The sequence below is a fragment of the Pseudomonas sp. HB05 genome, from assembly GCF_016756915.1.
Classification (GTDB): Bacteria; Pseudomonadota; Gammaproteobacteria; order Pseudomonadales; family Pseudomonadaceae; genus Aquipseudomonas; species Aquipseudomonas alvandae.
The window spans coordinates 1-57,671 of record NZ_JAESPG010000027.1; the positions used below are offsets into that span (position 1 = coordinate 1).

47 protein-coding genes (1 of these 47 running past the window's edge) are annotated in these 57,671 nt (G+C 61.6%); 26 read left to right on the forward strand and 21 right to left on the reverse strand.

Annotation, left to right across the window (positions count from 1 at the left end):
- Positions 1-217 precede the first annotated feature (217 nt).
- The 9 genes from JMN22_RS21235 to JMN22_RS21275 all read right to left on the reverse strand — a co-directional run bounded on the left by JMN22_RS21235 (position 218) and on the right by JMN22_RS21275 (position 15,878).
- Positions 218-1,465: a metallophosphoesterase gene (locus tag JMN22_RS21235; protein ID WP_198796834.1), complete on the reverse strand. Its 1,248-nt coding sequence runs from the start codon at positions 1,463-1,465 to the stop codon at positions 218-220.
- A 27-nt stretch (positions 1,466-1,492) separates the two neighbouring features.
- Complete coding sequence (locus JMN22_RS21240) at positions 1,493-3,361, reverse strand: hypothetical protein (RefSeq protein ID WP_198796835.1); 1,869 nt, start codon at positions 3,359-3,361, stop codon at positions 1,493-1,495.
- 152 nt (positions 3,362-3,513) lie between these two features.
- Positions 3,514-6,966: a GMC oxidoreductase gene (locus tag JMN22_RS21245; RefSeq protein ID WP_198796836.1), complete on the reverse strand. Its 3,453-nt coding sequence runs from the start codon at positions 6,964-6,966 to the stop codon at positions 3,514-3,516.
- A 1,130-nt stretch (positions 6,967-8,096) separates the two neighbouring features.
- Positions 8,097-8,867, reverse strand: coding sequence for an electron transfer flavoprotein subunit beta (gene etfB, locus JMN22_RS21250; protein ID WP_030139312.1), 771 nt, complete (start codon positions 8,865-8,867; stop codon positions 8,097-8,099).
- A 15-nt stretch (positions 8,868-8,882) separates the two neighbouring features.
- Entirely contained in the window at positions 8,883-10,103 is a 1,221-nt protein-coding gene (etfA, locus tag JMN22_RS21255; protein ID WP_198796837.1) for an electron transfer flavoprotein subunit alpha, read from the reverse strand.
- Positions 10,103-12,052 carry a dimethylglycine demethylation protein DgcB gene (gene dgcB, locus JMN22_RS21260; RefSeq protein ID WP_198796838.1) on the reverse strand — a complete coding sequence of 650 codons (1,950 nt, stop codon included), beginning with the start codon at positions 12,050-12,052 and terminating at the stop codon, positions 10,103-10,105. The genes etfA and dgcB overlap by 1 nt, the downstream gene beginning before the upstream one ends.
- Positions 12,053-12,216: 164 nt before the next feature.
- A complete protein-coding gene (dgcA, locus tag JMN22_RS21265; RefSeq protein WP_030139309.1) occupies positions 12,217-14,277 on the reverse strand; it encodes a dimethylglycine demethylation protein DgcA in 2,061 nt (686 codons plus the stop codon).
- Positions 14,278-14,292: 15 nt separating this feature from the next.
- Positions 14,293-14,823 (reverse strand): DUF5943 domain-containing protein, encoded by a 531-nt coding sequence (locus JMN22_RS21270; RefSeq protein WP_030139308.1) that lies wholly within the window; start codon positions 14,821-14,823, stop codon positions 14,293-14,295.
- 77 nt (positions 14,824-14,900) lie between these two features.
- A complete protein-coding gene (locus JMN22_RS21275; RefSeq protein ID WP_030139307.1) occupies positions 14,901-15,878 on the reverse strand; it encodes a dipeptidase in 978 nt (325 codons plus the stop codon).
- A 233-nt stretch (positions 15,879-16,111) separates the two neighbouring features.
- Here JMN22_RS21275 and JMN22_RS21280 point away from each other — a divergent pair, with 233 nt between their 5' ends.
- The 4 genes from JMN22_RS21280 to JMN22_RS21295 all read left to right on the forward strand — a co-directional run bounded on the left by JMN22_RS21280 (position 16,112) and on the right by JMN22_RS21295 (position 17,625).
- Positions 16,112-16,513, forward strand: a complete 402-nt coding sequence (locus JMN22_RS21280) for a lysozyme inhibitor LprI family protein (RefSeq protein WP_030139306.1) — start codon at positions 16,112-16,114, stop codon at positions 16,511-16,513.
- A gap of 99 nt (positions 16,514-16,612) precedes the next feature.
- On the forward strand, positions 16,613-16,867 hold the full coding sequence (locus tag JMN22_RS21285; protein WP_198796839.1) for a type II toxin-antitoxin system RelE family toxin: 255 nt from the start codon (positions 16,613-16,615) through the stop codon (positions 16,865-16,867).
- A complete protein-coding gene (locus JMN22_RS21290; RefSeq protein ID WP_198796840.1) occupies positions 16,851-17,174 on the forward strand; it encodes a helix-turn-helix domain-containing protein in 324 nt (107 codons plus the stop codon). Before JMN22_RS21285 ends, JMN22_RS21290 begins: the two co-directional genes overlap by 17 nt.
- A 34-nt stretch (positions 17,175-17,208) precedes the next feature.
- Complete coding sequence (locus JMN22_RS21295; protein WP_198796841.1) at positions 17,209-17,625, forward strand: DUF3010 family protein; 417 nt, start codon at positions 17,209-17,211, stop codon at positions 17,623-17,625.
- A gap of 253 nt (positions 17,626-17,878) precedes the next feature.
- Here JMN22_RS21295 and JMN22_RS21300 read toward each other — a convergent pair whose 3' ends face one another.
- Positions 17,879-18,838 carry a GlxA family transcriptional regulator gene (locus JMN22_RS21300; protein WP_030139302.1) on the reverse strand — a complete coding sequence of 320 codons (960 nt, stop codon included), beginning with the start codon at positions 18,836-18,838 and terminating at the stop codon, positions 17,879-17,881.
- Positions 18,839-19,030: 192 nt separating this feature from the next.
- On the opposite strand from JMN22_RS21300, the gene JMN22_RS21305 reads away from it, so the two are divergent.
- From JMN22_RS21305 to JMN22_RS21330, 6 genes are all read left to right on the forward strand, one after another.
- Positions 19,031-19,975, forward strand: coding sequence for a choline ABC transporter substrate-binding protein (locus tag JMN22_RS21305; protein WP_198796842.1), 945 nt, complete (start codon positions 19,031-19,033; stop codon positions 19,973-19,975).
- A gap of 71 nt (positions 19,976-20,046) precedes the next feature.
- Complete coding sequence (locus JMN22_RS21310; protein ID WP_030139300.1) at positions 20,047-20,934, forward strand: 3-keto-5-aminohexanoate cleavage protein; 888 nt, start codon at positions 20,047-20,049, stop codon at positions 20,932-20,934.
- Between the two features lie 152 nt (positions 20,935-21,086).
- On the forward strand, positions 21,087-22,052 hold the full coding sequence (locus tag JMN22_RS21315; protein WP_198796843.1) for an L-carnitine dehydrogenase: 966 nt from the start codon (positions 21,087-21,089) through the stop codon (positions 22,050-22,052).
- A gap of 145 nt (positions 22,053-22,197) precedes the next feature.
- On the forward strand, positions 22,198-22,674 hold the full coding sequence (locus tag JMN22_RS21320; RefSeq protein ID WP_198796844.1) for a thioesterase family protein: 477 nt from the start codon (positions 22,198-22,200) through the stop codon (positions 22,672-22,674).
- An 18-nt stretch (positions 22,675-22,692) separates the two neighbouring features.
- The gene (locus JMN22_RS21325) at positions 22,693-23,856 is read left to right on the forward strand and encodes a gamma-butyrobetaine dioxygenase (RefSeq protein ID WP_198796845.1); all 1,164 of its coding nucleotides are present in this window, start codon (positions 22,693-22,695) and stop codon (positions 23,854-23,856) included.
- Positions 23,857-24,239: 383 nt separating this feature from the next.
- Entirely contained in the window at positions 24,240-24,503 is a 264-nt protein-coding gene (locus JMN22_RS21330) for a hypothetical protein (protein ID WP_030137829.1), read from the forward strand.
- A 94-nt stretch (positions 24,504-24,597) separates the two neighbouring features.
- Here JMN22_RS21330 and JMN22_RS21335 read toward each other — a convergent pair whose 3' ends face one another.
- A complete protein-coding gene (locus JMN22_RS21335; RefSeq protein ID WP_030137830.1) occupies positions 24,598-25,701 on the reverse strand; it encodes a GlxA family transcriptional regulator in 1,104 nt (367 codons plus the stop codon).
- A gap of 582 nt (positions 25,702-26,283) precedes the next feature.
- Positions 26,284-27,660 carry an L-serine ammonia-lyase gene (locus JMN22_RS21340; protein ID WP_030137831.1) on the reverse strand — a complete coding sequence of 459 codons (1,377 nt, stop codon included), beginning with the start codon at positions 27,658-27,660 and terminating at the stop codon, positions 26,284-26,286.
- Between the two features lie 434 nt (positions 27,661-28,094).
- Here JMN22_RS21340 and JMN22_RS21345 point away from each other — a divergent pair, with 434 nt between their 5' ends.
- The 3 genes from JMN22_RS21345 (at position 28,095) to choV (ending at position 31,129) form a co-directional block, all read left to right on the forward strand.
- Positions 28,095-29,042 (forward strand): choline ABC transporter substrate-binding protein, encoded by a 948-nt coding sequence (locus JMN22_RS21345; RefSeq protein ID WP_030137832.1) that lies wholly within the window; start codon positions 28,095-28,097, stop codon positions 29,040-29,042.
- Between the two features lie 66 nt (positions 29,043-29,108).
- Positions 29,109-29,954 (forward strand): choline ABC transporter permease subunit, encoded by an 846-nt coding sequence (gene choW, locus JMN22_RS21350; RefSeq protein ID WP_030137833.1) that lies wholly within the window; start codon positions 29,109-29,111, stop codon positions 29,952-29,954.
- A complete protein-coding gene (gene choV / locus JMN22_RS21355) occupies positions 29,951-31,129 on the forward strand; it encodes a choline ABC transporter ATP-binding protein (protein ID WP_030137834.1) in 1,179 nt (392 codons plus the stop codon). The genes choW and choV overlap by 4 nt, the downstream gene beginning before the upstream one ends.
- A gap of 195 nt (positions 31,130-31,324) precedes the next feature.
- Here choV and JMN22_RS21360 read toward each other — a convergent pair whose 3' ends face one another.
- Positions 31,325-32,860, reverse strand: coding sequence for a BCCT family transporter (locus JMN22_RS21360; RefSeq protein ID WP_187293291.1), 1,536 nt, complete (start codon positions 32,858-32,860; stop codon positions 31,325-31,327).
- Positions 32,861-33,224: 364 nt separating this feature from the next.
- On the opposite strand from JMN22_RS21360, the gene betI reads away from it, so the two are divergent.
- The 9 genes from betI (at position 33,225) to yccS (ending at position 47,260) form a co-directional block, all read left to right on the forward strand.
- Positions 33,225-33,845 (forward strand): transcriptional regulator BetI, encoded by a 621-nt coding sequence (gene betI / locus JMN22_RS21365; RefSeq protein WP_030137836.1) that lies wholly within the window; start codon positions 33,225-33,227, stop codon positions 33,843-33,845.
- 79 nt (positions 33,846-33,924) lie between these two features.
- Positions 33,925-35,397 carry a betaine-aldehyde dehydrogenase gene (betB, locus tag JMN22_RS21370; RefSeq protein WP_030137837.1) on the forward strand — a complete coding sequence of 491 codons (1,473 nt, stop codon included), beginning with the start codon at positions 33,925-33,927 and terminating at the stop codon, positions 35,395-35,397.
- Positions 35,398-35,544: 147 nt separating this feature from the next.
- Positions 35,545-37,248 (forward strand): choline dehydrogenase, encoded by a 1,704-nt coding sequence (gene betA, locus JMN22_RS21375; protein WP_198796846.1) that lies wholly within the window; start codon positions 35,545-35,547, stop codon positions 37,246-37,248.
- Between the two features lie 265 nt (positions 37,249-37,513).
- Positions 37,514-38,956, forward strand: coding sequence for a TldD/PmbA family protein (locus tag JMN22_RS21380; protein ID WP_198796847.1), 1,443 nt, complete (start codon positions 37,514-37,516; stop codon positions 38,954-38,956).
- Positions 38,956-40,293, forward strand: coding sequence for a TldD/PmbA family protein (locus tag JMN22_RS21385; RefSeq protein ID WP_198796848.1), 1,338 nt, complete (start codon positions 38,956-38,958; stop codon positions 40,291-40,293). Before JMN22_RS21380 ends, JMN22_RS21385 begins: the two co-directional genes overlap by 1 nt.
- Before the next feature lie 197 nt (positions 40,294-40,490).
- Positions 40,491-41,918, forward strand: coding sequence for a multidrug transporter subunit MdtD (mdtD, locus tag JMN22_RS21390; protein ID WP_198796849.1), 1,428 nt, complete (start codon positions 40,491-40,493; stop codon positions 41,916-41,918).
- Positions 41,919-42,234: 316 nt separating this feature from the next.
- Positions 42,235-43,572, forward strand: a complete 1,338-nt coding sequence (gene dbpA / locus JMN22_RS21395; protein ID WP_236010329.1) for an ATP-dependent RNA helicase DbpA — start codon at positions 42,235-42,237, stop codon at positions 43,570-43,572.
- 150 nt (positions 43,573-43,722) lie between these two features.
- Positions 43,723-44,901: an NAD(P)/FAD-dependent oxidoreductase gene (locus JMN22_RS21400; RefSeq protein ID WP_030137843.1), complete on the forward strand. Its 1,179-nt coding sequence runs from the start codon at positions 43,723-43,725 to the stop codon at positions 44,899-44,901.
- Positions 44,902-45,076: 175 nt separating this feature from the next.
- Positions 45,077-47,260, forward strand: a complete 2,184-nt coding sequence (gene yccS, locus JMN22_RS21405) for a YccS family putative transporter (RefSeq protein WP_030137844.1) — start codon at positions 45,077-45,079, stop codon at positions 47,258-47,260.
- A 112-nt stretch (positions 47,261-47,372) separates the two neighbouring features.
- Here yccS and JMN22_RS21410 read toward each other — a convergent pair whose 3' ends face one another.
- On the reverse strand, positions 47,373-48,110 hold the full coding sequence (locus JMN22_RS21410) for a substrate-binding periplasmic protein (RefSeq protein WP_198796851.1): 738 nt from the start codon (positions 48,108-48,110) through the stop codon (positions 47,373-47,375).
- A gap of 258 nt (positions 48,111-48,368) precedes the next feature.
- Here JMN22_RS21410 and JMN22_RS21415 point away from each other — a divergent pair, with 258 nt between their 5' ends.
- On the forward strand, positions 48,369-48,821 hold the full coding sequence (locus JMN22_RS21415; RefSeq protein ID WP_030137846.1) for a GNAT family N-acetyltransferase: 453 nt from the start codon (positions 48,369-48,371) through the stop codon (positions 48,819-48,821).
- Between the two features lie 127 nt (positions 48,822-48,948).
- Here the strand turns inward: JMN22_RS21415 and JMN22_RS21420 are convergent, their stop codons facing one another.
- Genes JMN22_RS21420 through JMN22_RS21430 form a run of 3 tightly spaced genes read right to left on the reverse strand, consistent with a single transcriptional unit; the run spans position 48,949 to position 51,919 of the window.
- Positions 48,949-49,245 carry a winged helix-turn-helix domain-containing protein gene (locus tag JMN22_RS21420; RefSeq protein ID WP_030137847.1) on the reverse strand — a complete coding sequence of 99 codons (297 nt, stop codon included), beginning with the start codon at positions 49,243-49,245 and terminating at the stop codon, positions 48,949-48,951.
- A 4-nt stretch (positions 49,246-49,249) separates the two neighbouring features.
- On the reverse strand, positions 49,250-49,753 hold the full coding sequence (locus JMN22_RS21425; RefSeq protein ID WP_030137848.1) for a M48 metallopeptidase family protein: 504 nt from the start codon (positions 49,751-49,753) through the stop codon (positions 49,250-49,252).
- A 42-nt stretch (positions 49,754-49,795) separates the two neighbouring features.
- Positions 49,796-51,919 carry a putative bifunctional diguanylate cyclase/phosphodiesterase gene (locus JMN22_RS21430; RefSeq protein ID WP_030137849.1) on the reverse strand — a complete coding sequence of 708 codons (2,124 nt, stop codon included), beginning with the start codon at positions 51,917-51,919 and terminating at the stop codon, positions 49,796-49,798.
- A gap of 322 nt (positions 51,920-52,241) precedes the next feature.
- Between JMN22_RS21430 and JMN22_RS21435 the strand changes: the two genes are divergently transcribed.
- From JMN22_RS21435 to JMN22_RS21445, 3 genes are all read left to right on the forward strand, one after another.
- Positions 52,242-52,913, forward strand: coding sequence for a polysaccharide lyase family 7 protein (locus tag JMN22_RS21435; RefSeq protein WP_198796852.1), 672 nt, complete (start codon positions 52,242-52,244; stop codon positions 52,911-52,913).
- Positions 52,914-53,253: 340 nt separating this feature from the next.
- Positions 53,254-53,922: a polysaccharide lyase family 7 protein gene (locus JMN22_RS21440; protein ID WP_198796853.1), complete on the forward strand. Its 669-nt coding sequence runs from the start codon at positions 53,254-53,256 to the stop codon at positions 53,920-53,922.
- A 461-nt stretch (positions 53,923-54,383) separates the two neighbouring features.
- On the forward strand, positions 54,384-54,668 hold the full coding sequence (locus JMN22_RS21445) for a fructose-bisphosphate aldolase (protein ID WP_198796854.1): 285 nt from the start codon (positions 54,384-54,386) through the stop codon (positions 54,666-54,668).
- Between the two features lie 251 nt (positions 54,669-54,919).
- Here JMN22_RS21445 and fba read toward each other — a convergent pair whose 3' ends face one another.
- From fba to JMN22_RS21465, 4 genes are all read right to left on the reverse strand, one after another.
- A complete protein-coding gene (fba, locus tag JMN22_RS21450) occupies positions 54,920-55,984 on the reverse strand; it encodes a class II fructose-bisphosphate aldolase (RefSeq protein ID WP_030137853.1) in 1,065 nt (354 codons plus the stop codon).
- Between the two features lie 276 nt (positions 55,985-56,260).
- Positions 56,261-56,596: an MliC family protein gene (locus JMN22_RS21455; RefSeq protein WP_198796855.1), complete on the reverse strand. Its 336-nt coding sequence runs from the start codon at positions 56,594-56,596 to the stop codon at positions 56,261-56,263.
- A 57-nt stretch (positions 56,597-56,653) separates the two neighbouring features.
- On the reverse strand, positions 56,654-56,878 hold the full coding sequence (locus tag JMN22_RS21460) for a hypothetical protein (RefSeq protein ID WP_030137855.1): 225 nt from the start codon (positions 56,876-56,878) through the stop codon (positions 56,654-56,656).
- 31 nt (positions 56,879-56,909) lie between these two features.
- Positions 56,910-57,671: the 3' portion of a phosphoglycerate kinase gene (locus tag JMN22_RS21465; RefSeq protein WP_198796856.1), read on the reverse strand. It continues 402 nt past the right edge of the window; only the last 762 of its 1,164 coding nucleotides appear in the window; its start codon lies off the right edge, out of view; the stop codon is at positions 56,910-56,912.

The following is a 57,671-nucleotide window of genomic DNA, read 5'->3' on the forward strand; positions in this document are numbered from 1 at the left end:
CAGAGTGGGTACCTCGCAACGGCTACGGCCTGATCGAGGAGGCAAAAACGGACATGGTGCGTTTCTTCATGTACTACAACCGCACTAGGCTCCACAGCTACAACAACTACCTGTCGCCAATAGCCATAGAGCAAAAAGCGGCATAAACACCGTAATCGGTGTCCGGGATTACTTGACCAGTTCAGCTTGCTCGCGATGGCGGCCTGACACTCACCGACTACTTGGAAGAAGACCACCGCACACTGCCATCCTCCCCATAAAACGTCTCGACAATCTCCTCCCCCCTCAACTGCACCTTCACATACCCATTCAACACCCGCTCCGGATACACCTCGTCTCCCGCCAATTCCGTTTCCGACCACAGCACCCGCGCATGCCCATTCAACTCGCTGGTGGTGCCATAAGGAATCGCTCCATGCCCGGCGCAGCGCGCATGCAAGCCACCTTGCGCCGCATAGCAGATGCCGTTGTGCAGATGCCCCCAATACCAGTAATCCGGCTCACGCCCCAGGGCATCACAGACCGGTTGGTAGAGCGCAGTCTTGTTGTGCCCGGAAATATCGAAGCCCTGGTGATGACTGAGGACCATGAGCTTCTTGCGCTTGGGCAGGCTCTTCATCCACTCGATCTGCTGGGTGTTGAGGGTGCCGTCCATGTACAGGTTCATGGCATCCGAGGCGTAGGCGCTGTCCAGCCCAACCACCAGCCAATCGTCGTTGTACAGCGCAAAGTAACTGGTGCCTTGCTGCACCGGGAACCGCTTGGCCAGTTCCTTGAAATAACCGTGGGCGCCGCTGTACATCTCATGGTTGGAATTGAGGGTGAACGAGCCGTGCTTGCCTTGGGGCCAGCCGACCATGTCGACGTCTTCCTGGGAGTGGGTGCCGGCGTAATACACGTCGCCCAGGTGGATGGTGAAATCGGCCAGGGCCAGTTGCATCTGGTTGGCGACGGCCACGGCGGGCGCGTGGCTGTCGAACGGCCCCGTGCCCCAGTCACCGGCGATGGCGAGCACCACGTCGTTGTCCATTTTCACCAGCGCCGGGGTCGTGGCGAACGTCGCATGGTGGCGCAAGTTTTCGATCCACTTGAGCAGCGCCTCGCTCCACAGCAGGTCCAACAGTTCCCACTTGCGACAACCCAATAACGTGCCGTCCTTGAGCACCCGGGTCGGCAGCTCGTCTTCGCTTTGCGGCAGCGGCGTGGCGTTGCCGATCTTCAGGATCGACAGGCCGTGGGCCAACTCCCACGGCACCGCCGGTTCATCGTCCGGCAGATCACCGTGGTCGATCACATGACGGGCCTGGTCGTGGCCTCGCTCCAGCAGTTTGACGATGGCCTGGAATTCCTCGGGCTCCAGGTCGTTGACGAGTTTCTTCCAGGACATTTCCAGCCGCGTGACCAACCCGTGCAGGCGGACCTTGACCTTGTCGAACTCATGTTCCCAATGGTGCAGTAATGACATGTGAACGCTCCTTCGTTTTGCCCCGGGCTACAGGGTCTTCATGAATTCGATCAGGGCCCGCTTGTCGACGTCCGACAGCTGCGTGCCATACAGGTGACCGCCGTTGTGATTGCCTTCCAGGCGGGTGTCGTATTTGAAATCCGCCGATGCCTTCATCTGCGCGCCGCTGGTGACGAAACCAACCTTCTGCGGATCGTAGATATCGGAGCCGGTATAGAACACCTGCGGACGTTGTTCCGGCGCTTGCAGCAGATCCCACAGGGTCGGCACCGAGCCGTTGTGCAGGTACGGCGCGCGCAGCCAGATACCGTCGGTGGGGGTGTTGCTGTAGCTCTGGGTCTTGCGGTAGGCGCCAAAGTCGAACGGTGGTTTCTTGAAGCCGTGGAACGCCGTGACCAGGCCGGTGGTGAAGGAATTCAGACGGTGGGGGTCGGTGCCCAACTGGTCGATGTTGGTGGTGACCTGGCCGGTGTCGCTGCGGCCGAAATCATGGCAAGCGGCGCAGTTTTGCTCCCAGATCGGTTTGCCCTGGGCGACTTTCCCTTGGTCCAGGGCGAACGGCCAGGCCGGTGCCTTGTGGCCCAGCAGCCAGTTGGTCACCCGGTTGAAACTCGGCGGCAGCACCGACTCCGGCGTCGCGCCCACGGCCATGGCCGCCGCATAGTTGCGTTCGTGGATCTTGTTGTTATTGCCGTCCCAATGCAGGTACATGGATTCGCGAGGTTTCTGGTTCCAGACCTGGGGCAGGTCCACGGTGCCGATGGTGGAGTCATCCGGGAAGCCGAACACCACCATTTTGGTCGGGTTGAAGGTGTCGGTCCGCCCTGGCCCCTGGGCCGGACGCAGTTTCTGCCAGGCGTAGGCCTGTTTCTGCTTGAGCAACGCGCTCTTGGCCATCGGGATGATCAGGTAGCGGTTGTAGAGCTTTTCAAAAAAGCCCAGCTGGAACTTGCCGTTGATTGCCGCCATCACCGCGTCGGGGGTGAATTTCGGGTCGCTGGCGCATTCGTAGGCGAACCATTGGAAGGCTTGCAGTTGCAAGGTATTGGCCGGCGCGGCGGCGACGGGCACCGCGACGTCAGTGGCATTGGCCCGGTAGGAACCGGTGTGGCACAAGGCGCAATTCGGCTCGACCGTGGGGTAGCCGAGTTGCCGCTTGGCCATGCCGATGGGCAGGTCCTTGCCGTTTTCATAGAGGAAACCGAACACCTCGTAGCCACCCGGCTTGGGCAGTTTTTCCGGGCACATCTGCGGCAGCACGGCGAACAGGTAATACGGAATTCGCGCCTCGATGCCCAGGCCGATGGCGGCGTATTTGTAATGGTCTTCGTCGGAAGCGAAGTCCGGTTGCGGCACTTCGCGGATCATCTGGTACCAGGTCTGGTAGCCGATGAAACCCAACAGCAAGACCACCACCAACGTGCCGACCTTGAACCCGTGGCTCTGCCAGCGCAGCGCCCAGCCGGCGCGCCATTCCCGCCAGCCGGCGCAGAGCAACACCAGCGGACGGTTGGCCACCGGGCTGCCGAGGTACAGCAGCCCGCCCAGGACCAGGAACATGGTCAGGTCGCCCATCAACATCGGCACGAACAGCGAGCCCTGGTTGTTGGTGTTGATCAGGTAGATCCAGAACACCACCGCCACCAGGCGCGACAGCACGCACAACCACGAATGCACCACGAAACGCGGCGCGTTGAAGCCCGAGGGCATGTAGAAAAGGCTGATCCCCACCAGCAACATGCCGGCGTTCTCCAGCCAGGGATCGGACAATACGGGTGGCAGGCCGAGCATGGACGTCAGCAAGGCCGGCGCAAACAGCGCCGGGATCGCGAAGAACATGTTCATGACGATTCCGACCCAGATGATGCGTTGGAACCAGCGGATGTAAGTGTTCATGGCATCCTTTTCCTTATTCCTGACTCACCACAAAGCCATGTGGCGAGGGAGCTTGCTCCCGCTGGGCCGCGTAGCGGCCCCCAAGACTTCAAAAGCGACGACTGCTTCGCAGCCGAGCGGGAGCAAGCTCCCTCGCCACGGAGGGCAGTCAGCTAGCCCAACGCAGTCTTCTCCAGGTGCTCAAGAATGATCGGATACACATCCACCACCGCATCCTTGCCGAACATGCAGTCGATGTGGCCGTACCCCGGTATTTCGTGGCGGCTGAACAGTTGCGGACCATGCATGTCGCACAGCCGTTCGTAGGTCTTGAGGGTGCTTTGCGGCAGGTAGCACTGGTTGTCGGCGCCGCTGATGAAGCAGATCGGTAACTTCAATCGGTCGAAATGCGGCATGTAGACGTCGTTGCCCTTGAAGTCCACCAGGTGCCCCTTGCGCACGATCAGCGCCAGGTGCTCGAAAGTCTGGATGTTCGACTCCCCGAACAATTCATGCAGGTTGTCGTGCAGGGTTTCGTTGAGGGTGTCGTGGCGGTACAGCGACGCATACATGAACGTGATGCGATGGCAGACCGGGTTGGTGCAATAGCCCTGGGCCTCGATCCGGGCATAGCCATTGAGGGCCTTGTCGTAGAGTTTGTTGAACCAGCTTTCCTTGGTGTCGGCGTAGGCGGTCATGGATTTGATGCCGATGGCATCGAGCATCCCCGGCAGGTGCAAACCGGCCTTCAGACCGGTGGCAGTGGCGACCACCGTGTCGGCGGCGATCTGCGAGCAGACCACCGAGCGCACGCCCTGCAACCCCGCGAGCATCGACATGAAGAAGGTCGTCGCACCATAGCAATGCACCACGCATTGCACGTCACGGGCCAGGGTCGCCTGTTGGATCTGTTCGATGGCGGCCTTGAAATCGTACTGGGCGACCTGGTCGCCGTTCCATTCATTTTTGCTGGCCGGCAGCAGGATGCTCACCCGCAGATCCAGCAACCAGACGTCGTATTCGTGCTTGCACAAATACTCCAGCAGGTTGGTGTGGATGGTGTCGGTGGAAAAGATATTCGAACCCACGCCCAGGCCATGGACCAGCATCACCGGGCCCTTGCTACCGGCCTGATAGCGGGTCAGGCGCAACTCGACGTTGTCCTCGGTCTGGAAGAAATGCACCACGGGGGCCGGTGCATCCAGTGGCCGTTTCAAGCGCGGTGGTGCGTCCGGGTTGAAGTAGACGTCGCCGGCGAAGACACCGCCGTAACTCTCCCACAGGATCCCGGCGAAGAACTTGCCGAACCGCGCCAGCGCCTCCACCCGCTCGCGCTCATTGCGGGCGTTGAGTACCTTCATCGTGGTCATCTGCTTGGCAAAATCGGCCGGCAGGATATGCATCACCCCGGAGCCGAGCACTGCGCCGGTCTTGTCCGGTCCGCGATAGAGCGTGACGTAGAGCGTGCTGGTGTCGTGCCAGATGTTCAGCACGCCGTTGTCCTCGGGCACGGTCTTGAAGGCGCTGAAAAAGTAGTCGCTGCCGTCTTCGGCGGTCAGCTTCATGTCGTAGTTCATATGGCGCACGCCGACCTGCTCCTGGTATTGCTCGAACAGGTTGAACACGCCGTTGCTGGCAACCAGCGGCTTGGCCGACAGCAGAGGCGCATCGAGGGTGCCCACCAGGGTCGCGGCGTGCTCCGGTTCCTTGATCAGGCGATCTAGGTCGGCGGCGGTGATGGTCAGGGTGAATTCGATCGGTGAATTATCGGCCTTGCCGCGCTTGGCCGCCGCTTCGTAAAGATTGAGGTCCGTGCCTTGGGGCTGGGTGAACGCCGTGGAGAAATACCCCTTCATGGTTTCGGTGAACTGCACGCCGAGGGTCGGCGCCGCCACCGGTTTGCGCGGGGCCGACGGCAGCGTGTAGTCGATCAGCCAGCCGCGATCCGCCGCCAGCAACCCCATGTTGCGCTCACTGACCGCCGAAATGGTCAGCAACGGGTTGACCGCCAGGGACGTCGGGATCACCGAACCGTCCGTCACGTACAGGCCTGGGTAGACGTCGGTGCCGCTGGCACCGCTGAACACCTGGCCCTTGTGGTTGACCACGCCCTGGACCGCGTCTTCGCCCATCACACAGCCGCCCAGCGGATGGACCGAGACAATGCTGTGCTTGAGCAGTTTGGTCCAGATCGGGTTCTCGACCCAGATCCCGCCCAGGGCCTTGGTGCTCTGGTGCAGCCGTTCGTTGCCGAGGGTGACGTTTTCCTGCTCGCCGACACCCGGCCAGTCGATGCGTAGCTGATCCTTGTTGTCGAGGACCATGCGGCCCTTGCCGTTGTCATGGCTCATGATCAAGTAGGTCTGCATGTTGTGCAGTGCGCCGTAATACGGCCCGCGCAGAAAGCTCTCGGCCTCGCGGCCCTTGTACTTGAGGCTGGCACCGAAGCCAGTGTCGGTCGGCACGCCGATCATTTCAGCGAACGTCGCCATGCTCGGCACCATGGCCCGGCCTAGGGCTCCGGGGATCGAGCCCTCCTCGATCACCATCCGGCTGCGCCAGTCACCCTCGGTGCGCATGTCGATCACCGACGTGATGCACGGCCCCACCGGCTCGAGTTCCTTGGCCGAATGGGCGCCAAAGCCGATGCCGTTGATGACCTGGTCGCAGTTGTGGCCGAAGCCGAGGATGTCACCGTTGCCGCTCATGTTCTCGCCCAACTGGGCGGACATCGACAAGCCCTTGTCCCTCGAGCGCAGCATGATTTCGGTGGAGCCCAAGGTGCCGGCGGACACCACCACGATGTCTGCGCGGACAAAAAGCGTCGGCGCCGAAAACATCTCGCGACCGCTGTCCAGGTACTGGAAATGCACGATCCAACCATCGCCGTCGCGCTCCAGGTGCCGCACCTCGGCCTGGCAGAAAATCTCCGCGCCGTGGTTCCAGGCGTCCGGCAGGTAGTTCATCAGCGTGGTGTTCTTGGCCTTGTTGTTACAGCCCGAGACGCAGTCGCCACAGCCGTTGCACGGCAGTTGTTCGACGCCGACGTGGTTGAGGTTGTTGGGCAGCTTGTCGAAGGTCACGTTGATCGGCGGCTTGTAGAAATGCGCGCCCTGCTTGAGGTAATCCGCCGATTTCTTGTGGGCGTCGAGCTTGGGCAGGTTCGGCGAGGACGCCGGATAGGGATTGGGCTTGAGCATCTCCCGGGCCCGCGCATAGCCGTCCTTGAGCAGCGTGTCGCTGTGCTCGCGCATCGCCAGCGGCCAACGCGGGTCCTCGAAGACCCCGGGTTCGGCTTCCAACGCGACGTTGGCATTGATCAGCGATGTGCCGCCCAGGCCACAACCGACCACCACGTTCTGCTGGGCGTTGACGTGCAGGTCGAACAACCCGGTGCGCGAACCGATGTGACCGTCCGGATCATGCACCTGCAACTCCTCGGTGGCGGCGAGCAACGTGTTGGGGTACTCACCGGGCTGGATCTCCCGGCCCCGCTCCAGTAGACAGACCGTGCGCCCGGCCCGGGACAAGCGCGACGCGGCGATGCCGCCGCCGTAGCCGGAACCAATGACGATAACGTCGTAGTGTTCCTTTATTTCACTGATGGGGGTCGAGATCCGTGTCATGTTCAAGTCCTCTCAGGCAGAAGGGGCAACTCTGCGGTTGCCTGCAAATCCACAGGCGCACAAGCGCCTGGCCGCTATCCCGTATGGGTTGGAGCGGCAGTCAACGGTGTCGGTGGGAAAAGCTCAGGTGTTATAGGCGCGCACGCTGATTGGCTGCGCGACGATGAACACGTCTAGGCAGCGCGGTGGGAGGCGTCGGGATGCACGTCGGGGCTGAAGCGAGTAACGGGGTGGGGGCCTTGCTATCCATCGTGCGTTCTCCCTGAACCAGATATGGATAAAGTCGCGCTGTCCTTGTGCCCTGAGTGAAGACAGGCGACACCTGTACGTCAAGGCAGTTCCTTAGAACTGTATGAAATTTGATCTATCGCGTTTGGCGCTAAGCCCGCCGTGGCTTACAGGGTTCCGCGAACAAGTTATCCACATGGACACCCACAGCAAATGGGGACAACCAGGCTCGCGTCAGAAATTTTTAGAGCGCCGATGTGAATAAAATCCGTGACTTATCCGTCGGCAACGGTTTCCTGACGGATTGACTGTTTTTTGATCAGACCGCTGAGAAGCCTGAATATCAAGGGCTACAGAGCAGAGCGAACACCTTATCCACAGAAGCGCCAACAGTGTTTGGGGGTAAATTTGACGGTTCTGTGGAAAACCTATCGAACGCCTTCCAAATCGGTGTTTTCCGGACGTTTTCAAGAGGCCGGGGTGAATTTGGCTATTATTTAACCAACACCTTGCAGGCACCGTAGCGCTTGGCTTGCAGCGGAGAGCGAACATCTTATCCACAGAAGCGCCAACAGAGATTGGGGGCAAGTTTTCCTCGCACCGGGGGTTTATTCACAGAGAAAAGCCAATAAAAACCGATGGTTAGGTTGGCTATTATTTAATCGATAGGCTGGAGAGCCTGATTGGCATGGGCCGTAGCGAGGGGCGAACAGGTTATCCACAGAGGGACGCACAGGGATTGTGAGTAACGCTTAATGGGTTAGCACAACATACAGGCGCACCGCCAATCCCCTGTGGGAGCGAGCTTGCTCGCGATTGCATTCTGCCAGCCATATAATTTTGACTGACCCACCGCTATCGCGAGCAAGCTCGCTCCCACAGGGATTGGCGGTGATTCGGGTTCAGCGAACCACCCCTTCTTCCACCAACAGCTTGAGAATCGCCTCGGCCCCCGCCTCCGGGCTCACGCCCTTGAGCACTTGCCCGCCTCCGCCGCTGGCCTTGGCCGTGGCGGCTTTCATGCGGTCGGCACCGCTCTTGGCCTTGATCACTTTCAGACGCTTGGGTCGTGGCTTGGCCGGCTGCAGGGTCGCCACCGCCAGCAACGCATCGTCGATGATCTCGACTTCCTCAGCGTGCAACGCCCCACGCCGCGCCGGGCCGTAGGCGCTTTGCCGAGGTTTGGGCGCAGCGTTATCCACAGTGGCGAGAAATGGCAGGCGCACCTTGAGCCGTCGCCGCTGGCCACGGGGCAAGGCTTGCAACACCAGGGCCGCGCCGTTTTCGATGGATTCGACCTGAGCCAACCCCACCACCAGCGGCCAACCGAGACTCTCGGCCAGCAGGAACGGCAGCATGCCCGAGCCTTCGCCGGTTTCCGCCTGGCTCCCGGTCAGCACCACTTGGGCGCCAGCGTCACGCAGATAGTCGGTCAGAGCCGGCAACGCATCGGCCCCGTTCGGGTTTTCCAACACGTGCAGTTCATCCAGCCCCATGCCCAGGTAAGCGCGCAGGGCCGGTTCGGCCACATCGCCGGCGTGCAGCACTTGCAGGTCATTGCCGGCCAATTGCAGGCCCAGCTCCACGGCGCGGGCGTCTTGCTCGGCGCGCCGGGGTCGACCAGAGGTCGGGTGGGCGCCGATGGAGACGAGGCTGATCACTTGGGTACTCATGAACGTTTCCTTAGCTTAAGCCGCATCGCGCCTGGCTTCGTTGCGGTAAGCCTCTACCGCCGCGATCAGGGCCTGGAGAATCGCCGCGCTGTCACCAATCACCGACAGGTCCGCACGCTTGATCATGTCGCAGCCCGGATCGAGGTTGATCGCCACCACCTTGTCGCAGGCACCGATACCTTGCAGGTGCTGGATCGCCCCGGAGATCCCCACGGCTACATAAACCCGTGCCGTGACCCAGGTACCGGACGCACCGACCTGGCGATCGCGAGCCATGAAACCGTCGTCCACCGCCACCCGCGAAGCGCCTTCGGTAGCGCCCAAGGCCGCCGCCGTCCTGTGGAAAAGTGCCCAGTCCTTGACGCCATTGCCGCCGGAGAAAATGAATTCGGCCTCGGCCATCGGAATCGCGCCGGGGTCCACCGCCACCGCGCCGAGGTCTTCGATGCGTGATAAGCTGCGGGCCACGCTTGTGGATAACTCCACCGGCAAGGCTTCGTGACGGGTTTCGCTGACCGGCTCGGCGCATTCGGCAGCGGCCAGGATCAACCGCGCCAACGGCCGTGCGAGGTCTTGCAGCCCCGCACCGGCGCGGCCGATGCACGCCTCGCCCTTGACCTGCCAGACCCGTGTGGCCGGGCGTTCGCCCAAGGCCGCGGCGAAGCGTCGACCCAGTTCACCGCCGCCGCTGCGACTGTCAGGCAGCAGCCAATGACGCGGATTGAACTGGTTATCCACAGCCCGCAGGCCTTGCACCCGTTGTTCCGGTGCATAACCGCTGAATTCTTCGCCCTCGAGCACCAGCAAACGGTCCACGCCTGCGGTGGCGAAGGCACTTTCCTTGTGCTCGCCGAACACCACGGCCAGCACCGCGCCGTCGCTGCCGGCCAGCTGATGGGCCAGGCCCAGCAGGTCACGGTCATGACTGCTCAGGCGGCCACCGACCATGTCCGGCACGACGCTGATATAAAACGCCGGTTGCACGACTTGATGCAGCGGCAGTTGCACTTCAACGGCAGCGGTGCGTTTGCTCGCACCACCCTGCTGGGCGCCGCTGCGGTCAATGCGCTTGATGCCGTTGGGGCCGATGAAACCGACACCGTGCACATTCTTGCGAATGACGCCGTTGGGCCCCATCCAGCTGTGCTGCACCGGTTGCATGGCCGCGTGCAGCGGGTGCAGGCGGTTGCGGGCGATCCACTCGGCGCGAGGGTCGCGGCGGATAATGTCGCTCATTAATGCACCTCCGCGGGTTCACGTTTGGCCGGCGCCACAGGCTTGTTCGGGGCCGCGTCTTCAAGCAGCGCGTCGGCCACCAGTTCGGCAATGTCCTTGATCATCGGCCGTGGTTCGACCACGCCTTCGAGCATCGCGGTGCACTGTGGACAACCCACCGCCACCAGCTCGGCGCCGGTTTCGCGGATGTCGTCCATGCGCATGTCCGGGATGCGCTGCTTGCCCGGGATGTCCGTGATCGGCGCGCCGCCGCCACCGCCGCAGCAACGCGAACGGAAACCGGAACGCTGCATTTCCTTGACCTCGATGCCCAGCGCACGCAGCACTTGGCGCGGCGCCTCGTATTCGCCGTTGTAGCGGCCCAGGTAGCACGGGTCGTGATAGGTCACGCTGTCGCCCTTGTGCTGGCCAAGGTTCAGCGCGCCGGCGTCGATGATTTCCGCCAGGTAGGTGCTGTGGTGCTGCACCAGGTAGTTGCCATCGAAGGCGCCGTATTCGTTTTTCAGCACGTGGAAGCTGTGGGGGTCGCAGGTGACGATGCGGTTGAAGCTGTATTTGGCCAGGGTCTGGATGTTGCGCTTGGCCAACAGCTGGAACGTCGCTTCATCGCCCAGGCGCCGGGCCACGTCGCCACTGTCGCGTTCTTCGAGGCCGAGCACGGCGAAGTCGATTTTCGCCGCCTTCAGGACTTTGACGAACGCCCGCAGGGTGCGCTGGTTGCGCATGTCGAAAGCGCCGTCGCCGACCCAGAACAGCACGTCGGTGGATTTCTTCTCGCTGAGCAGGTTCAGGTTCAGGTCCGCCGACCAGTTCATCCGCCCACCCGGGGCGAAGCCGCCAGGGTTGTCGGTGGCGATGAGGTTTTCCAACACCTCGGCGCCCTTGTTCGGCGTCGCGCCTTTTTCCAGGGTCAGGTGGCGGCGCATGTCGACGATGGCGTCGACGTGCTCGATCATCATCGGGCATTCCTCAACGCACGCTCGGCAGGTGGTGCAGGACCACAGGGTCTCGGCGTCCACCAGGCCGTTGACGATCGGCTGGTGCGGATTACCGCTGTGCTCGCCCACCGGTTTACCCGGATACGGACTGCCGGCGAATTTCGCATCGGTGCCGCCGGCCAGGCCGACGACCATGTCCTGGATGAGTTTTTTCGGGTTCAACGGTTGGCCGGCGGCGAACGCCGGGCAGGCTGCTTCGCACTTGCCGCACTGCACGCAAGCGTCGAAGCCGAGCAATTGGTTCCAGGTGAAATCCTTGGGTTTTTCCACACCCAGCGGTGCGGCGGGGTCGTTCAGGTCCAGCGGCTTCAAGCCCGTGGAGCGGCCACCACCAAAGCGTTCGGCGCGGCGGTGCCAGGCCAGGTGCAGCGCACCAGCGAAAGCATGTTTCATCGGCCCGCCCCAGGTCATGCCGAAGAACAGCTCCGACACGCCCCACAACACGCCGACACCCAGGATCGCCGCCACCAGCCAGCCACCGAAGTTTTCCGGAAGGATGCCCGCCACCGGCAGGGTCACCAGGAAGAACGACGCCGAGAAGGCCAGCAGGCTTTTCGGCAGGCGCATCCACGGGCCTTTCGATAAACGCGCTGGCGGGTTGCGCCGCCGCAGGTACATGAAGATCGCCCCCACGAACATCACCGCCGACATCAGCAGCAACGCATGGCCGAGGATACGGTTGTGCAGGCCAAAACCGTGGACGAGGATCGCCAACACAATCGATGCCACCGCACCACCCGCCGTGGCGACGTGGGTGTTGGCAATGTACTTGTCCCGCGCCACCACGTGGTGCAGATCCACCATGTAGCGCTTGGGCATGGCAAAGAGACCGCCGATCAGATCGACTTTCGACGGTCGTCCCCGGCGCCACATGTTCACCCGCCGCAGGGCGCCGAGGGCCGCGAGGCCCAGGGCTGCGAACAGCAGGATTGGAAGAAGGGTGTTCAACATAGGTGTTGCTCCCAAAGACCTCAGGGTCTTGCAGGTCGAGATGCCTTACTCGGTCACTGTGGGAGCGAGCTTGCTCGCGATTGCATTCTGTCAGTCACATTTGCATTGACTGACCCACCGCTTTCGCGAGCAAGCCCGCTCCCACAGGAGTTTGGTGCAAGCCGTTAGAAATCCTTGCACAACCGCAGGGCGTCGTAGATGGCGGCGTGGGTATTACGCTGGGCCACGCAATCGCCGATGCGGAACAGCAGGTAGCCATCGCCGCTCTGCTCCAGGCACGGCTGGGGCTTGATCGCGAACAGGGCTTCGACGTCGATCTGGCCCTTGTTGCGCGAACCTTCCTTGAGCGCGTAGTAGATTTCTTCGTCCGGCCGCACGCCGTTTTCCACCACAACCTGGTCCACCACACGCTCTTCCTTGGCGCCGGTGTATTCGTTCTCCAGCACCGCCACCAGCTTGTCGCCTTCGCGGTAGACCTTCTCCAGCATCATGTCCCCGGTCATGATCACTTCCTTGGGGTACATGCTGCGGTAGTAGGTCGGGAACGAAGTCCCGCCAATCGCCACGCCCGGTTTGATGTCGTCAGTGACGATTTCCACCTGGCTACCCTTGTCGGCGAGGAAGTCGGCCACCGACATGCCGGTGAATTCGCAGATGGTGTCGTAGACCAGCACGTTCTTGCCTGGCGCGACCTTGCCGTCGAGCACGTCCCAACTGCTGACCACCAGCCCTTCGGCGGCGCCCCAGTGTTCGTTCTGCTCCAGGTTCGGATGCCCACCGACGGCCAGCACCACCACGTCCGGACGCAGGTCCATGATGGTCGGCGCGTCAGCCGCCACGCCCAGGCGCAGGTCGACTTTCAGCCGCGCCAGTTCCAGCTGGAACCAGCGGGTGATACCGGCGATCTGGTCCCGTTGCGGGGCTTTCGAGGCGGTGGTGATCTGCCCGCCGATGAATTCCTTCTTCTCGAACAGGGTCACGTCGTGGCCACGTTCGGCGGCCACACGCGCGGCTTCCATCCCAGCCGGGCCGGCACCGACCACCACGACTTTGCGCTTGGGCCCGGTGGATTTCTCGATGATGTGCGGCACGCCCATGTATTCACGGGATGTCGCGGCGTTCTGGATGCACAGCACGTCCAGCCCTTGGTACTGGCGGTCGATGCAGTAGTTGGCGCCGACGCACTGCTTGATCTGGTCGATCTGGCCCATCTTGATCTTGGCGATCAGGTGCGGGTCGGCGATGTGGGCGCGGGTCATGCCGACCATGTCGACGTAACCACCCTCCAGGATCCGCGTGGCCTGGTTCGGGTCCTTGATGTTCTGCGCGTGCAGCACCGGGACCTTGACCACTTCCTTGATACCGGCGGCCAGGTGCAGGAACGGCTCCGGTGGATAACTCATGTTCGGGATGACGTTGGCCAGGGTGTTGTGGGTGTCGCAACCCGAACCCACCACACCGATGAAATCGAGCATGCCGGTGTCATCGTAATACTTGGCGATCTGCTTCATGTCCTCGTGGGACAAGCCGTCCGGGTGGAACTCGTCACCGCACAGACGCATGCCCACGCAGAAATCATCGCCCACTTCGGCGCGCACGGCCTTCAACACTTCCAGGCCGAACTTCATGCGGCCTTCGAAGCTGCCGCCCCATTCGTCGGTCCGCTTGTTGACCCGCGGGCTCCAGAACTGGTCGATCATGTGCTGGTGCACGGCCGACAGCTCGACGCCGTCCAGGCCGCCGGCCTTCGCGCGTCGCGCCGCCTGGGCGTAGTTGCCGATCACCCGCCAGATTTCTTCCGGCTCGATGGTCTTGCAAGTCGCACGGTGCACCGGCTCACGCACGCCGGACGGCGACATCAGGGTCGGCCAGTTGAAGCCGTCCCAGCGCGAGCGACGACCCATGTGGGTAATCTGGATCATGATCTTGGCGCCATGCTTGTGCATGGCGTCGGCCAGGTTCTGGAAGTGCGGGATGATGCGGTCGGTGGACAGGTTCACCGAGCTCCACCATTCCTGCGGGCTGTCGATGGCGACCACCGACGAGCCGCCGCAGATCGCCAGGCCGATGCCGCCCTTGGCCTTCTCTTCGTAATACTTCACGTACCGGTCGGTGGTCATCCCGCCGTCGGTGGCGTAGACCTCGGCGTGCGCGGTGCTGAGCACGCGGTTGCGGATGGTCAGCTTGCCGATCTGGATCGGCTGGAACATTGCTTCAAAAGCCATGGCGCGATCCTCGACTTACAACGGCTTGACGATGAACAGGCCGTCGTCGTGGCCTTCTTCGGAACCGCCGTAGACCTGCTCGGCCACGGTGCGGATCGAACTGCCGCGCGCGGCCAGGATCTGGTCCATGGCACCGGCGAACCAGCCGGTGAACATGTAGTCGACCTTGCGCCCGACCTTGCCGTACACATAGACGAACGCCGAGTGCTCGAGCTTGACGCTGGCGGTGCCTTTGTCCAGGTCGATGTCCTGGATCTTGAACAGGCCCCAGCCACGCTGGGACAGGCGCTTCATGTAGTGCTCGAACACCGCGACGCCTTCCAGGCCGTGGCATTCGGCTTCTTTTTCACACCAGTGCCAGGCGGATTTGTAGCCGGCCTTGTAGAGAATCTCGGCGTAGGCGTCGGCGCCCAGCACTTCCTCGATGCCCATGTGGTTGTTGACGAAGAAGTGACGCGGTACGTACAGCATCGGCAGGGCGTCGGAGGTCCAGACACCGGTTTCGCTGTCGACTTCGATAGGCAGTTGCGGGGCGATCTTGGCCATGAAAACTTGACTCCGGAAATTCGTGATGTGCCTGCGGCGCGAGTGGCCGCAGGTAAAGGATTCAGCGACGCAGCGGGTTATTCGCCCCAGACGTCTTTTAGGACGTTCACCCAGTTTTCACCCATGATCTTGCGCACCACCCGCTCAGGATGGCCGCGCTTGAGCAGCGTCTCGGTAAGGTTCGGGAACTCGCCCACGGTGCGGATGCCCAGGGGGTTGATGATCTTGCCGAAGCTGGTCAGACGACGGGCGTAGCCCTTGTCGTGGGTCAGCATTTCGAAGAAGTCCTGGCCGTGGCCCTGGGTGAAGTCGGTGCCGATGCCGATGGCGTCCTCGCCGACAATGTTCATGGTGTATTCGATGGCTTCGGCGTAGTCGTCGATGGTCGAATCGATGCCCTTGGCCAGGAACGGCGCGAACATGGTCACGCCGACGAAACCGCCGTGGTCGGCAATGAACTTCAGCTCTTCATCGGATTTGTTGCGCGGGTGCTCCTTCAGGCCGGACGGCAGGCAGTGGGAGTAGCAGACCGGTTTCTTCGATTCGAGGATGACTTCTTCGGAGGTCTTGGAACCGACGTGGGACAGGTCGCACATGATGCCGACGCGGTTCATCTCGGCGACGATTTCGCGGCCGAAGCCCGACAGGCCGCCGTCGCGCTCGTAGCAACCGGTGCCCACCAGGTTCTGGGTGTTGTAGCACATCTGCACCACACCCACGCCGAGCTGCTTGAAGATCTCGACGTAGCCGAGCTGGTCTTCGAAGGCGTGGGCGTTCTGGAAGCCGAAGATGATGCCGGTCTTGCCCTGCTCCTTGGCACGACGGATATCAGCGGTGGTTTTCACCGGGATCACCAGGTCGCTGTTCTCGCGGATCAGTTTCTGGCTGGCAACGATGTTATTGATGGTGGCCTGGAAACCTTCCCACACCGACACGGTGCAGTTGGCTGCGGTCAGGCCGCCCTTGCGCATGTCTTCGAACAGGTCGCGGTTCCACTTGGCAATGATCAGCCCGTCGATAACGATGCTGTCGGCGTGCAATTCGGCTGGGCTCATCAGGCAGTCCCCTTGTTGGCGATTCATGCGCCGAATCGTGTGCCGGCGCTTTGGGGCCAGCATATGCCGGAGGGCGGTGGCGACCGGGTGCAAAAACGACAGGGGAATTGCCGAAAGCGTCAATCCGCGACAATGGGGTGCGACAGGTCCCCTCCGACCATCTGTTATTTACCCGGCGCTTGCGCCAGAATCCGCGTCACCACTGGCTTTCACTGGATTTGAGCGACAACCCGATGAAATCGATTCTTCTTGCCCTGGCATTGATCAGCACCGTCGCCCATGCGACCGAAGACACCGAGCCCAACCCCTGCGACGAAGTTGAAAACGACGTCCAGACCCTGGCCTGCTCGGCGTATGGAAAAAAGGCTGCCGAGCAGTTGCTCAACGAAAACCTGCAAAGCCTCAACGAGCGGCTGCAGACCCGCTACGCCAGCGACAAGGCCCAGCTCAACGACATCACCGCCAAGATCAAGGCCGCCCAGCAACTCTGGCAAAAACAGCGCGAAGCCGACTGCGCCATCGCCGCCTTCCCGGCCAAGCCCGGCAGCGACGCCTACAAAATCGCCGAAAACGACTGCATGGCCCAGGTGAGCGATGACCGGTCGGAATTCTTGGAGTCGATTGGGCAGGAGTGAGCGCGGACGCTGGAGCAATATTCAGACATGGTCTACGCATTGGTTCAGAAGCAGATATAAGTCAGGATTCGCAAATCTTATAAAAGACTTATATCCTTCATGAACACTATCCACTGGACCAGGAAGGCCGTTAAACAACTTCTGAAGTTGCACTCAGGCCGGCAGGTACAGGTTCGGGACGCCGTGTCGGCACTCGCCCAGATGCCTGAGGTGGTAAACGTAAAAGCGCTTGTCGGCCATGAATACGCTTACCGTCTAAGGGTTGGTAACTATCGAGTCATGTTCGATTGGGACGGGGCGATCAAGGTCGTCAGCATTCAAGAGGTCAAGAAACGCGATGAACGTACCTACTGACATCCAGATCATCAACGACGCAGACGGAAATCCGGCATTCGTGGTCATTCCGTATGCGCAGTACGTTGCGCAAAAGCTGGAGCCCGACCTGATCCCGCATGAGGTTGTCAGCCGTATCGTCGACGGTGCCACGCCAATACGCGCCTGGCGTGAACATTTGAACCTGACTCAGGACGAAGTCGCCAGGCGCCTGGGGATTTCTCAGCCGGCGTTTGCCCAGCAAGAATCCGTCTCCAAGCCTCGCCGAACCACCCGCGAAAAAATCGCTGCGGCCTTTGGCATCCATGCTGAACAGTTGGAGCTATAAGAGCTGCGCGCCTCCATCCAGCAAAGGAATTCACATGAAAACGTGCGGCATCGAAATCAAAGGCAGCGAAGCGATCATCGCCGTTGCCTCGCTGGACCAGCAGGCGTTGAGCCACGTCGCATTGAACATCAAGAAGATCGCTCTGGACGATGACGATCAAGCCGCGAACGTCAAGGCCTTCGCCGCCCAGGTACGGGCGTTCGTGACGGACAATGGCATCGAGCGCATCGCCATCAAGAAGCGCAGCAAGAAAGGCGAGTTCGCCGGTGGGCCGACCACGTTCAAGATCGAAGGGGTGTTCCAGTTGCTGGAAGGTTGCGAGGTGACGCTGCTGTCGCCACAGACCATCAACGCCCAGAGCAAGAAACATGATTTCGCCCTGCCGGCGACGCTGAACAAATATCAGCACGAGGCCTATAAAGCAGCCTGCTCGGCGCTGATGAAGAAATAATCTCCTAAGACAAACACCGTACCTGTGGCGAGGGAGCTTGCTCCCGCTCGGCTGCGCAGCAGTCGTAAAACTGGCCTGCAGGGTTCACCTGCTGCACTGCGGTATCCGGTTTCAGGGCGGCTGCGCCCCAAGCGGGAGCAAGCTCCCTCGCCACGGGAAATTTTCCAGGCTCACTATTGCTTGCGATACCCCTTCGACCAATCAGTAAAGCCTTGTCCTCCAGCGCCAAACACGCCGATCGGATATAAGCCCGTCAAACCACCTCCCGCTCGTCCCCCTGCCGTCGTCGATCCTCCCTCGGACACCGGGCAAACCGAGCCCGGTAGCTGCGGGTGAAGTACGACGGTGACTCAAAGCCGCAGGCAATGCTCACTTCCAGCACACTCATGTCGGTCTGGCGCAGCAGTTGCCGGGCCTTTTCCAGGCGCAGGCGCAGGTAGAAGCCGCTGGGGGTGTCGTTCAGGTGCAGGCGGAACAGGCGTTCGAGCTGCCGGCGGGTGACATTGATCGATTCGGCCAGCGCCAAGGTCGTCAGGGGTGGCTCGCTGTGGGCTTCCATCTCGCCAATCACATGCACCAGTTTCTTGTTGCGAATGCCATAGCGGTTGGCGATTTCCATGCGCTGGTGATCTTTGCGCGGACGAATGCGACCGAGCACGAATTGTTCGCTGACCTGGATCGCCAATTCCGAACCGTGGGCCTGGCCGATGAGGTCGAGCATCAGGTCGATGGATGCGGTGCCGCCGGCGCAGGTAATGCGGCGGCGGTCGATCTCGAAGAGTTCCTGGGTCACGCTGAGCTGTGGATAGGATTCCTTGAACGCCTCGATCGCTTCCCAATGCAAGGTGACGCGATGCCCGTCCAGTAATTCCGCATCCGCGAGGACGACGCTGCCGGTATCGATCCCGCCCAGGATAACGCCGTCATTGTCCAGTCGGTGCAGCCAGCGCTCCAACACCGGAGTGACGAATTTCAACGGCTCGAACCCAGCCACCACCCATAACGTCGCGCCTTTTTTCAGCGGCTCCAGCGCCGCATCGGCGTTGACCGACATGCCGTTGCTCGCCAACACCGCCCCGCCATCGGCGCTCAACACATGCCAGCGATACAGCTCGCCACGGAAGCGATTGGCGACCCGTAGCGGCTCGATGGCCGAAATGAAACCGATGGCCGAGAAACCCGGCATCAACAAGAAATAGAAATCCTGGGACATGGAACGCACTCGGTTGGCGGGCAGCGTGCGGACTTTGATACGCCAGTTGGAAGGGGTGTTCAAGTGCAAGAGTCGCTGTAGTGCAAGACCACGTCGCCGCTGTGCGTTTTGAACAAGCCACGGCTGCGTACTTTGGCATCACCGGCGCGCAGATGCCGGAACCCATAACAACAAGCTGCCGAGGAACCCGACATGAAAAGACTGATCAGCTCCTGCGTTCTTGCACTCACCGGTACCGCTTTCCTGACCTCGGCTACCCAGGCGGCCGAACCCGCCGCCTGCCGGGACGTGCGCCTGGGCGTGGTCAACTGGACCGACGTCATCGCCACCAGCGCCCTGACCCAAGTGATGCTCGACGGCCTCGGCTACAAGACCAAACAGACCAGCGCGTCCCAGCAAATCATCTTCGCCGGCATTCGCGACCAGCGCCTGGATTTGTTCCTGGGCTATTGGAACCCGTTGATGACCCAGACCATCACGCCGTTCGTCGAGGCCAAGCAGGTCAAGGTGCTGGAGCAGCCCAGCCTCCAGGACGCCCGCGCCACCCTGGCGGTACCGACGTACCTGGCCGACAAGGGCCTGAAGACCTTCGCCGACATCGCCAAGTTCGAGAAGGAGCTGGGCGGCAAGATCTATGGCATCGAGCCCGGCTCCGGCGCCAACACCCAGATCAAGGCGATGATCGCCAAGAACCAGTTCGGCCTGGGCAAGTTCCAGTTGGTGGAGTCCAGCGAGGCCGGCATGCTCGCCGCCGTGGACCGCGCCGTGCGGCGCAAGGAAGCCGTGGTGTTCTTCGGCTGGGCGCCGCACCCGATGAACGTCAACGTGCAGATGACCTACCTCACGGGCAGCGAAGACGCCCTCGGCCCGAACGAAGGCATGGCCACTGTCTGGACCGTCACCGCGCCGAACTACGCCGAGCAGTGCCCGAACGTCAGTCGCCTGCTGAGCAACCTGACCTTCACCGCCGAAGACGAGAGCCGGATGATGCAGCCGCTGCTCGATCACAAGGATCCACTCGAATCGGCCCGGCAGTGGCTCAAGGATCATCCGCAGGACAAGCAGCGCTGGCTCGAAGGCGTGACCACCTTCGACGGCAAGCCCGCCGCCGACAACCTGAAACTCACCAGCAACTGACCCAACGCTATCCATCTGCGCAGCATCAATCGGCTGCGCGGTGACCCACCACGCCTGAAGGAATCCGCACCATGAACCACGACGTCATCATCACCTGCGCACTTACCGGTGCTGGCGACACGACCGCCAAGAGCCCCCACGTGCCGGTCACCCCGAAACAGATCGCGGCGGCTGCCGTCGAGGCGGCAAAGGCCGGGGCCACGGTGGTCCACTGCCACGTCCGCGACCCGCAGACCGGCAAGTTCAGCCGCGACGTGGCGTTGTACCGCGAAGTGATGGAGCGCATCCGTGAGGCGGACGTGGACATCATCGTCAACCTCACCGCCGGCATGGGCGGCGACCTGGAAATCGGTGGTGGCGAAAACCCAATGGAGTTTGGCCCCAACACCGACCTTGTGGGGCCGCTGACCCGCCTGGCCCACGTCGAAGAATTGCTGCCGGAAATCTGCACGTTGGATTGCGGCACCCTGAACTTCGGCGACGGCGACACCATTTACGTCTCCACCCCGGCGCAATTGCGCGCCGGGGCCAAGCGCATCACTGAGTTGGGCGTGAAGGCCGAGCTGGAAATCTTCGACACCGGGCACCTGTGGTTCGCCAAGCAGTTGATCAAGGAAGGCCTGCTGGACAACCCGCTGTTCCAACTCTGCCTGGGTATCCCATGGGGCGCACCGGCCGACACCACCACCATGAAAGCCATGGTCGACAACCTGCCCGCGGACGCGGTGTGGGCCGGCTTCGGCATCGGTCGCATGCAAATGCCGATGGCGGCCCAGGCGGTGCTGCTGGGGGGCAACGTCCGGGTCGGGCTGGAAGACAACCTCTGGCTGGACAAAGGCGTGCTCGCCACCAACGGCCAACTGGTGGAGCGCGCCGGCGAAATCCTCAGCCGCCTTGGCGCCCGCGTGCTCACCCCAGCTGAAGGTCGCAAGAAAATGGGCCTGGTCCAGCGCGGCTGAGCCGAATCTCCACCGTCCCCCTGTGGGAGCGAGCTTGCTCGCGATAACGATAGTCCGGCCTTCAAAGATGCGTCAGATGCGTCAGATGCGCCGTCGCCATCGCGAGCAAGCTCGCTCCCACAGGTGATCTTCACTCTTTTCAGGAAACCACCATGCGCTTCATCACCGACATCAAGACCTTCGCCGCCCTGGGCAGCGGCGTCATCGGCAGCGGCTGGGTCAGCCGCGCCCTCGCCCATGGCCTCGACGTGGTCGCCTGGGACCCTGCGCCCGGCGCGGAAGCCGCGCTGCGCAAACGCGTCGCCAATGCCTGGGGCGCCCTGGAGAAACAAGGCCTGGCCCCTGGCGCCTCCCAGGATCGGCTGCGCTTTGTCGCGACCATCGAAGAATGCGTGCGCGACGCCGATTTCATCCAGGAAAGCGCCCCCGAGCGCCTGGAGCTCAAACTCCAGCTACACAGCCAGATCAGCGCCGCCGCCAAGCCGAACGCATTGATCGGCTCGAGCACCTCGGGGCTGCTGCCGAGTGAATTCTATGAAAGCTCGACCCATCCGGAACGCTGCGTGGTCGGGCACCCGTTCAACCCGGTCTACCTGTTGCCACTGGTGGAAGTGGTTGGCGGCAAAAACACTGCGCCCGAAGCCGTTCAAGCAGCGATGCAAGTCTATGAGTCCCTCGGCATGCGGCCGCTGCACGTGCGCAAGGAAGTGCCTGGTTTCATCGCCGACCGTCTGCTCGAAGCGCTCTGGCGCGAGGCGCTGCACCTGGTCAATGACGGCGTGGCAACCACGGGTGAAATCGACGACGCCATCCGTTTTGGCGCCGGGTTGCGCTGGTCGTTCATGGGCACGTTCCTGACCTACACCCTGGCCGGCGGCGACGCAGGGATGCGCCATTTCATGGCCCAGTTCGGCCCGGCGCTGCAACTGCCCTGGACCTACCTGCCGGCACCGGAGCTGACCGAAAAACTGATCGACGACGTGGTGGACGGGACGAACGAGCAATTGGGGCAGCACAGCATTTCGGCGCTGGAGCGCTATCGTGATGATTGCCTGATGGCGGTGCTGGAGGCGGTGAAGACCACCAAGGAAAAGCATGGTATGGCCTTCGCCGAGTAAACCTTGGTTTTTTGGGCCAGCAAGTCTGGCCCCATCGCGAGCAAGCTCGCTCCCACATTGGTGCTGTGTCGTTCACGAAACCTGTGGGAGCGAGCTTGCTCGCGATAGCGGCCTCCCAGTCACCACAACTGTCGGAACCAGAGTCATGCCCACCCTCACCACCTACCAAACCCGAATTATCCCCGAATGGGTCGACTACAACGGCCATTTGCGCGACGCGTTCTACTTGCTGATCTTCAGCTATGCCACCGACGCGCTGATGGACCGCCTCGGCCTGGACAGCCAAAGTCGCGAAGCCAGCGGCCATTCCCTGTTCACCCTTGAGCTGCACCTGAACTACCTGCACGAAGTGAAGCTCGGCGCCGATGTCGAGGTGCACACGCACATCATTGGCCACGACGCCAAGCGCCTGCATCTCTATCACAGCCTGCACCTGGCGGGCGGCGACAAAGAGTTGGCCGGCAACGAGCAGATGCTGCTTCACGTCGATCTGGCTGGGCCACGCTCCGCGCCGTTCACCGAACAGACCCTGGGCACAATCAAAGCCCTGCTCGACAGCCAATCCGATTTGCCGACGCCGGCCTATATCGGTCGAGTCATCGCGCTGCCCCCCGCCCGATAAAATCCCGAGGAGATCGCCATGCACACCGCCGCCGCAATTGCCGACTTCCGCAGCTATCCTCTGGTCCACGCATTGACCGCTGCGACACCGTTGGCCGATCGGGTTCACGTCACTTGGGCCGATGGTCGCCTCAGCCCCTTTCATCTCCAGTGGCTGCGTGACAACTGCCCTTGTCAGCAATGCGTCTACAGCGTCACCCGTGAGCAAGTCCTGGAAATCGTCGATGTGCCCGAAGACTTGGCGCCCGGTGAAATCCGCGTCGATGATCAAGGGCGCCTGTGCGTGGCCTGGCAGGACGGCCACCAGAGCCAATTCGACCCGGGCTGGCTGCGCGCCCACGCCTATGACGAGCAATCCAGGGCCGAGCGCCTGGCGAGCAAGCCGCAACGACACCTCTGGCAGCACGACTTGCAACTGCCGGTGTTCGACTACCAGGCACTGATGGAGGACACCGGCGCGCTGCTGCAATGGCTGCTGGCGGTACGCGACATCGGCCTGACCCAGGTACGAGGCGTGCCCACCGAACCCGGCTCGCTGAAACAGATCGCCCAACGCATTTCCTTCATTCGCGAGAGCAATTTCGGTGTGCTGTTCAACGTGCAATCCAAGGCCGACGCCGACAGCAACGCCTACACCGCTTTCAACCTGCCATTGCACAGCGACCTGCCGACACGAGAGTTGCAGCCGGGCCTGCAATTCCTGCATTGCCTGGTGAATGACGCCGTGGGTGGCGAAAGTATTTTCGTCGACGGCTTCGCCATTGCCGAAGCGCTGCGCCAGGAAGATCCCGAAGCCTTCGACACGCTGTGCCAGATCCCGGTGGAGTTCCGCAACAAGGACCGCCACAGCGACTACCGCTGCCTGGCACCGATCATCGCGCTGGACACACTGGGACAGGTCTCGGAGATCCGCATGGCGAACTTCCTGCGCGGGCCGTTCGACACCTCGGTCGAGCAGATGCCCAGGCTCTATCGCGCCTACCGCCGCTTCATCGCGCTGACCCGCGAACCACGCTTTCGCCTGATGCAGCGGCTCGAACCCGGGCAACTGTGGTGCTTCGACAACCGCCGCACCCTCCACGCGCGCAACGCCTTCGACCCGGCGACCGGGGCGCGGCATTTCCAGGGGTGTTATGTGGATCGGGATGAGTTGTTGTCGCGGATTCTGGTGTTGCAAAGGTAAACCGCGTCATCGTTCATCGCGAGCAAGCTCGCTCCCACATTAGATTTTGTGAACGACACAGAACCCCTGTGGGAGCGAGCTTGCTCGCGATAGCGCCCTGTCAAACAACCCATCACGCCCTGATTTTCACAGGCAAAAAAAATCCCCGATCAAGCCGTGACAGGATCGGGGCAGGAGCGTTACTGGAGGAGCTGTTGCGCGAGGGTGACCAAACCATCGTGATTCAGCTTGGGGCCAGTGTGCCCAGTCCAGGACCCGGCGAGTTAGCCGAAAACGACGCGTTCATAGTCATTCATGACAGAACGACGATTTGCCCTTGCCGCCGCTTCGGGTGGCTACCAGAATCGAGACACGACCCCAATCCCTGAACAAGGAAAAGCGTCATGATGTACGCCGATTTGATCGACCAGGAAGACCTGTTGGGCCATCTCAAGGCCCTGGGGTTGCAGATTCCCAGCGGCTCGACGGCCGAGCAGGCCTGTGAGTGTGCCGTGCGCGGTTTGGATAGGGCTCGCGCCAATGAACTGCGGCGGATGGTCAAGGAGATGTATACCAGCAGCGCGACCATCCTTCCGGCCGTGCGCCAGGCGATCGACAAGCAACTGCTGCCAGCGTTGACGCAATACCAGCAGAACCATAGCGCCTGAGAAAACCAATCGCGAGCAAGCTCGCTCCCACAGGATTCGTGAACGACACAAAATCTGTGGGAGCGAGCTTGCTCGCGATGAAGGTGCTGAGGTCTTACAGCCTCACGCTGGCAAACGTCGACTCGTTGCGCGCCTGGCTCAGCGCCGACAGCGGGCCGGACAGCGGCGACAGCACCAGCGCCTGCGGCAGCGGCATCATTGCCACCTGTTGCGTGGTGTTGGAACCGACGCGCTCATCCCGTGGCGGAATGCCGAAGTACTCGCGGTAGCACTTGGAGAAGTGCGGGGTGGAGACGAAGCCGCACACCGAGGCCACTTCGATGATCGACATCGGTGTCTGCTTGAGCAGTTGTCGCGCCCGAATCAGTCGCAGCTTGAGGTAATAGCGCGACGGCGAGCAATGCAGGTACTTCTGGAACAGGCGCTCCAGCTGGCGCCGGGACACGGCGACGTACACCGCCAGTTCGTCCAGGTCGATCGGCTCTTCGAGGTTGGCCTCCATCAGCGCGACGATTTCCTGCAGCTTCGGCTGGTTGGTACCAAGCATGTGCTTGAGCGGCACGCGCTGATGGTCCTGCTCGTTGCGAATACGCTCGTAGACAAACATTTCGGAGATTGCCGCCGACAGCTCGCGACCGTGATCGCGACTGATCAGGTGCAGCATCATGTCCAGCGGCGCGGTGCCACCGGAGCTGGTGAAACGGTTGCGGTCGAGGGTGAACAGGCGCGTGCTCATCGACACCCGTGGAAAGGCTTCCTGCATCGCCGCCAGGCATTCCCAGTGCACGCTGCAATCGAAACCGTCCAGCAGGCCGGCGCAGGCCAGGGCCCAACTGCCGGTGCAGACCGCGCCAAGGCGACGGGACTGACGGGCCTGGCCTTGCAGCCATGAGACATGTTCGCGGGTAACCGTGCGTTGAATGCCGATGCCGCCGCAGACGATGACGGTGTCCAGGGACGGCGCCTTGTGCATGGAGGCGTCCGGCGTGATCTGCAAACCGTCACTGGCCCAGACCTGGCCGCCATCGACGGTCAGGGTAGTCCAGCGATACAGCTCGCGACCGGACAGTTGGTTGGCCATGCGTAGCGGTTCCACCGCGGACGCCAGGGAAATCAGCGTGAAATTGTCCAGCAGCAGAAAGCCGATGGATTGAGGCGCACGGTTCTGGGGTTGGGCCCCGGAGTTGGACGTCGTCATCGCGGTATCTCCTCACACAAAGCGGGTGATGGCCTCAGGCGGAGGCTCTTGTTATTGCCCACCGTTCTCTTGCGTGAGACGGGGCTTTATCGGGATAGAGCAATTGCCATGCCTAAATTTGAATACGCGTTCAATAACTCCTGAAAACGACATGCCGGCCTGTCTATATAAGGGGCCTGTCGAGGCTGGGTTATAAGTGCCATCAAGGGCCGCAGGCGCCTACCACAGCGGGCTGTGAGCAGATCGGTAGCACTTGTGGTAACTGGGCTGCGCCGTTTGCGCGATGGTTGTCACCGCAAGCGCGGGGACGGACGGTAGCGCGGCGTCCGAGGTCGTGACCGACAAGTCACGCCTTATCTGTTTGCGACGCGCTAAAAGGTGGCGCATTTGCGAGCGGGTGTTCATTTTACGAGCGGTTTTTACATTCATCGGTGGCGAGGAAGCTTGCTCCCGCTCGACCGCGAAGCGGTCGCAAATTCGGCTTGCGAACTATTCTTGGGAGATCATGACGTCGCCTCGGGGGCGCTTCGCGCCCCAGCGGGAGCAAGCTCCCTCGCCACAGAGTCCGGTGGAGATTTCGAATCAACACTCCACCGCACTGACCGCCAGCCCGCCCCGCGATGTCTCTTTATATTTGTCGTGCATGTCGGCGCCGGTATCGCGCATGGTGCGGATCACTCGGTCCAGGGAAATGAAATGCTGGCCGTCACCGCGCAAGGCCATTTGTGCTGCGTTGATGGCTTTCACCGCAGCGATCGCGTTGCGCTCGATGCACGGCACCTGGACCAGGCCGCCCACCGGATCGCAGGTCAGGCCGAGGTTGTGTTCCAGGCCGATTTCCGCCGCGTTGCACAGTTGCTCCGGCGAGGCCCCGAGGATTTCCGCCAGGCCCGCCGCCGCCATGGCGCAGGCCGAGCCGACCTCACCCTGGCAGCCCACTTCGGCGCCCGAGATCGAGGCGTTTTTCTTGCACAGGATCCCAACCGCCGCCGCGCCGAGGAAATAATCCACGACGTTGGCGTCGGTGACCGCCTCGCTGAACTTCATGAAGTAATGCAGCACCGCCGGAATGATTCCCGCCGCGCCATTGGTCGGCGCCGTGACCATGCGCCCACCGGCGGCGTTTTCCTCGTTGACTGCCAGGGCGAACAGGTTGACCCACTCCATGGCGCTCAGGGTCGAGCCGATCACGTTTGGTTTGTTCAATTCTTGCAGGCTGCGGTGCAATTTGGCCGCCCGCCGACGTACATTCAAGCCGCCCGGCAAGATGCCTTCATGCTTGAGGCCCTGCTCCACGCAGCTCTGCATGGCCCGCCAGAGTTTCATCAGGCCGCTGCGAATCTCCTCTTCCGACCGCCAGACCTTCTCGTTGGCCATCATCAGTTCAGCCACCCGCAAATTGTGCGTGCGGCACAACCCGAGCAGTTCTTCGGCGCTGGAAAAGTCGTAGGGCAACTCGGTGGTGTCCAGGTCCATCACGCCGCTGGAGGCCTGGGCCTGGTCGACGACGAATCCGCCGCCGACCGAATAGTAGGTGTCGCGGTGCAGCTCGCCGTTGTCGCCCTCGGCCACCAGCGTCATCGCGTTGGGGTGGAACGGCAGGTTTTCGTCGAGCAGGCGCATGTCCCGGGACCAGACGAAAGGCACCGGCAGGCGACCATCGAGCAACAGGGTCTCGGTCTCGCGCAGCAGCTCGATGCGCGTGCCGATCTGCGACGGGTCGATCGAGTCGGGCCATTCACCCATCAACCCCATGATCGTGGCGGTATCGCTGCCGTGGCCAATGCCGGTGGCCGACAACGAACCGAACAGCTGCACCTCGACCCGGCGCACCTCGTGCAGCAGCGACTTCGCGCGCAACGCTTCAAGAAACAGCGCCGCGGCGCGCATCGGCCCCACGGTGTGGGAACTGGATGGGCCGATACCAATCTTGAACAGGTCGAATACGCTGATTGCCATTGCCTTGAATCTCCAGAACGGTCACATCCGGGCGCAGGAGCGCCCGGTGGCGGAGCTGCTACGCTCAACGCCGGGATGGCCGCATCATCCGGCTTTTGAATGGGCTTTCGACGTCTGACACCGACGCAATCATGCCCACCAGCGCCGCGTCCTTGTCGCCCCGGTTTTACGACGTTTTTTTGCGTGTCAGAAGCCAGCCGAGGGCCGAAAAAATCTGTAAACGACGTCACCAACACTGGATGCGACCCTCCCTGTACTGGATACGACTCACCCTGTAGGCGTCGGATTTGCACTGGTACATGATCGGTTACGGCTCGTTTGCAAGGCCGCGTGTCACAAAGCGTGCTCACGCGCCACCAACCGCAACTTAAAAAAAGCAAAAAAGCGCGGTTGTCCCGACCGGACACTGCCAATAAAACACCAGGAGTCCACCCATGAAAGGTTCCAAGCCGTTGTTGTTGGCCGCCATGCTGAGTCTTCCAATGCTGGCCAACGCTGCAGAGCCCGCTCAATGCAGCACCGTCAACTTCTCCGATGTCGGCTGGACCGACATCACCGTAACCACCGCCACCACCAGCGTGGTGCTCGATGCCCTCGGCTACAAGACCAAGACCACGATGATTTCGGTGCCGGTGACCTACAAGTCCCTGGCCGATGGCAAGAACATGGACGTGTTCCTCGGCAACTGGATGCCGACCATGGAAAACGACATCAAGGCCTATCGCGAAGCCGGCACCGTGGAAACCGTGCGCACCAACCTCAAGGGTGCCAAATACACCCTCGCCGTTCCCCAGGCCCTGTATGACAAAGGCCTGCACGATTTCGCCGACATCCCTAAATTCAAGAAAGAGCTCGACGGCAAGATCTACGGGATCGAACCGGGCAACGACGGCAACCGCCTGATCCAGAGCATGATCGAGAAGAACGCCTTCGGTCTGAAGGACGCGGGCTTCAAGGTCGTCGAGTCCAGTGAGGCCGGCATGCTCTCCCAGGTCGATCGCGCCTCCAAGCGCGGGACCGACGTGGTGTTCCTCGGCTGGGCGCCGCATCCGATGAATACCCGCTTCAAAATCCAGTACCTGACCGGCGGCGACGACTTCTTCGGCCCCGACTTCGGTGCCGCTACCGTGGCGACCAACACCCGCAAAGGCTACAGCCAGGAATGCAGCAACGTTGGCCAGCTGTTGAAAAACCTGGAGTTCACCGTCGACATGGAAAGCACGCTGATGGGCAACGTGCTCGACGACAAGATGAAACCCGAGGCCGCCGCCAAGGCCTGGCTGAAGAAAAATCCACAGGTGCTCGATACCTGGCTCGCTGGCGTCACCACCATTGACGGTAAACCTGGCCTGGAGGCCGTGAAAGGCAAGCTCGGTCTGTAACTTGTTTATGCCGGGCGGGTTCGCTCGCCCGGGCTGTTTATTCCTTGCATGCGGACGTTCACTACCATGCTTATTGATCAGAAAATACCCTTGGGCCAGTACATCGCGGGCTTTGTCGAATGGTTGACGCAAAACGGCGCCAACACTTTCGACGCAATCGCGCTGTTCCTGGAAACGATGATTCACGGCGTGACGTTTGCGCTGACCTGGTTCAACCCCCTGGCCCTGATCGGCCTCATTGCGCTACTGGCGCACTTCATCCAGCGCAAATGGGGCCTGACCGTTTTCGTCATCGCGTCCTTCTTGCTGATCCTCAACCTGGGTTACTGGCAAGAGACCATGGAAACCCTCGCCCAGGTGCTGTTCGCGACCCTGGTCTGCGTGCTGATCGGCGTGCCGCTGGGCATTGTTGCCGCGCACAAGCCGATGTTCTACACCCTGATGCGTCCCGTACTCGATCTGATGCAGACCGTACCGACCTTCGTCTACCTCATTCCTACCCTGACTCTCTTCGGTCTGGGTGTGGTCCCAGGCTTGATCTCCACGGTGGTGTTCGCGATTGCCGCCCCCATCCGCCTGACCTACCTGGGCATCCGCGACGTTCCGGAAGAACTGATGGACGCCGGCAAAGCCTTCGGCTGCTCCCGTCGCCAACTGCTGTCGCGCATCGAACTGCCCCACGCAATGCCAAGCATCGCGGCCGGTATCACCCAGTGCATCATGCTGTCGTTGTCGATGGTGGTAATCGCGGCACTGGTGGGCGCCGACGGCCTGGGCAAACCTGTGGTCAACGCACTGAACACCGCTGATATCGCCCTGGGCTTCGAAGCCGGCCTGGCGATCGTATTGCTGGCGATCATGCTCGACCGAATCTGCAAACAACCCGACGCCAAAGTAGGGGGTGACGCATGAGCATAATCCGCTTCGAAGAGGTCGACGTGATCTTTGCCAAAGATCCACGCGAAGCCCTCAAGCTGCTCGACAAGGGCATGACCCGCAACGAAATCCTGAAGAAGACCGGGCAGATCGTCGGTGTGGAAAAGGCCAGCCTCGACATCGAAAAAGGCGAGATCTGTGTGCTGATGGGCCTGTCCGGTTCCGGCAAATCCAGCCTGCTGCGTTGCATCAACGGCTTGAACACGGTGAGTCGCGGCAAATTGTTCGTCGAGCACGAAGGCCGGCAGATCGACATCGCCTCCTGCACCCCCGCCGAACTGAAGATGATGCGCACCAAACGCATCGCCATGGTGTTCCAGAAATTCGCCCTGATGCCTTGGCTGACGGTGCGCGAGAACATCAGCTTCGGCCTGGAAATGCAGGGCCGACCGGAGAAGGAACGCAAGAAGCTGGTGGATGAGAAGCTTGAGCTGGTGGGCCTGACCCAGTGGCGCAACAAGAAGCCTGACGAATTGTCCGGCGGCATGCAGCAACGGGTCGGCCTGGCCCGCGCCCTGGCGATGGACGCCGATATCCTGTTGATGGACGAACCGTTCTCGGCCCTCGACCCGCTGATCCGCCAAGGTCTGCAGGACGAACTGCTGGAGCTGCAGCGCAAGCTGAGCAAGACCATCGTGTTCGTCAGCCACGACCTCGACGAAGCCCTGAAGCTGGGCAGCCGTATCGCGATCATGAAAGACGGCCGGATCATCCAGTACAGCAAGCCAGAAGAGATTGTGCTCAACCCGGCGGACGATTACGTGCGTACATTCGTCGCCCATACCAACCCGCTCAACGTGCTCTGCGGTCGCAGCCTGATGCGCACCCTGGACAACTGCAAGCGCATCAACGGTTCGGTATGCCTGGACCCGGGCGGTGACTCCTGGCTCGACCTGGCCGAAGGCAATACCATCAAGGGCGCCCGGCAGAACGGCGCCGCGCTGGACTTGCAGAACTGGGCGCCGGGCCAAGCCGTCGAAGGCCTGGGCCGCCGCCCGACACTGGTGGATTCGAACATCGGCATGCGCGATGCCTTGCAGATCCGCTACCAGACCGGCAACAAGCTGGTGCTGCATGACAACCAGAAAGTCGTCGGCATCCTCGGTGACAGCGAGCTGTACCACGCGCTGCTCGGCAAGAACCTGGGCTAAGCCCCACGCAGACAAAAACGCCGCGAGATGATCGCGGCGTTTTTGTCTGTGCAGAAACAAGAATTGGAATGCTCTTGTGGCGAGGGGATTTATCCCCGCTGGGTTGCGCAGCAGCCCCAATGGCTTTGGGAGCGCTGCGCACTCCAGCGGGGATAAATCCCCTCGCTACAACAGTGTTCACAACTATCGAACGGGTCAGCTAAAGACCCGACCCAGCGCCGCCAACTCCGCCCGCTCCTGCTCAGCCTGCACATCCTGGCGCATGGCCTTGTGCAGCCCGAACATGAAGACCACCAGCACCACCGAGAACGGCAGCCCAGCCAGCACCACCATGGTCTGCATCGCCTCGAAGTTACCGGCGAACAACAGGCCAACGGTCACCAGTGTGATCACCACCGACCAGAAAATCCGCAACCAGTGCGGTGCATCCTCATCGACACTGCCGCCCTTGCACGAAAGGTTCGCCATCATCACCGCGCCGGAGTCGGCCGGGGTCAGGAACAACACGAAACCGACGAAGATCGACACGCCGATCACGACTTTCGAGGCCGGGTAAAACTCCAGCAACTGATAGATCGACATGGACGGCTGCGTCAGCGCCGTCTTGCCCAGTTCCACCGCCCCTTGATTCATCACCAGGTCCAGGGCCGAGTTACCGAAGATCGACAGCCACGCCAATGTAAAGCCCAGGGGAATCAGCAACACGCCCGCCACCAGTTCGCGCACGGTACGCCCACGGGAAATCCGCGCGATGAACATGCCGACGAAAGGCGCCCAGGAAATCCACCAGGCCCAGTAGAACAGGGTCCACAGACCCAGCCAGCGGTCGGACTTGGCGCTGTCGTCGACATACACATACAGGTCGAACGTCTTGAGAATCACGCCGTTGAGGTAGTCACCGACGTTCTGCACGAAACCGTTGAGCAGGTGCAGGGTCGGACCGAACAACAACACGAAGATCAGCAAGCCGCTGAACAACACGATGTTCAGGTTCGAGAGTCGGCGAATGCCGTTTTCCACGCCCGAGACAGCGGCGATGGTCGCCACGGTGCTCATCACAATGATCACGATCAGCAGGTTGGTGTTGCTGTGCTCGATGCCGAACAGGTTTTCCAGCCCGGACGCGACTTGCAGCGAACCGATCCCCAGGTTGGTCACCAGCCCCAGCAACGTGACGAACATGCCGAAACCGTCTACGGCATGACCCGCCGCGCCCTTGACCCAGCGCTCGCCCACCAATGGATACAAGGCCGAGCGCAGCGCCAGCGGTTGGTTGTGCCGGTAGGCGAAATACGCCACGGCCAGGCCCACCAAGGCATAGATCGCCCAGCCATGCAGGCCCCAGTGTAAGAACGTCAACTGCACGGCCTGGCGCGCGGCCATCTGGCTGCCGGCCACGCCTTCGGGCGGGTTGAAGAAATGATCCAGCGGCTCGGACGCACCAAAGTACAACAAGGAAATGCCAATGCCCGACGAAAACAGCATCCCGGCCCAGGCGCCGTAGCTGAAGTCCGGCGTGTCGTGCTTGCTGCCCAGCTTGAGCTTGCCGTAGGAGGAAAGCGCCAGGCCCACCACGAACACCAGGTAGGCGGCGATCACCACCATGTAGTACCAGCCAAAGCTGCGGGACAGCCACGCCTGGGCAATGCCAAGCAACCGGCCGGCCTCTTGTGGCGCAATGATCAATATGGCGGTGAGCAGCAGGATCAGCGCGGTGGAGGTGTAGAACACCCAACCGTTGACCGTCACCTTTTGCGGTGGGGTCTTTATTAGCAAGGCAGAACTCATTGCACGGATGCTCCAGGCAGTGCGAGAGAAGGACAAGGCAACGCGATACCCGACCAATCGGTGAGTGGGCAGCCGACCGGCGGGTGTTATAAAGACACCCTTGGAGCCCTCGCCCCCGTCATGCGCGGGTCTTGGGTCCTTGATGTCTCGCTTCCGCGCCATTTACGCGTAGGAAATTTCGGTAAATCGCGACGAATTGTCGCAGAGCTTATTCTTTGTTGATTGAACGTTCAATCAAAACAAAATAGACTGGCCCTCATGAAGGCGGACCGAACTCGTCCGCCCGATGGCCCAAGGAGATTTGCAGATGCCCAAGGTCGGTATGCAACCCATCCGCCGCCAGCAATTGATCGAAGCCACCTTGCAGGCGGTCGATCAGGTCGGAATGGGGGACGCCAGCATTGCGCTGATCGCCCGTTTGGCCGGTGTTTCGAACGGCATCATCAGTCACTACTTTCAGGACAAGAATGGCCTGATCGCGGCGACGGCCCAGTACCTGATGAGTGTCCTGAGCGAGAACGTCACCGCGCGTCGCCAAGCGCTGACGGATTCGAGCCCGCGAGCTCACCTGAAGGTGATCATCGAAGGCAACTTCGACGCCAGCCAGGTCAACGGTCCGGCGATGAAAACCTGGTTGGCCTTCTGGGCCACCAGCATGCATCACCCGTCATTGCACAGGTTGCAGCGGATCAACGATCACCGTCTGTATTCCAACCTGTGTTGCCAGTTCCGCCGCGTGTTGCCTGTTGACCAGGCGCGCAGCGCGGCACGGGGCCTGGCCGCGCTGATTGACGGTTTGTGGCTGCGCGGGGCACTGTCGGGAGACGCATTCGATACCGCCCAGGCACACCAGATCGCTTACGAATACATGGATTTCCAACTGGCCAAGTCAGGAATGCCAGAGCACACAGAATCGCTCGCCACCTGAACCGCCACCGCAGCGCGTAGTCAGCTATGAACGACACGCTCGGTGCTCAGCCAACCACTTATGCACTTGCGAGGACTTTATGGCCCGTTTCGAACTGCAAAAACTCTACATCGATGGCGCGTACAGCGATGCCAGCGGCGACGCCACCTTCGAAGCCATCAACCCGGCCAACGGTGAAGTGCTCGCCTTGGTGCAGCGCGCAACGTTCGAGGACGTCGAGCGTGCCGTGGCCAGCGCCGAAAAAGGCCAGAAAGTCTGGGCCGCCATGACCGCCATGCAACGCTCGCGCATCCTGCGCCGCGCCGTGGACATCCTGCGCGAGCGCAACGATGAGCTGGCCGCCCTGGAAACCCTGGACACCGGCAAATCGTTCTCCGAAACCAAATACGTCGACATCGTCACCGGCGCCGACGTGCTGGAATACTATGCCGGCCTCGTGCCCGCCATCGAAGGCGAGCAGGTTCCGCTACGCACCACTTCCTTCATCTACACCCGTCGCGAGCCCCTGGGCGTGGTCGCCGGTATCGGCGCGTGGAACTACCCGATCCAGATCGCCCTGTGGAAATCCGCCCCGGCCCTGGCCGCCGGTAACGCGATGATCTTCAAGCCAAGCGAAGTCACCTCGCTGACCACCCTGAAACTGGCCGAGATCTACACCGAGGCCGGCGTTCCAGCGGGCGTGTTCAACGTGCTGACCGGCAGCGGTCGCGAAGTCGGCACCTGGCTGACCGAGCACCCGCGCATCGAGAAAATCTCCTTCACCGGCGGCACCGACACCGGCAAGAAAGTCATGGCCAGCGCCTCGAGCTCGTCGCTCAAGGACGTGACCATGGAACTGGGCGGCAAGTCGCCGCTGATCATCTTCGACGACGCTGACCTGGACCGCGCCGCCGACACCGCGATGATGGCCAACTTCTACAGCTCCGGCCAGGTCTGCACCAACGGCACCCGCGTGTTCGTGCCGAGCCACCTCAAAGCGGCGTTCGAAGCCAAGATTGTCGAGCGCGTGGCGCGCATCCGCGTCGGTAACCCTGAAGACGAAAACACCAACTTCGGCCCGCTGGTGAGCTTCGCCCACATGGAAAGCGTGTTGGGCTACATCGAGAAAGGCAAAGCCGAAGGCGCGCGCTTGCTGTGCGGCGGTGGACGCCTGACCGAAGGCGAATTCGCCAAGGGCGCGTTCGTCGCGCCGACCGTGTTCACCGATTGCACCGATGACATGACCATCGTTCGCGAAGAAATCTTCGGCCCGGTGATGAGCATCCTCACCTATGACACCGAAGAAGAAGTGATCCGCCGCGCCAACGACACCGACTTCGGCCTGGCCGCCGGCGTCGTGACCCGCGACCTGAACCGCGCCCACCGCGTGATCCACCAGCTCGAAGCCGGCATCTGCTGGATCAACGCCTGGGGCGAATCGGCGGCGGAAATGCCGGTCGGTGGGTACAAGCAATCGGGCGTGGGCCGGGAGAACGGGATCAGCTCGCTGAACAACTTCACCCGCATCAAGTCGGTGCAGGTCGAGATGGGCGACTACACGTCGGTGTTCTAAACCGACGTTGCCTCTGCGGCCGCCATCGCGAGCAAGCTCGCTCCCACAGGAGTCCCCATTCCAATGTGGGAGCGAGCTTGCTCGCGATCGAGTGCGAAGCACTCGCCAGGCCTGACCTGAACCCAACTCAAAAAGAGGGTGCATTTCATGTCCCAAGAATTCGATTACATCATCATCGGTGCCGGCTCGGCCGGTAACACCCTGGCCACCCGCCTGACCGAAGACGAAGGCGTCACCGTCCTGCTGCTCGAAGCCGGCGGCCCGGACTATCGCCTCGACTTCCGTACGCAAATGCCCGCCGCCCTGGCATTTCCTCTCCAGGGCCGTCGCTACAACTGGGCCTATGAAACCGACCCGGAGCCGCACATGAACGGCCGTCGCATGGAGTGCGGACGCGGCAAGGGCCTGGGCGGTTCTTCGCTGATCAACGGCATGTGCTACATCCGCGGCAACGCCCTGGACTATGACAACTGGGCCAAGCTGCCGGGCCTGGAAGACTGGACCTACCTCGATTGCCTGCCGTATTTCCGCAAGGCCGAAACCCGTGACATCGGCCCGAACGACTACCACGGCGGCGACGGCCCGGTCAGCGTGACCACGCCCAAGGCCGGTAACAACCCGTTGTTCCACGCCATGGTCGAAGCCGGCGTGCAGGCCGGTTACCCGCGTACCGACGACCTCAACGGTTATCAGCAGGAAGGTTTCGGCCCGATGGACCGTACCGTCACGCCCAACGGCCGTCGCGCCAGTACCGCCCGTGGTTACCTGGACATCGCCAAGAAGCGCTCGACACTGACCATCGTCACCCACGCCCTGACCGACAAGATCCTGTTCGAAGGCAAGCGTGCGGTCGGCGTGCGCTACCTGGTGGGCGCCGCTGAAGAGCGCGTCGAAGCTCGGGCGCGCAAGGAAGTGCTGCTGTGCTCCGGCGCCATTGCCTCGCCGCAGATCCTCCAGCGCTCCGGCGTTGGCCCGGCCAAGCTGCTGAAGAATCTCGACATCCCGGTGGTCCATGACCTGCCGGGCGTCGGCGAAAACCTGCAGGATCACCTGGAGTTGTACCTGCAATACGCTTGCACCCAACCGGTCTCGCTGTACCCGTCGTTGCTCTGGTACAACCAGCCGGCCATCGGTGCCGAGTGGCTGTTCAACGGCACCGGCATCGGCGCCAGCAACCAGTTCGAAGCCGGTGGTTTCATCCGTACTCGTCCGGATTTCGAATGGCCGAACATCCAGTACCACTTCCTGCCGGTGGCGATTAACTACAACGGCAGCAACGGCGTGAAGGAACATGGTTTCCAGGCGCACATGGGCTCCATGCGCTCGCCGAGCCGTGGTCGGATCCAGGCCAAGTCCAAGGACCCGCGCCAGCACCCGAGCATCCTGTTCAACTACATGGCCACCGAGCAGGACTGGCAGGAATTTCGCGACGGCATCCGCCTGACCCGCGAGATCATGCAACAACCGGCGCTCGACGCCTTCCGTGGCCGCGAGATCAGCCCGGGCATCGAGGTGCAGACGGACGAACAACTGGACCAGTTCATCCGCGAGCATGCCGAAACCGCGTTCCACCCGTCTTGCTCGTGCAAGATGGGCACCGACGACATGGCCGTGGTAGACGGCGAAGGCCGCGTGCATGGCATGGTAGGGTTGCGCGTGGTCGACGCCTCGATCATGCCGATCATCACCACCGGCAACCTCAATGCGCCGACGATCATGATGGCCGAGAAAATCGCCGACAAGATCCGTGGTCGCAAGCCGTTGCCGCGCAGCACCGCACCGTACTACGTGGCCGGTGATGCGCCGGTGCGCGGCAAGCCGGTGCGTGAAGTGGCGACGGCTGCACAGTAAGACTCAAGACCGCGGCGCGGCCTTCGTCGGATCGCCGCCCGGAGCAAGCTCGCTCCCACAGGGGTTCGGTGGTGGACACGGATTTTGTGACCTACCAAAGATCCAATGTGGGAGCCTGCTCCGGGCGGCGATCCGACGAAGGCGTCCAGCCTGACACCGCAAAACTCCATCTGCCTTGATCCCTCCCCCGCCCCAGGCCTACTCTAGAGCCACCGCGTCAATGCGCCGCACCTCGCTGCATCGCCACTCCAGACAAGGAGGTTTCATGTTCGACTTCCATCCCCAGCTCAAGCAGCGGTTTGCTGCCTTGCGCACGGGTGCTGAATTCTTTTCCCTGCGTTATGTCCGTGAGTCCGGCCAGCACCTGTCGGTGCGCAAGAACGTCGCCGAACCACCGAGCCTGAACCGCGACGAAGGGGCGATGCTCACCGTGCGGGTCAACGGCGTCGAGGCCTACGCGGCCACCAATGATCTATCCCAGGCCGGCCTGCAAGCGGCACTGGAGCGCGCCGAGCAACACGCTCGTCGGCTCAAGCCCCATGCCTTGCTCGACTTGCGCGAGCAAGCGGTGTCCAGCGACCGTGCCGACTACTTCTCGCCGCATTTCGACCAGGCTTTCCCTCCGCTGAGCGATTGCTACCAACTGCTCGGCGACGAATCGGCTTCGGTGCCCACCGACGAACGCCTGGTGAACTGGCAGGCCAGCATCGGCCTGACCCAGGTCGAGCAGATCTACCTCAACAGTGCCGGCGCTGAGTTGCGCCAGGCCCAACGCTTCATCTACCCGGCCCTGGACGTCACCGCCTTCGACGGCCACGACAGCCAGACCCGCACCCTGGGCCGGGAAAATTTCGGCCAGCAAGGCGGCTTCGATGTGATCAGCCGTTGCGGCCTGATCGGCGCCGGCCCGAGAATCGCCGACCAGGCCCTGCAGTTGCTCATGGCGCCGAATACCCCAGCAGGCCCGCGTGACCTGCTGCTGATGCCCGACCAGATGATGCTGCAGATCCACGAGTCCATCGGCCATCCGCTGGAACTGGACCGCATCCTCGGGGATGAGCGCAATTACGCCGGTACCAGCTTCGTCAAGACCAGCGATTTCGGCCACTTGCAATATGGCTCCAGCCTGTTGAACGTGACCTTCGACCCGGATATTCCCGAGGAACTGGCGAGCTACAGCCATGACGACGACGGCAGCGCCGCGAGCAAGCAGTTCCTGATTCGTGAAGGGCTGCTGTTGCGTCCATTGGGCGGGGCGCTGTCGCAGTTCCGCGCTGGCCTCGACGGTGTCGCCAACAGCCGCGCCTGCGGTTGGAACCGCCCCCCCATCGATCGCATGGCGAACCTGAACATCGAACCCGGCGACCAATCCCTGGAGCAACTGATCCAGGGCATCGAGCACGGCGTGTTGATGCGCACTAACCGGTCCTGGTCCATCGACGACGCCCGCAACAAGTTCCAGTTCGGTTGCGAATGGGGCCAGTTGATCGAAAACGGTGAGCTCAAGGATGTGGTGAAGAACCCCAACTACCGGGGCATCTCCGCGCAATTCTGGAAGAGCCTGAGAGCGGTGGGCGATGCGAGCACGTCCCAGGTTCTGGGCACGCCGAACTGCGGCAAGGGCGAACCGAACCAGGTCATCCGCGTCGGCCATGCGTCGCCGGCCTGTGTGTTCAGCAATGTCGATGTGTTTGGGGGAGACGCCTGATGAGCACTGTCAATAATCAAGCGGGGGCGTTCAAGGCGTTGGTCGATTGGCTACGCGATGCGCTGCGCGAACCTGAACAATTCACCCTCGGCTACGCCGCCGAGTCTTCGGCCTTCGTACGCTTCAACCACGGCAAGGTCCGCCAGGCCGGCCAGGTGCAGCAGGCGAATGTCAGTTTCAAATTGATCAACGACGGCCGTCATGCCGATTTGCAGATCACCTTGTCCGGTGACACCGAGACCGACCTGCAACGCTTGGCCGAAGGGCTACGGCAACTGCGCGAAACCTTGCCGCTGTTGCCTGCCGATCCCTACCTGCTGCTCAACCAGAATCACTGGCGCAGCGACAACGTGCAGGCCCATCCACTGCCCGAAACGGAGCAGGCCGTCGCTGAAATCACCCGCGCCGCCGAAGGCCTGGATCTGGTCGGGTTCTATGCTGCGGGGCCCATCAGCCGCGGTTTCGCCAGTTCTTCAGGCGCATTCGGCTGGCACCAGGCCAACAGTTTCAACTTCGACTTCAGCCTGTTCCATGAGAACGGCCAGGCAGTGAAAGCCAGCTACGCCGGGCATGAATGGAGCCGCGAGGGATTCGCCCGGCGCTTCGAACAGGCTCGCGAGCAACTGGAGTTTCTCGGCCGCCCGCTGCGCACGCTGCCGCCCGGCGAATACCGCGCTTATCTGGCGCCGGCCGCCCTGGAAGAGATCATGGGCATGCTCAGTTGGGGCGGTTTTTCCGCCCGGGCGATTGCCAGCAAGCAGAGCCCGCTGCAGAAGTTCTACGCTGGCGAGGCCCACTTCAGTCCCAACGTGTGGTTGACCGAGCAGGTCAGCGGCTCCTTGAGCCCGGCGTTTTCCGACGAAGGTTATCCCCGCGACGACCTGACGCTGATTGCCAAGGGCACGGCCAACGCGCGACTGGTCAACTCCCGCAGCGCCGCCGAATATGGTCTCACTGCCAATGGCGCCAGCAGCTATGAATACCCTACGGCGCTGGACATGCAGGGCGGGCAACTGGAGCAGAAATACATCCTCGAAGAACTCGGCACCGGGCTGTACATCAGCAACCTCTGGTACCTGAACTACTCGGACCAACCGGCGGCGCGCCTGACCGGCATGACCCGCTTCGCCACGTTCTGGGTCGAGAACGGCCAGATCCAGGCTCCGGTCAGTACCATGCGTTTCGACGACAGCGTCTACAGCCTGCTGGGCTCGCACCTCGAAGCGCTGACCCGGGAGCGGGAACTTCTGCTTTCGGCCAGCACCTACAGCCAACGGGCCACGGCCTCGATGTTGTTGCCGGGGGCGTTGGTGAAGCGCTTGACCTTGACCCTGTAGTTAGCAAACACAGAACCTGTGGCGAGGGGATTTATCCCCGCTGGGTTGCGAAGCGACCCCAAGAAGCTTGAATAGGCTCCGCCTGTTTTACTGGGCTGGTAGATCGGGGGCTGCTTCGCAGCCCAGCGGGGATAAATCCCCTCGCCACAAAGCGCTTTCGCTGCAGGTCAATGTCCACTGTCCACACAAGAGGTCCCATGCCCAACCGCGCTCCCCTCGATGCCGTCACCGCCCGCTGGCTCCCGTGGGTCGTGGCGATTGCCTTTTTCATGCAGTCCCTCGACGGGACCATCCTCAATACCGCCCTGCCCGCCATGGCCAGCGACCTGGCGGAAAACCCACTGCGCATGCAAGGCGTGATCATTGCCTACATGCTCACCGTGGCATTGCTGATCCCGGCCTCGGGATGGATCGCCGACCGCTTCGGCACCAAGAAGATTTTCTTCGGCGCAATCCTGCTGTTCAGCTTCGGCTCGCTGCTGTGCGCCTTGTCCAATTCGCTGAGCATGCTGATCGGCGCACGGGTGATCCAGGGCTTGGGCGGTGCACTGATGTTGCCGGTGGGCAGGCTGGTGGTATTACGGGCGTATCCGCGCTCGGAGCTGGTGCGGATCATGGGCTTCATTACCATCCCCGGCCTGCTCGGCCCGCTGATCGGCCCGACCATGGGCGGCTGGATGGTCGAGTACATGACCTGGCATTGGATCTTCATCATCAATCTGCCGGTGGGAGTGATCGGCTGTTATGCGGTCTGGAAGTTCATTCCAGACCTGCGCGGCACTGAGCGCACACGTTTCGATGGCCTTGGCTTCCTGTTGTTCGGCGCGGCGATGGTGCTGATCACCATTGCCATGGAAGGCCTGGGTGAATTGCACCTGCCGCACCTGCGGGTGATGTTGCTGCTGTTCGGCGGCATGGCCTGCCTGGCGGCCTACTGGTTGCGGGCCGGGCACGTCGAGAACGCGCTGTTCCCACCGTCGCTGTTCAAGACCCGGACCTTCGCCGTGGGCATCCTCGGCAACCTGTTCGCGCGCCTGGGCAGCGGCGCCCTGCCGTTCCTGGTGCCGTTGTTGTTGCAAGTCGCCTTGGGTTATTCGCCCTCCCAGGCCGGGATGAGCATGCTGCCCCTGGCGGCCGCGGCGATGGTCGCCAAATCGGTCGCCCGGCCATTGATCGAGCGCTTCGGCTATCGCATTGTCCTTACCGCCAATACCCTCGCCCTGGGCGTGATGCTGGCGAGCATGGGGCTGGTCAGCGAACAGACGCCGTACTGGCTGTTGCTGGCGCATCTGGCAGTGCTGGGGGCGATCAACTCGCTACAATTCACCGCGATGAACACCGTGACCCTGATCGACCTGGACGATGCCAGCGCCAGCAGTGGCAACAGCCTGTTGTCGGTGGTGGCGCAACTGTCCCTGAGCCTCGGCGTGGCTTGCGCCGGAGCCTTGCTTGGCGGCTTCACGGCCCAGGTTGGCAACGACGGCGTGGACACGGTGCTGGGCGCGTTCCAATTGACCTTCGTGACGGTGGGGATCATGGCGATGCTGGCGGCGACGATCTTTTCCCAGTTGTCACGCGAAGACGGGCGACGGGTGAAACGCCCGGATGAGCATATCGAACACTGACCAGTGGAATTGGGGAGCTTTTGTGGCGAGGGGATTTATCCCCGCTGGGTTGCGCAGCAGCCCCAAAAAGGCTGAATGCGCTCTCCCTGATCCACCAAGGTGACCATCCTAGGGGCTGCTTCGCAGCCCAGCGGGGATAAATCCCCTCGCCACAATAAATCCCCGCCACATGTTCTGCGGTTCGGCCCTCACAGCTCGTCCAGAACTTTCGAAGAAAGTGGCACGAGGCTGCTACACTGCGCGACATTTTGTTTTGCAGGCCAGTCCCGTGACCACCATTGCCACCGCTTTTAATACTTTGCCGCTGTCCGCCGCCATGCTGGCTAACCTCGAATCACTCGGTTATGCCCAGATGACGCCGATCCAGGCGCAAAGCTTGCCGGTGATCCTCAAGGGCATGGACTTGATCGCCCAGGCCAAGACCGGCAGCGGTAAGACTGCCGCCTTCGGCATCGGCCTGCTGAACCCGATCAACCCGCGCTATTTCGGCTGCCAGGCCCTGGTGATGTGCCCAACCCGCGAGCTGGCCGACCAGGTTGCCAAGGAAATCCGCCGCCTGGCCCGCGCCGAAGACAACATCAAGGTCCTGACCCTGTGCGGCGGCGTGTCGTTCGGCCCGCAGATCGCCTCCCTCGAACACGGCGCCCACATCATCGTCGGCACGCCGGGGCGCATCCAGCAGCATCTGCGCAAGGGCTCGCTGGTGCTCGACGGCCTCAATACGCTGATTCTCGACGAAGCCGATCGCATGCTCGACATGGGCTTCTACGACGCCATTGAAGACATCATCCAGCAGACCCCGGAACGCCGCCAGACACTGCTGTTCTCCGCCACCTACCCGGTGGGCATCAAGCAGCTAGCCTCCAAGTTCATGCGTGACCCACAGCAAGTGAAGGCCGAGGCGTTCCACTCCGACGCGCAGATCGAGCAGCGTTTCTACGAGATCTCGCCCGAGGAGCGCATGGACGCGGTGGTCAAGGTCCTGGCGCATTTCCGCCCGGCTTCTTGCGTGGCGTTCTGCTTCACCAAGCAGCAGGTCCAGGAAACCGTCGATCACCTGACGTCCAAGGGCATCTCCGCCGTCGGCCTGCACGGCGACCTTGAACAACGCGACCGCGACCAGGTGCTGGCGATGTTCGCCAACCGCAGCACTTCGGTGCTGGTGGCCACCGACGTGGCGGCCCGCGGCCTGGACATCGATGCCCTGGACATGGTGATCAACGTCGAACTGGCCCGGGATTCGGAAATCCACATCCACCGCGTCGGCCGCACCGGCCGCGCCGGTGAGAAAGGCATCGCCATCAGCCTGGTGGCGCCGTCCGAAGCCCACCGCGCCCAGGCTATCGAGCAACTGCAGAAGTCGCCGCTGAGCTGGGACCAACTGGACAACCTCAAGCCCCAGGGTGGCGGCCCGTTGCTGCCAGCGATGAGCACCCTGTGCATCGGCGCCGGGCGCAAGGACAAGGTCCGTCCCGGCGACATCCTTGGTGCCCTGACCGGCGACGCCGGCATTCCCGGCGCCCAGGTCGGCAAAATCGCGATCTTCGATTTCCAGGCCTACGTGGCCGTGGAACGCGGGATCGCCAAGCAGGCGCTGCAACGGCTGAACGATGGCAAGATCAAGGGCCGCTCGTTGCGGGTGCGGATCCTGTAACCGGTCGCCAACCCAACAGATATCAAACTGTGGGAGCGAGCTTGCTCGCGATGGCGTCAGTTCTGTCACCTCGATGTTGACTGAACCACCGCTATCGCGAGCAAGCTCGCTCCCACATTCAGTATTGTGGAAAGCTGAGAGGACACCGTTTTGCGCTCTACCGAAGTCGTGATCATTGGCGCTGGCGCCGCGGGGTTGATGTGCGCGCTGACCGCTGCCGCGCGCGGACGCCAAGTGATGCTGCTGGACCACGCCAACAAGGCCGGCAAGAAAATCCTCATGTCGGGCGGTGGACGCTGCAATTTCACCAATATGTACACCGAGCCAGGCAATTTCCTTTCGCAGAACCCACACTTCTGCAAATCGGCGCTGGCCCGCTACACCCAATGGGATTTCATCGCGCTGGTGGCCAAGCACGGCGTGCCCTATCACGAGAAAAAACTCGGCCAATTGTTTTGCGATAACAAGTCCAGCGACATCCTCGGCCTGCTGCTGGACGAATGCGACCAGGCCGGCGTCAACCTGCACCTGGACACCTCGATCGAGCAGATCGAAAAGACCGACGGCGGCTACCTGCTGCAAACCACCCTCGGCGCCCTCGCCTGCCAATCCCTGGTCATCGCGACCGGCGGGTTGTCGATTCCGACCCTCGGGGCGACCGGTTTCGGCTATCAGGTGGCGAAGCAGTTTGGCCATGAGTTGCTGCCAACTCGCGCCGGGCTGGTGCCGTTCACCATCACCGACCAGCTCAAGACGCTGTGCACCGAACTGTCGGGCACCTCGGTCGATTGCCTGGTGAGCTGCAATGGCCAGAGTTTTCGCGAGAACATCCTGTTCACCCACCGCGGCCTGAGCGGCCCGGCGATATTACAGATTTCCTCGTTCTGGGAACCAGGGGACACGGTGCAGATCAACCTTTTGCCCGACCACGACGTGCCGCAATGGCTGCAGCAGCAACAGGCCGAACGTCCCAACAGCGAATTGAAAACACTGCTGGGCGAGCTGTTCACCAAGAAAATGGCCAACCTGCTGGCCGACACCTGGTTCGCCTCCAAACCCATGAAGCAATACACCCACGCGGAGCTGGCGGACATCGCCGAGAAACTGGCGAGCTGGAACGTCGTCCCTGCCGGCACTGAAGGCTACCGCACCGCCGAAGTCACGCTGGGTGGCGTCGACACCCGGGAAGTCTCGTCCAAGACCATGGAATCGTTGAAAAGCCCCGGGCTGTACTTCATCGGCGAAGTGCTGGATGTCACCGGGCACCTGGGCGGGTTCAACTTTCAGTGGGCCTGGGCTTCGGGGTATGCGGCGGCGCAGTACGTCTGATCCCACCCCATGTTGAGCCTGCTTTTGTGGCGAGGGGATTTATCCCCTCGCCACAGAGGTGTAAGTGTCCTTCATCCTCCGGAACACTTTTTGCTGTCAGATGTGATCGCCGCCATTGCATCGGCGTCATTACTGCCTCAATTTAGCGTCATTGCCCGTCAGGCCCTTGCACTTCATGTCATCGACCTCGTTTAGCCAATCCCTGCGGCGCCTTTGGGCGCTGGACAAGTTCAGTTATAGCGTGCGGGTGTTCATCGCCCTGACCGGCAGCATGGGGCTGTGCTGGTATCTGGATGAAATGGGGCTGCTGATTCCCCTGTTCCTGGGCATCATCGCCAGCGCCCTGGCCGAGACCGATGACAGTTGGCAAGGCCGCCTCAACGCCTTGGTCGTGACGCTGGTGTGCTTCACCGTTGCCGCGTTGTCGGTGGAGTTGCTGTTTCCCTATCCCGTCCTGTTCATAGTCGCCCTGGCCCTGGCTGCCTTTGGCCTGACCATGCTTGGCGCCTTGGGCGAGCGCTACGGCGCGATCGCCTCGGCCACCTTGATTCTCTCGGTCTACACCGTCATCGGCGTGGACCAGCGCGGCGGCGCGGTGACTGACTTCTGGCACGAACCTTCACTGCTGGTCGCCGGTGCCGCATGGTATGGCCTGCTCTCGGTCCTCTGGCACGCGCTGTTTTCCAACCAGCCCGTGCAGCAAAGCCTGGCGCGACTGTTTCGCGAATTGGGGCGTTACCTGAAGCTCAAGTCGTCGTTGCTCGAACCGATCCGCCACCTGGACGTCGAGGCGCGACGCCTGGAACTGGCCCAGCAGAACGGTCGGGTCGTCGCCGCGCTCAACAGCGCCAAGGAAATCATCCTGCACCGCGTCGGCAACGGCCGACCCGGCTCGAAAGTCAGCCGCTACCTGAAGCTGTATTTTCTCGCCCAGGACATCCACGAACGCGCGAGCTCTTCCCATTACCCCTATAACGCGCTGGCCGAAGCCTTCTTTCACAGCGATGTGCTGTTCCGCTGCCAGCGCCTGCTGCGCCAGCAGGGCAAGGCCTGCCAGGCTCTGGCGGAGTCGATCCAGCTGCGCCAGCCGTTCGTCTATGACGACAGCTTTGCCGAAGCGTTGAACGACCTGCACGCGTCCCTCGAACATTTGCGCATCCAGAGCAACCCGGCCTGGCGCGGTTTGCTGCGTTCGCTGCGCGCATTGTCGGTGAACCTTGGCACGATGGACCGTCTGCTCAGCGATGCGAGCAATCCCGACGCGTTGGCCGACGCCACCGACAGCAGCCTCCTGGACCGCTCACCACGCAACCTCAAGGACGTCTGGGTACGCCTGCGTACCCAGCTCACGCCCACCTCGCTGCTGTTTCGTCACGCGCTGCGATTGCCGTTGGCCTTGAGCGTGGGCTACGCCATGGTGCACCTGATCCACCCGTCCCAAGGCTACTGGATCGTCCTGACCACACTGTTCGTTTGCCAACCCAACTACGGCGCCACCCGGCGCAAGCTCGGCCAGCGGATCATCGGCACCGCGATCGGCCTGACGGTGGCCTGGGCATTGTTCGATCTGTTCCCGAACCCGCTGGTGCAGTCGTGCTTCGCCATCGTCGCCGGAGTCATATTCTTTACCAACCGCACCACCCGCTACACCCTGGCGACCGCGGCAATCACCATCATGGTGCTGTTCTGCTTCAACCAGGTCGGCGACGGCTACGGCCTGCTGCTGCCACGGCTATTCGATACCTTGGTAGGCAGCCTGATCGCCGGGCTGGCAGTGTTCCTGTTCCTGCCCGACTGGCAGGGCCGACGGCTGAACAAAGTGCTCGCCAACACGCTCACCTGCAACAGCATCTACCTGCGCCAGATCATGCAGCAATACGCGGCCGGAAAAAGTGACGACCTGGCCTATCGCCTGGCCCGACGCAACGCCCATAACGCCGATGCGGCGCTGTCCACCACGCTGGCGAACATGCTGATGGAGCCTGGGCATTTCCGTAAGGAGGCCGACGTCGGATTCCGCTTCCTGGTGTTGTCCCACACGTTGCTCAGCTACCTGTCAGGCCTGGGCGCCCACCGGGGCACGGAATTGCCAACTGAAGTGCGCGAATACCTGATCGACGGCGCGGGCGTAAAACTGGCGTCCAGCATCGATGAAATCGCCCAAGGCCTGGCGAGCAAACAGTCGATTGCCATCCAGAGTGACGAAGAGGAAGCACTGGCCAGCGAGCTTGAGCAGATGCCCGACGAAATCGACGAAGGGCAGCGGCTGGTGCAGACTCAATTGGCCTTGATCTGCCGCCAGTTGGGGCCGTTGCGCACGTTGGCGGCGCATTTGATCAAGGACACCAGCGAGGCTTGAGACTGTAGTGGATGGGCCGGCCCCTTCGCGAGCAGGCTCGCTCCCACAACAAATGTACGTTTGCCTGTGGGAGCGAGCCTGCTCGCGAATGAGCACCCGCCACACAGCTGTCTTACATCCCATGCGCCTTCAATAGCCGCTCATAACTCCCATCCGCCCTCATCGCCGCAATTTCACGATCGAATCCAGCCACGATCTGCTCGTGTTCGGGGTTCTTCAGGCTGACCAATATGTGCAGGCTGTTTTCGCTCAAGGGCTTGGGCAGGAACTCCACGGCGTTGCGCACCTTTGGGGATTCCCGAGCCAGGTAGTAACGGGCGACGTACTCATCTTCCAAGGTCAGTTTCACCCGGTCGGCAGCCAGCATGCGCACGGCCATCGCAAAGTTGTGCACAGGGATCTTCTGCATCTGCGCGTCCTCGTCGAACGCCTTGGCATAGGCGTAGCCACGCACCACGGCGACGGGGTAGGCATATAGCTGCTGAAGATTATCGAACTCGATGTCCGCATCCTTGCGCTTGATGAAGCGCACCCGGTTAAGCAAATACTCGGCCGAGAACTGACCCACATGGGTGCGTTCTTCGGCGTACCAGGCGTTGACCAGCACGTCGTAGCGCCCTTCACTGATGCCCAGCATCGCCCGTGCCCAGGGCACCTGCTCGAAGTCACTGGCATAGCCCGCCCGCGCCAGGGCCGTCGTGACGATATCGGTCGCCAGGCCGCCGTTGACCAAGGTCGAATCGGTGAAAGGGGGCCAGGCATCGGCCACCAGGCGCAACTTCTGCGCGCAGACGCTGTGGCTCAGCAACAACAGTCCGACCAAAGCAAGAACTCGATGCAATCGCGGCATGCCAAACATCCTTGACGGGTTCAAGCCCGGTTTGTTTTTAGCCGAAATCCAAGGGACATCCGCAGACGTCCGGTCCTAACGTTAGCTCATCGAAACCGCTGCGCAGGGCTGAATCGAAGATTACACAAAGAAGACAAGACCGCGACACATCCATGATGGCATTTTGGTCTTTATCACAGATTTTCCGACCAATCGAAAAGAGACTTCCGACGTGAGGACGCCTAATATCGGCATCAGGCATTCAAGGAAATTCAAAAAATGGATATCGACTGGGTCTGCAAACATCACAGCGACGTGAGCAAGGAGCAGCTGTACGCCATTCTAAAATTGCGCGCCGACGTGTTCGTGGTCGAGCAGAGCTGCGCCTACCCGGACGTGGATGGACTCGATCTGGAAGGAGACACGTGCCACCTGATGGCTTGGCGGGACAATCACCTGATCGCCTACCTTCGTTTGCTCGATCCCCACTCGCGCAACAGCGACGTGGTGATTGGCCGGGTGGTCATCGCGCCAGAAGCACGCGGCCAGGGGCTGGGGCATGCGCTGATGGAGCGTGCGCTCGAACAGGCGCAGAAGCACTGGCCCGGCACATCGATTTCGTTGTCGGCCCAGGCGCATCTGCAGGGGTATTACGGGCGGTATGGGTTTGAAGCGGTGGGTGTCGAGTATCTGGAGGATGGGATTCCGCATATCGGCATGCATCGTCCTTAAGGTCCTCTTCGCGAGCAAGCCCGCTCCCACAAGGGTTCTGAGGTAGACAAAGTTTTTGTGCCTACAAAAGATCCCACTGTGGGAGCGGGCTTGCTCGCGAAGACGCCAACCCAGACACAACCAGCATTCAGGGATAGCCGAGCACCGCCCTGATCCGCTCCAGGTTCTGCTCGATCCACCCCCGATCAATCGCCCCCCAATCGCGAATCCGATATCGCCCGGCATGGTTGCGCGCGCCTTCTTCTTGTTCGAACTCACACAGGATATCCAGGTCCGCCAGCGCCGCCACGGTGTCCTGGGCCGTACGCCGGGGCATGCCGGTGACTTCGGTGAGGGCCGGGACGTTACTGGCCAGGCCGCTGTCGATCAGGTAAGCCACATACAAGCGACGATAGAAGCTGCTCTTGGTCTTGCTGACGTCCATCCGATCATTCCTTGTCTTGTTGCAGGTCCCGCCAGGTCAGGTACACCCGCAGGTCGAATTCCAACTGGTGATAACCCGGCAGCATGTGCTCGCAAAGTTGGTAGAACGCCTTGTTGTGGTCCGATTCCTTGAAGTGGGCCAGCTCGTGAACCACGATCATCTTCAGGAAGTCGGGCGCCGCCTCCTTGAACAACGATGCGATGCGGATTTCCTTCTTGGCCTTGAGCTTGCCACCTTGCACCCGCGACACGGCTGTATGCAGGCCCAGTGCACGATGCGTCAGGTCCAGGCGATTGTCGAACAGCACCTTGTCGATGGCCGGCGCGTTACGCAGGTATTGCTGCTTGAGTTCCAGCGCGTAGGCGTACAACGCCTTATCGCTCTGGATCGGATGCCGGTCGGGATAGCGCTGGCGCAGGTAATCGCCCAGCCGATCCTCGGCGATCAATTGTTGCACCTGGGCTTGCAAGGCGGCGGGGTACGCCTGGAGGTATTTGAGCGCAGTCATCGGGCGGCCACACCATTACAAAAGGCCGCCAGTGTAGCGAATTCAGGCGATGACCGCGCTCCAGTCGAAGGGCTTGGCGAAGGCGTTGGTGTCTTCCGCCATCAAGGGGCGCGCCACGAGGAAACCTTGCACGAACTCGCAGCCGTGGGCCTGCAACCACTGATATTGTTCGCGGGTCTCCACCCCTTCGGCGATCACTCGCAAGCCCAGTTGCCGACACAGGTCGATCACCGAGGCGGCCAATGCGGCATCTCGGGGCGAGCCTGGCAAACGGGCGATCAAATGCCGGTCGAGCTTGAGGGTATCGAGCTCCAGATCCCGCAGGTGAGCCAACGAGCAAGGCCCGGAACCGAAGTCATCCAGCGCCACGCGCACCCCCAGATGGCGCAGCAATCGCAGTTGCTTATGGGTCTCGTCCGGGTTGCGCATCAGCGCATCCTCGGTCACCTCGACCTCAAGTTGCCGAGGCTTTAAGGCGTGGCGCTCCAGCACCTGGCGCAACTCGGTCACCAGGTTGGGCATGCCGAACTGAGTGCTGCTCAAGCTCACGCCCAACACCAGATCCTCGGCGAACAAGCGCTCCCAGACTTTGCGCTGGGCCGCGCTGCGGTGGTAGATCCAACTGCCCAGTCGGCTGATCAGCCGCGCCTCTTCCAACAGCGGCAGGAACAAGCCCGGCGGAACATCGCCGACGCTTGGGTGCTGCCAACGCAACAGCGCCTCGAACCCGCGAATGCGTCCATCATGAATACTGACCTGCGGCTGGTAGACCATATTGAAGTCGCGGTTTTCGATGGCCGAGCGCACGCTTTCCTCGAGCATCAGCCGTGAACGGGCCCGACCGTTCATTTCGTGGTCATAAAAACGATATTGCTGGCGGCCGGCGCGCTTGGCCTCGTACATCGCGATGTCGGAAGCGCGCAGCAGGCCATCGAGGTTGGAGCCGCAATCCGGGTAAGTCGCGATCCCGATGCTGGCCCCCAGCGTCACGTCCATGCCTTCGATCTGCTGGCAGATCGAAACCCGTTCAATAAGTTTCTCGGCGATCTTGGCAGCCTGCTCGGGTACTTCAAGGTCCAGCAGGGCCGTGAACTCATCACCGCCGAGCCGCGCAAGAATATCGAAGGGTCGCAGGCACGCCTTCAATTGTTCGGAGACCCAGCGCAGCACCCGATCGCCGGCATCGTGGCCCAGCGAATCGTTGACGCGCTTGAAGCCATCGAGGTCCAGGTACAGCAGCACCCAGTTGCTTTCCAGCCGTTCGCTGCGCATCAGCAGGTTTTCCGCCGTCTGATAGAACCCCCTGCGGTTGAGCAAGCCGGTCAGCGGGTCAGTCACAGCCTGGAATTCCAACTGCTGGTGCAGATGGCGAACCACCGACATGTCCTGGAGCGTCACCACCATGGCCTTCTGTTCCGAGGGCAAAGGCGCACAGGACAGGGCCACCGACACCTGCTGGCCGGGTGCGGTACGCAACACCGCATCGTGCAGGCGCCAGGTTTCGCCGCGCTGGTAGGCGATATGGATCTCCGAGTCCGTCCATTCGGGAATATGGGGCTTCTGCAGGAAATCGAGTAAAGGCATCCCCTGCAACTGGTCCGCGGTGGCATTGAGCAGACGGCACGTCGAAGGGTTGGCGAAACGGATGCAGCCGTCCTCATCCACCACCAGGATCCCTTCGGCGGCGTTGTCCAGCACCGAGGCATTGAAGGCCCGTGCCGCTTCGAGATCCTGGCTCAAGCGCTGCAAGGCGCGGCGGTTACGCTGGTGCTCGAGCAACGCCTGGACCTTGGGCTTGAGGATCTGCGGATCGAAGGGTTTGAACAGGTAATCCACCGCGCCACTGGCGTAGCCCTTGATGACGGCGTCCTGGGACTGCTCGTTGGCGGTGAGGAAAATGATTGGCGTGAGCCGCGTGCGCTGGCTGCCGCGCATCAGGCGCGCCACTTCGAAACCGTCCATGTCCGGCATCTGCACATCCAGCAGCACCAGGTCGATGTCATGTTCGAGCAGCAGATTCAGCGCCTCGATCCCCGAGGACGCGGTCATCACCTGCCAATCCTGACGCTGCAGCAACGCTCGCATGCTGAGCAGGTTTTCGGGGTAGTCATCAACGATCAAAAGGACAGAGCTGTCTTCGCCAAACGGGGGTTGCGCGCATTCCATGCTGCTTCTCTTATCGGGGCGCCATGTCCGTCTTGCTCGCAAGACGGACAACACTGTGATCTCACTCTAGACCGGGATTTTGAAAAGCAGTAGGTGTCATCGCGCCATCATCCAGACAAAGCCCGAAATAGCCGACTAACGGTCACCCCTCTCAGGCACAAAAGCTGCAATGAGACCCATGACAGTCAATTGACGTCAAACAATCGCCGAGCGGTCAACAAGAAAAGCCCCTATCCAGCGTTTCGAGACGCTTCAAAAGGGCGGTTTAAAGCCTCCCGACGCGGCGTACACCTTTTACATCCCGATACGTAGGAACCTGGACATGATCGATCTCGCAACCTGGAACTTGAGCATCCCCGAAGGCGCCCCGCCGGCAACCATTCAAACCTCGCAACTGGTCCAAGGCTTCAAGAACCAGTATTTCAACTCTGAAACCGGCACCGTGTTTTTCTGGGCTCCCGTGACAGGCGCCACGACGGCCAACGCCATTTACCCTCGCAGCGAACTGCGCGAAACCAACAGCGACGGCACGTTGCGCAATTGGCTGTACCCGGCGGCGGATAACACCCTGCGCGCCACCGTGACGGTCAACCAGGTGCCGAGCACCGGAAAGATCGTGATCGGTCAGATTCACACCAAGGACAGCACCAGCCCGATGGTGAAGCTGGAATACCAATACAAGACCTACAGTTCCACGGGAAACATCGTCGCCAAGGTGCGCATGCGTCCTGATGACGAGACGGGCCAGGTGATCACCATTGCCACCGGCGTGACCCTGAACCGCAGCTTTTCGTACATGATTCACCTGAGCCCCAAGGGTGCACTTGGCATCAGCGCGGCGGGTTACAACTGGCGTACCACCGTAGATCCGAGCTGGAAGGTAAAGCCGCTGTATTTCAAGGCCGGCGTTTATGTCCAGGACAACACGGGCTATGTCACCGAAGGCGGAAAAGTGACGTTCAGCCTGCTGGAAATCAAACACACCACCCTTTGACTGCCCACCCTTCCGCCGTAAGAGCAGCACGGATCGCTGCTATCAGCCCTCCCCTTTAGAAGGCATCCGGTTCCGGGTGCTTTTTTTAGCCCTGATTCAGGCCTAGGTGCCAAATCGCCACCCCATAAGGTTCCCCAGAAAATTCGGATAATCGACCAATGGTCATTTTTTTCGGGCACAAAACTGGAAAACGCCACTCTGACGGTCTGCTGACGCCAACCCTCCGCCGGACGACTGTGTCAAATCTTCGTCCTTCCCCCTTCTTGGCGTCGGAAAAAGCGCGTCTTAGAGCCTCCGGCTGTGGCGTAAATCATTTCTTCTCCTCAGAAAGGATCCGAACATGGTCGATATGGCAACCTGGAACCTGAGCATTCCCGAAGGCAGCCCGCCAAAAACCATCGAAACCCCTCGCTTGATCGACGGGTTCCAGGACAAGTATTTCAATTCCGAAGGCAGCACCGTGTATTTCTGGTCACCGGTTACCGGCACCAAGACTGAAAACGCGATCTATCCGCGCAGCGAATTGCGCGAAACCTACAGAGACGGAAGGTTGCGCAACTGGGTCTATCCAGACGCCGATAACTTCCTGCGGGCAACGCTCGTCGTCAATCAAGTGCCCAGCAGCGGCAAGATCGTGATTGGCCAGATCCATGCGAAGGACAGCAGCAAGCCGATGGTCAAGCTGGAATACCAATACAGCGACTCCAGTTCCACCGGCAACATTGTTGCCAAGGTCCGCATGCGTCCCGATGACAGCGAAGGCAGGGTTATCACCGTTGCCACGGGAGTGAAGCTCAACCGGTCGTTCTCTTACCGAATCCATCTTGATCGGACCGGCGACCTGGGCATTACTGCTGCCGGCAACAGTTGGTACACCACGGTCGGCGCGGCCTGGCGCGACAAGCCGTTGTACTTCAAGGCCGGAGTGTATGTGCAGGACAACACCGGATATACCAGCGAAGGCGGGAAGGTGACGTTCAGCGTGTTGGATATCGATCACAATACCTGAGATTTCACGTCCTAAAATCTCGTAGGAAACCCCCTCTTGTGGCGAGGGGATTTATCCCCGCTGGGCTGCGAAGCAGCCCCCTCTTTCCGTCAGCCCCACCGCATGTGCCGACTTTACGGCGGCTGCGCCCCCGAGCGGGAGCAAGCTCCCTCGCCGCAGGGGGGGCGGTGTGTCCTACAGGTCGATTTTGGTCTCGAAAATCTCCTCTATAGTTCGGCTTGTCTGCGGGCCTTGGTCAGTGGGCAGGGGTTTCGCAGCCCTGGTGAGTTAGAATCACGACCGTCAAAAATCGACATAGGCGAATCCTGCCTACGTTCGGCTTTTCATGGCGGCTGTGTGTGGGAGATCTTCGGGTCTGCCGGGTTTCTCTAACTCCTCGGTCTGCGAACCCGCACATGGCTGCCACCTAATTTGTTTCGCAGCGAACGGTGGCAAATATCTATTTGAGTTAGAGGTTTGTCATGAAAGCCGAACAATTGCCCACTCGCTTCACTCCGCTCACCCCGATCGCCACCACCCAGCCCGTCCTGTTCGTCGATAAAACCGTCCCACTGGCCGAGCTCCACGCCTGCGCCAGCGAACGCCTGCATGCGACCCTCGATTACCTGACGCTCATGGCCTGCACCACCCTGCGCGATTCGGCCGCCAGCGATTTCAACACTCTCACCAACGTCGCCCGGATTCTGGTCCAGGATGTTACCGACGTGTTCGGCGTCATTGAACAACGCGGCCTCGAAGACCAATAAAGCCCTCCCGGTGGGAGATGATCCCCTGTGGGAGCGAGCTTGCTCGCGATAGCGCTGGGTCAGTGATAGGGATGTCGGCTGACACAGCGCTATCAGGATCTGTGTGTATGTCCGTTTTTTTGTAACGGCCACTTATGGTTTCGCCCTTACGGGCGGAACCATAAGTGGCCATCATCCAAAAAACGGATATACACAAATCCCACCCATAAAAAAACCCGCATTTCTGCGGGTTTTCTCACAACGCTAAAGCCTTAGTTGACCTTAGCGCTCAACTCACCCTTCAAATACCGCTGATACATGGCTTCCAACGAGATCGGCTTGATCTTCGAAGCATTACCCGCCGTACCAAACGCCTCATAACGCGCAATACAAACATCCCGCATCGCCGTCACCGTCGCACCAAAGAACTTGCGCGGGTCGAACTCGCTAGGATTGGTCGCCATCAACCGACGCATCGCACCGGTGGAAGCCAAACGCAGGTCAGTGTCAATGTTGACCTTGCGCACGCCGTACTTGATGCCTTCGACGATTTCTTCAACCGGCACGCCGTAGGTTTCCTTGATGTCGCCGCCGTACTGGTTGATGATCGCCAGCCACTCCTGCGGTACCGAGGAAGAACCGTGCATCACCAGGTGGGTGTTGGGGATGCGCTTGTGGATTTCCTTGATGCGGTCGATGGCCAGCACGTCGCCGGTGGGCGGCTTGGTGAATTTGTAGGCGCCGTGGCTGGTGCCGATGGCGATGGCCAGGGCGTCGACCTGGGTTTTCTTGACGAAATCCGCGGCTTCTTCCGGATCGGTCAGCATCTGGCTGTGATCCAGCACGCCTTCGGCGCCGATGCCGTCTTCTTCGCCGGCCATGCCGGTTTCCAACGAGCCCAGGCAACCCAGTTCGCCTTCCACCGAAACGCCGCAGGCGTGGGCCATGGCGACGGTCTGCTGGGTGACGCGCACGTTGTACTCGTAGTCGGTCGGGGTCTTGCCGTCTTCGCCCAGGGAGCCGTCCATCATTACCGAGCTGAAGCCCAGTTGGATCGAGCGCTGGCAGACGTCAGGGCTGGTGCCGTGGTCCTGGTGCATGCACACCGGGATGTGCGGGAATTCTTCGATCGCCGCCAGGATCAGGTGGCGCAGGAACGGCGCGCCGGCGTATTTGCGGGCACCGGCCGAAGCCTGGACGATCACCGGGGAGTCAGTCTTGTCAGCGGCTTCCATGATGGCGCGCATCTGCTCAAGGTTGTTGACGTTAAAGGCTGGGACGCCGTAGCCGAACTCGGCTGCGTGGTCCAGCATCTGACGCATGCTGATAAGTGCCATTGTGTGTATCTCTCCCGGTCGAGGGTCGTTAATCGTGCCAGCCTGCCGGAGCGGCGGCGGCTATTCAAGTCATTGCGGATCGGGGGTTGGCCCGAGCCGCGTGTTCGGTATCGCTAAACCCAAATATTGACGCGATCCCTGTGGGAGCGAGCTTGCTCGCGATGAGGGTGGCACATTCAACATCTCTGTTGCCTGATAGACCGCTATCGCGAGCAAGCTCGCGCCCACATGGGATCTGCTTCCCTATTCAGATCTGTGTGAATCAGATGAATCTTGTCACTCAGCCTTGCAACCACGCCCGATCAGATCATTGGTGGCGACCCAGTACACCAGGCCTTCCTCACCCTTGATGTGAAACGCCAGCATGTCATCGCTGTACAGCGAACCTTCGGCACCCGGTTCGAGCTTGAGACGATAGACCTTGTCGGCGCCGCCGAGGCGGACATCGACTGCCTTGCGTGCCGCATCGGTGTAACGCCAGAGCACCTTGGCTTCGCTGTCACATGTCCAACTCGTCCAGCCCTCTGCAACGGGTTCGGACGACTGCAGAAAACCCAGTTGCGAGCAACCGGCCAACAATGCCAACGCCATGACGGCGACAAAGCCTTTCATCCGTGTTCCTCGACGGGCGGCACAGGCCGCCCGCCATGAGTTAAAGAGTCTGACCCGTCAAGGGCAACCATGTTCCTTGACCGGCGCTTGCGTCTCGTATTTATCCAGGCCGTCCGGCCCGGAACGCTTGTTCAGCACCGGGTTGGTCTCGGCCTGCCAGTCAGCCTGGTAGCAACCATCCTCGGGCGTTGGCGCCGCATTGTCCGGCGCCGTCGCTTTAGGGCTGCTGGAACAGGCCGCCAGCAACGTCGCAGCCATCAGCACCATGAACGTCTTGACCATTGGAACACTCCTTTGCCTGGTCAACGCTGCCTCAGGCCTTGGCCCGGCTTTCCAGGACTTCCACGGCTGGCAACACTTTGCCCTCGACGAATTCAAGGAACGCGCCACCGCCGGTAGAAATGTAGGAGATCTGCTCAGCCACGCCATATTTATCGATGGCCGCCAGGGTATCGCCACCGCCGGCGATGGAAAACGCGGCGCTTTCAGCGATGGCTTGGGCCAGTACTTTTGTGCCGTTACCGAACTGGTCGAACTCGAACACGCCAACTGGACCGTTCCACAGGATGGTCTGGGAGGATTTCAGCAGTTCAGCGAAATTGGCCGCAGTTTGCGGGCCAATGTCGAGGATCATGTCGTCTTCGGCCACGTCGTCGATCAGCTTCACGGTGGCGGTGGCGCTTTCGGCAAATTCCTTGGCGACCACCACGTCCACCGGCAGCGGCACGCTGACCTTGGCGGCGATTTCACGGGCGGTGTCCAGCAGGTCCGGCTCGTACAGCGACTTGCCAACCGGATGGCCGGCCGCAGCGAGGAAGGTGTTGGCGATGCCGCCACCAACGATCAACTGGTTGCAGACTTGGCTCAGGCTGTTGAGTACGTCGAGCTTGGTCGACACCTTGGAACCGGCAACGATAGCGGCCATCGGCTGGGCCGGAGAACCCAGGGCCTTGCCCAGCGCATCGAGTTCGGCGGCCAGCAGCGGGCCAGCAGCAGCAACCTTGGCGAACTTCGCCACGCCATGGGTCGAGCCCTCGGCGCGGTGGGCGGTGCCGAAGGCGTCCATCACGAACAC

Excerpts from the sequence above, each read along its gene's own strand:
- JMN22_RS21235 (WP_198796834.1), bottom strand. The coding sequence starts at position 1,465 with ATGTCATTACTGCACCATTGGGAACATGAGTTCGACAAGGTCAAGGTC.
- JMN22_RS21240 (WP_198796835.1), bottom strand. The coding sequence starts at position 3,361 with ATGAACACTTACATCCGCTGGTTCCAACGCATCATCTGGGTCGGAATC.
- JMN22_RS21245 (WP_198796836.1), bottom strand. The coding sequence starts at position 6,966 with ATGACACGGATCTCGACCCCCATCAGTGAAATAAAGGAACACTACGAC.
- etfB (WP_030139312.1), bottom strand. The coding sequence starts at position 8,867 with ATGAGTACCCAAGTGATCAGCCTCGTCTCCATCGGCGCCCACCCGACC.
- etfA (WP_198796837.1), bottom strand. The coding sequence starts at position 10,103 with ATGAGCGACATTATCCGCCGCGACCCTCGCGCCGAGTGGATCGCCCGC.
- dgcB (WP_198796838.1), bottom strand. The coding sequence starts at position 12,052 with ATGTTGAACACCCTTCTTCCAATCCTGCTGTTCGCAGCCCTGGGCCTC.
- dgcA (WP_030139309.1), bottom strand. The coding sequence starts at position 14,277 with ATGGCTTTTGAAGCAATGTTCCAGCCGATCCAGATCGGCAAGCTGACC.
- JMN22_RS21270 (WP_030139308.1), bottom strand. The coding sequence starts at position 14,823 with ATGGCCAAGATCGCCCCGCAACTGCCTATCGAAGTCGACAGCGAAACC.
- JMN22_RS21275 (WP_030139307.1), bottom strand. The coding sequence starts at position 15,878 with ATGAGCCCAGCCGAATTGCACGCCGACAGCATCGTTATCGACGGGCTG.
- JMN22_RS21280 (WP_030139306.1), top strand. The coding sequence starts at position 16,112 with ATGAAATCGATTCTTCTTGCCCTGGCATTGATCAGCACCGTCGCCCAT.
- JMN22_RS21285 (WP_198796839.1), top strand. The coding sequence starts at position 16,613 with ATGAACACTATCCACTGGACCAGGAAGGCCGTTAAACAACTTCTGAAG.
- JMN22_RS21290 (WP_198796840.1), top strand. The coding sequence starts at position 16,851 with ATGAACGTACCTACTGACATCCAGATCATCAACGACGCAGACGGAAAT.
- JMN22_RS21295 (WP_198796841.1), top strand. The coding sequence starts at position 17,209 with ATGAAAACGTGCGGCATCGAAATCAAAGGCAGCGAAGCGATCATCGCC.
- JMN22_RS21300 (WP_030139302.1), bottom strand. The coding sequence starts at position 18,838 with ATGTCCCAGGATTTCTATTTCTTGTTGATGCCGGGTTTCTCGGCCATC.
- JMN22_RS21305 (WP_198796842.1), top strand. The coding sequence starts at position 19,031 with ATGAAAAGACTGATCAGCTCCTGCGTTCTTGCACTCACCGGTACCGCT.
- JMN22_RS21310 (WP_030139300.1), top strand. The coding sequence starts at position 20,047 with ATGAACCACGACGTCATCATCACCTGCGCACTTACCGGTGCTGGCGAC.
- JMN22_RS21315 (WP_198796843.1), top strand. The coding sequence starts at position 21,087 with ATGCGCTTCATCACCGACATCAAGACCTTCGCCGCCCTGGGCAGCGGC.
- JMN22_RS21320 (WP_198796844.1), top strand. The coding sequence starts at position 22,198 with ATGCCCACCCTCACCACCTACCAAACCCGAATTATCCCCGAATGGGTC.
- JMN22_RS21325 (WP_198796845.1), top strand. The coding sequence starts at position 22,693 with ATGCACACCGCCGCCGCAATTGCCGACTTCCGCAGCTATCCTCTGGTC.
- JMN22_RS21330 (WP_030137829.1), top strand. The coding sequence starts at position 24,240 with ATGATGTACGCCGATTTGATCGACCAGGAAGACCTGTTGGGCCATCTC.
- JMN22_RS21335 (WP_030137830.1), bottom strand. The coding sequence starts at position 25,701 with ATGACGACGTCCAACTCCGGGGCCCAACCCCAGAACCGTGCGCCTCAA.
- JMN22_RS21340 (WP_030137831.1), bottom strand. The coding sequence starts at position 27,660 with ATGGCAATCAGCGTATTCGACCTGTTCAAGATTGGTATCGGCCCATCC.
- JMN22_RS21345 (WP_030137832.1), top strand. The coding sequence starts at position 28,095 with ATGAAAGGTTCCAAGCCGTTGTTGTTGGCCGCCATGCTGAGTCTTCCA.
- choW (WP_030137833.1), top strand. The coding sequence starts at position 29,109 with ATGCTTATTGATCAGAAAATACCCTTGGGCCAGTACATCGCGGGCTTT.
- choV (WP_030137834.1), top strand. The coding sequence starts at position 29,951 with ATGAGCATAATCCGCTTCGAAGAGGTCGACGTGATCTTTGCCAAAGAT.
- betI (WP_030137836.1), top strand. The coding sequence starts at position 33,225 with ATGCCCAAGGTCGGTATGCAACCCATCCGCCGCCAGCAATTGATCGAA.
- betB (WP_030137837.1), top strand. The coding sequence starts at position 33,925 with ATGGCCCGTTTCGAACTGCAAAAACTCTACATCGATGGCGCGTACAGC.
- betA (WP_198796846.1), top strand. The coding sequence starts at position 35,545 with ATGTCCCAAGAATTCGATTACATCATCATCGGTGCCGGCTCGGCCGGT.
- JMN22_RS21380 (WP_198796847.1), top strand. The coding sequence starts at position 37,514 with ATGTTCGACTTCCATCCCCAGCTCAAGCAGCGGTTTGCTGCCTTGCGC.
- JMN22_RS21385 (WP_198796848.1), top strand. The coding sequence starts at position 38,956 with ATGAGCACTGTCAATAATCAAGCGGGGGCGTTCAAGGCGTTGGTCGAT.
- mdtD (WP_198796849.1), top strand. The coding sequence starts at position 40,491 with ATGCCCAACCGCGCTCCCCTCGATGCCGTCACCGCCCGCTGGCTCCCG.
- dbpA (WP_236010329.1), top strand. The coding sequence starts at position 42,235 with ATGCTGGCTAACCTCGAATCACTCGGTTATGCCCAGATGACGCCGATC.
- yccS (WP_030137844.1), top strand. The coding sequence starts at position 45,077 with ATGTCATCGACCTCGTTTAGCCAATCCCTGCGGCGCCTTTGGGCGCTG.
- JMN22_RS21410 (WP_198796851.1), bottom strand. The coding sequence starts at position 48,110 with ATGCCGCGATTGCATCGAGTTCTTGCTTTGGTCGGACTGTTGTTGCTG.
- JMN22_RS21415 (WP_030137846.1), top strand. The coding sequence starts at position 48,369 with ATGGATATCGACTGGGTCTGCAAACATCACAGCGACGTGAGCAAGGAG.
- JMN22_RS21420 (WP_030137847.1), bottom strand. The coding sequence starts at position 49,245 with ATGGACGTCAGCAAGACCAAGAGCAGCTTCTATCGTCGCTTGTATGTG.
- JMN22_RS21425 (WP_030137848.1), bottom strand. The coding sequence starts at position 49,753 with ATGACTGCGCTCAAATACCTCCAGGCGTACCCCGCCGCCTTGCAAGCC.
- JMN22_RS21430 (WP_030137849.1), bottom strand. The coding sequence starts at position 51,919 with ATGGAATGCGCGCAACCCCCGTTTGGCGAAGACAGCTCTGTCCTTTTG.
- JMN22_RS21435 (WP_198796852.1), top strand. The coding sequence starts at position 52,242 with ATGATCGATCTCGCAACCTGGAACTTGAGCATCCCCGAAGGCGCCCCG.
- JMN22_RS21440 (WP_198796853.1), top strand. The coding sequence starts at position 53,254 with ATGGTCGATATGGCAACCTGGAACCTGAGCATTCCCGAAGGCAGCCCG.
- JMN22_RS21445 (WP_198796854.1), top strand. The coding sequence starts at position 54,384 with ATGAAAGCCGAACAATTGCCCACTCGCTTCACTCCGCTCACCCCGATC.
- fba (WP_030137853.1), bottom strand. The coding sequence starts at position 55,984 with ATGGCACTTATCAGCATGCGTCAGATGCTGGACCACGCAGCCGAGTTC.
- JMN22_RS21455 (WP_198796855.1), bottom strand. The coding sequence starts at position 56,596 with ATGAAAGGCTTTGTCGCCGTCATGGCGTTGGCATTGTTGGCCGGTTGC.
- JMN22_RS21460 (WP_030137855.1), bottom strand. The coding sequence starts at position 56,878 with ATGGTCAAGACGTTCATGGTGCTGATGGCTGCGACGTTGCTGGCGGCC.